Source organism: Chryseobacterium sp. R2ACT005 (assembly GCF_049949215.1).
Classification (GTDB): domain Bacteria; phylum Bacteroidota; class Bacteroidia; order Flavobacteriales; family Weeksellaceae; genus Chryseobacterium.
On sequence record NZ_CP188192.1, the window covers coordinates 1,209,469 to 1,267,139 of the forward strand.

Genomic DNA, 57,671 nt, shown 5'->3' on the forward strand with positions numbered 1-57,671 from the left:
GGGGCGACTGGATTCTTTAGGGAGGAAAAATGCTTTGTGGCTTTATTTCAATGAAAAAGGGAAGGTCATTAACCAGCGTTTGTATAAAAATGGAGAGCTTTTAAAAGACAATTATAAGTCTGATATTATTGTAAAATAGATAGATAAATATTTGACGCAACGATCCTTACTTTTTTTGAGGAAGCAAAGGTGGAATCAACTACATTGATTCTGTTTAAGCGGACGTACTGTCATAAAGCTTCATGCGGCTTTGTCGCTTGCTTTAATGATAATTTAAATAATAAAAACTTTGCGTTTGAAAAACATACAACTGAGTCATTATTAATAAAAAAGGCACCATTTACTTGTAAATGGCGCCTCGTCACTGAATATATTTGAATGTAAAATTGTTTTAGTTTATCTATTCATTCTGTTTGATTTGTGGGTTATTATTAATCTCTTTATTAGGAATCTGGAATCTGAATTTATCAGGAGTAAGGTTGAACCTTCCAAAAGTATGATTTGTCCCTGTGTATACTCTTTCTAAAGGGGTGTTTAATCGTTTCATATCAAACCACGCGTAGCCTTCACCCCAAAGTTCTATCCTTTTTTGAAGGACAATCTCATTGATCAGGGCATTGCCAGATTTTGTAGAGAGTGTATACGCCTTATTTCTTTTCGAGGTAATCTCGAATAATACTTGTCTTGCTTCCGTTTCTCTTCCCTGTCTGGCAAGGGCCTCAGCTTGTACATAATATAATGAGGAAGCCCGGATGTAAATATAATCTCCTTCAAAAAGAGTAGGATCTTTAAATTTCCAGCTTACATAAGGTGGGTAGTTTTTTGTTTTTCCGTTAAAGGTATAAGCCGCAGCCTGACTGCCATTGAACACTTTTTTACGGTAATCCGTTTCCGGAATTGCTTCATAAAGTCTTTTGTCTATCAGTTTACGGATCTGAGCAGCACCCGCATATCCTTCGTTGGTATTATCAAACATTGAGAAGAATGAGGCATAATAATTTCCGATGCTCATAGTAGAAATCGTATTATGAAAACCCCATATTACCTCAGGATTATTGATATTGGAAAATCCGGTGGTGGTATAATCATCTTCTGTCATAAGGCCAACGCCCTGTTTGCTTTCCTCAGCATATTGAGCCGCTTTGATGTAATCTCCCGTTTCCAGAAATACTTCAGCTGCAATGGCCTTGGCGGTTCTTCTATCGATCTGGGCTCTGGACGGACGGGCATAAGTATCTAAGAGTGTAATAGATTCCTCAATATCATTTTTGATTTGTCCATACACCTCAGCAACAGTTGATCTGGGAAGTCCCTGGCTGGGATTGCTTGCGGTAAGCACCAATGGAAGTCCCGGTTCAGACTGATGACCATTATAATCGTTGGCATAAAAACGGACTAAATAAAAATAAGAGTAGGCTCTTAAAGCTAATAACTGTCCTGCAATGGCTCTGTTCTTTGCACTCGCATTTTTATCTAAACCATCAAGAAGCTTATTGATCACAAATATTCTTGCATAAAAAGTAGTCCATACAATCTCAGAAACAATGTTGCTGGCATTGGTAGCTTCGTAATTATAAAACATTCCCAAATGCTGGTTCGTAGACTGGATGACATCATTGGACATCAGGTCGGCACCTGCTTTAATTCCCATGATTCCAAAATCTGAGTGAACGGTAGTACCGCCGGCACCATTACTGCGAAGATCAAGATAGATTCCACCCAGAATTTTTTCCGGACTGGAAGTGTCGTTATTCAGCTGTTCACCTGAAATATCACCTTCCGGTAAAGTGTTGAGATCATTGGCACAGCTGGTGATCATAAAACCTATGGTTACCGCTGCTAAAAAGTATTTTATTTTTTTCATTCCTGTTCTTTTAAAAATTAAGTTTAAAACCTAAAGAGACACTTGATAAAAGAGAATATCGGTAGGCGTCAGAAACTCCTGTTAATGAAGCTCTTGGGTCATATCCTTTTCTCTTAGACCACAAATACAGGTTGTTACCTGTCACATAGACTTTCAGACCTGATAAGCCTGCCTGTTGTGCGAAACCATCAGGAAGCTGATAGGAGAGCGTTACATCCTGAAGACTGATATAATCCGATTTAATCAGATAAAGCGTTGAATTTCCGTTCTGGTTCGTTGCAGTGAGATCAACTCTCGGTAGCGCTGCGGTCGTATTTTCAGGAGTCCATGTTTTATCCAGATCCGTTGAATAGTTAGATCCGTAGCTGTCCGAATGGAATAAGCTTCTGTAAATATCATCATATCCATATCCTCCGAACTGATAGGCAAAATTCACTGCCAGATTGAATCTTTTATAGCTGAAATCTGTTCCGAATCCACCATATACCTTAGGAATCGCTGATTTACCAGTGTTATAATCTGTAGCTTCCTTATAATTGTTGGTGACAGTTCTCTCTTCTTTCTGAGTGGCAGGATTGATGGATGTACGGTACCATAAAGCATCTCCGTTTTCAGGATTCACTCCGGCAAATTCTTTAAGGAAATACGTATAGCGGTCTCCACCTTCTGTCAGAATAAATAATCCGGAAACCAGACCTGTATTTCTCTGCTCAGCCGGTAATCTTGTAATCTTATTTTTATAATGAGTGGCATTGGCATAAGCGCTCCATTGGAACTCATCACCACGGAGAATATCCACACTTATATTAGCCTGAACACCTCTGTTGGTCATATCTCCTATATTTCCGTATTTCACATAAGAACCTGCATTGGATGGAGGAAGAGGAAGCGTGTAGATCATATCCGATACTTTTCTTTCAAAATAATCTGCATTCAGGGTGATTCTGTTTTTTAACAGTGACAGCTCAAAACCGGCATTCAGATTTTTGGAAGTTTCCCATTTTAAATCCTTATTTCCTTGTTTTTTAAGCGAAATAACGGGTTTGTCATCACCGAAATTATTAATTCCGTAGATATCCTGGTAAGCATAATAATCTCTGTTGGAACCTCCTAAAAGAATGTTGTCATTTCCCTGCTGCCCATAAGAAGCTTTCAATTTTAAAGAATTAATTACACTGTTGTCCTTAAGGAAATCTTCTTTTGCAATATTCCAGGCCAGTCCCAATCCATAGAAGTTTCCCCATCTGCTTTCCGGAGAAAAGACAGAAGAACCATCTCTACGGATATTGGCATTAAAGAAATATTTTCCATCATAATTATACAATAACCTTGTGAAATACCCTTCTACAGCATATTCATAGCCATTTCCTGATAACCCGGTAATTTTTACGGCATTATCGAAGGCTTGAGAATCAGGTAATAAAAGCTGTTGTTTTGAACCTGAAAAACCATCATCCTTTATTTTGTTTAATTCATGACCTACCAAAAGATTGAAACTGTGATTTCCCAGTTTTTTCTGATAAGTAAGCAATTGCTGATGGTTCAGAGTATATTTAAAATTTGAACTTTGCGAAATAGTACCTCCTACAGAAGATGAAGTTCCGCCTTCCGTATTTCCGAACTGAAGATTTCTTGTATTTTCAAGATAGGCACCAAAGTTATAGGTGAAATCCAGTCCTTTGATGATTTCATAATTTAAACCAAGGTTAAGATTGGTGATATTACTTATGATCTGAGATTTATCTTTCTGGAGGTTGCCTACAGGGTTTTCAAAAACGGCGTAAGACCTTGTTGCCCCATTGGGTCCCTGTCCATCTCCATAGTCATACAGAGCATTTCCGTTGCTGTCATACAATTGCTGATAATTGTTATCCCTGAGGAAAACAGGATAAAATGGTGCAATATTTCTGGCAAACTGGAAAGGGTTGGAAAAGCCTCCTGTTTCCCCAAAATCCTGCTTACTGTAGGTATAAGACAAAGCACTGGTCAACTTCAGTTTTGATGTGATGGAGTAGTCTACATTCGATCTGATCCCGAATCTTTCAAAACCGGAAGATATTAAATACCCTTTGTCATCCAGATAATTAAGGGAAGTATAGGACTTTACCTGATCTCCATTGGCATTGATTCCTACCGTGGCTTCTCTTCTCAAAGCAGGTCTGAAAAGCAGTTTTTTCCAGTTGTCCTGATACAATAGCTTCGCATCAGGATTGAAAGATCCATCCTTTGAAATCAATTGATTAAAAGGAACGCTATAAGCATTATACCCCAGTTTGGTAAGCGCTGCAAGTCCCACGTCATGCGGGCTTGGTCCGGAAGGAACTGCACCGGGCTGCTTCAGTCTTGCAATTTCACCAATTCTGGCTCTGTTATAATAAGCAGTATAATAATCCTGTGGAGAAGTATAAACGGAGTAATCCTCAATAGATCTGAAATTGACACCAGTTCTTACATCGGCTTCAATACTTACTCCTTTACTCTTCCCCCTTTTCGTATTCACAATAATCACTCCATTGGCCCCTCGGGATCCGTATAGAGCATTAGAAGAAGCATCTTCAAGAAAAGAAATACTTTCAATATCCGATGCGGCAATACTGTTCAGGTTTCCGCTGTAAGGGATACCATCCAGTACAATCAGTGGGTCGCTTGAAGCATTGATAGAACCTATTCCTCTCATTCTGATGGTTGGCTGAGAACCAGGCTGACCGGAAGAGATCACCTGTACACCTGCTACTTTTCCTCCAATTCCCTGAAGAATATTTCCATTCTGAAGATTAGACAGGTCTTTTGCCTTCAATGACTGTACAGATCCTGTGATCTCCTCTTTTTTCTGCTTCCCGAAGGCTACCACAACCACTTCCTTTATTGAAGTTTCTTTGGAAAGGCTGTCTTTAGTTTGGGCATAGCCATATTCCGCGAATAGGAGCAAAGCTAATACACCAAGCTTACATTGTTTCTTTTTCATTATATTAATCTAGGTTTAAATTGAACTGTGTATTACTGCTGATCTGTCTGTACTCAATAATAACTTTCCTCCTCCTTTTCCAGGGAGATATAAGAAATAGAATAATAAAATGTACAGGAGATGTACCCGGATTAAAGAAGCCTTGAACTTATGGCTTTCATTCCTACAGTAATGAATGTATCTCTTAAAAAGTTATGACATCATCATGTTGCACATCATATCAAAGCACATATCTTGAGAAATACAGGTGTGCTGTGAAAAAGCAGACCTTCTACAACACTTTTGCTGTGCCGGAGCTGCCACCATAATTGTGCATAGGTAAGAATCAAAGTAGTTCTTATTCATGAGAATAGAGTTTATTTTTTTTTTAACTGTGTCAAAATTATTTAATAATTGATGAACCCCAGTAAAAGGAACGTATGAGATAAATCATATTAACCTACTAAATTAGTAGACTAATTGAAAATTATAGATTTTTTTATTGTATGTGTCTGATATCCATTAATTTAATTAATCATATAAAATGTTAAAAAAATTATAAAAAATAAGATTTGATGCTGTGAATTAAGGTTAATACAATAAGTCTATTGTTTTTGTAGACTTTTTATTTATTTTATAACATACTCATCATAAAATGGGTGTCAGGAGCTTAATCCTGCTATCCGCTCATACTCCTCGCACCTGGCTGAATCCATTGCTTGCTGTGGGGTAACCGCTGCTATCAGGGCTAGGAAGGTTTGAATTATAAATTATGAAAGGGAAAATATGCTCAAACATCTGTGTACATCCGTGAAATCTGCGGTTAAATAACTTCCAGATTGTAACATTCAATAGAAATGGGCTTAGTCCGTTAAATCAAAGAGGATTTAATTTTCATGTGGCTTAGCTAAAATCTATAAAAAAGAAGCCTACCTTTTGATAGACTTCTTATGAAAACAAGATTGAAATATGGATTTATTCTTTCTTAATATCTGGAACCGCTAAAGGAGCCTGATCCCAGCCGCCGCCTAAAGCCCTGTATACCGCTACACTTGCTTTAAGCTGATTCACTTTCTTTTCCACCAGTTCAAATTTTGATTCCAGTGCATCCCTCTGAGTAAGCAAAACTTCCATATAATCGGCACGGGCATATTTGAACAGATCGTTGGAAATATCAATAGACTTGGTTAAAGCATCTACTTCCTTCGATTTGATGTTCACACTGCTTTCCAGATTATGAATTTTGGACAGCTGGTTCGCAACTTCAATATAAGCCCCTAAAACAGTCTGCTCATAATGATACACCGCCTGAATCTGTTTCGCATTGGCATTGTAATAAGCCACTTTAATCGCTCTTCTGTTAATCAATGGGGCCGTAAGTTCTCCCGCAAGAGAAAATAAAAACGACTGAGGCTTGATAATATACACAGGATTGAAAGCCTGTAACCCGATCCCCGCAGAAAGATCAAGAGAAGGATAAAACCTTGCTTTGGCTGCTTTAATGTCAAGTTTAGCTGCCGCAAGTTCATATTCAGCCTGTTTGATGTCGGGCCTGTTTTCCAGAAGTTCAGAAGGAATTCCTCCATAAACAGCCTGAGGAACAACAGAATCAAACGAATTCTGACTTCTTTCCACATGTTGGGGAAATCTCCCTACAAGGAAATTGATTCTGTTCTCCGTTTCAACAATTTTTTGCTGAATATCATATTGCATGCCCTGGGTTTTCAGAACCTGAGCTTCAAATCTCTGTACAGCCAGTTCATTGGATCGGGCATTCTTTTTTAGATCCCGGATAATTTCCAATGCATCATTCTGGATTTTGATATTTTGATTCAAAATCACCAGCTCATTGTCCATGGCCAGTAACTCATAATAAGAATCGGCAATTTCTGAAATCAGATGAGTGGTCATGAAGTTTTTTCCTTCAATGCTGGCAAGATATCGCTGAACCTGAGCTCTGGTTGCATTGTGAAGTTTCCCCCAGATATCCGTTTCCCATTTCGCCTGCGCACCTACACCAAAGTCAAACAAAGGCTCAGGCATTTCCCTGCCTGGTTCTATTTCCGTATTGGCTTCCATAGCACCAATATTGGTATAACGGCTTACCTTATCTACTCCGGCGCCGGCTTTTAAACCAACAGACGGAAGATATTCACCTTTTCTGGCTTTGATTTCATTTTTAGACATTTCAATTTCCTGAAGAACAATATTCAGCTCCTGGTTGTTCTGAAGGGCCTGGCTGATCAATTCCTGAAGCTGGGGATCGCTGAAATATTCATTCCATTTCAGTTTTCCGGTATTGATGGTATCATTTTCTGTTGAACCGTATTTTTCAGGAACCGTTTTGTTCTCGGTTCGTTGTGCTATTTCTATAGGTTTACAGGCAGTAAGGCTTAATAAGAAGACTGCCAGACCTGCATATTGATATATTTTTCTTTTATTCATAATGGATCATGTCTTCGCTTAATGGAGATTCATCTTCGTCTTTGATCATTTTTTTACCGTCAGACCACTTGGCAAATATGTAGTAAAGCCCAGGGATTACAATTACTCCGAACAGGGTTCCTATCAACATTCCGCCCAATGAGGATGCCCCGATAGTATGATTTCCGATAGCTCCGGCACCTCTTGCAAAAACAAGCGGAACCAAACCTGCAATAAAGGCAAATGAAGTCATCAGGATCGGTCTGAAACGGGCTTTGGATCCTTCCACTGCTGCTTCCAGGATGGAATCACCCGCCTGACGTCTTTTCACTGCAAATTCTACAATAAGAACCGCATTTTTCCCTAATAATCCGATGATCATAATTAATCCTACCTGCGCATAAATATCATTTTCAAGTCCCATTGCTTTTAACAATAAGAATGATCCGAAAACTCCCACCGGAAGCGAACAAAGTACAGCAAACGGAATAAGGAAACTCTCATACTGGGCCGCCAGCACCAGATACACAAATACAAGAACAACAAGGAACACGTAAATAGCTTCATTACCACGCTGAGCTTCATCATAAGACAATCCTTCCCACGCTACTTTATATCCGTGAGGAAGTGTTTTTGCCGCCGTTTCATTGATAGCCTGAATCGCATCTGCTGTAGTATATCCGGCCGCCGGAAGACCACGGATAGCAGCAGAGTTGTACATGTTATAACGGGTAATTTCGTTAGGTCCCTGAGTCTTTTTCATTGTCATAAACGCAGAATAAGGAACCATTTCATCACGATCATTTTTCACATACAGATTCATAATATCTGTTGGAAGCCTTCTGAATTCAGGAGATGACTGTACATATACTTTAAAGAACTGCCCGAAACGGATAAAGCCCTGCTCATACGTACTCCCTATCAGTATGTTGAGGTTGTCCATTGCTTTTCCGATGGAAACCCCTTTCTGCATGGCTGCATTATTATCAAACACAAGCTCATACTGAGGATAATTGGCCGCAAAGAAGGTAAATACTCCTGAGAGTTCCTTGCGCTTTTTAAGCTGTGTGATGAAATCTTTATTCGCCTTGTCAAATTCCTGATAATCGGTCGTTCTGTTCAGATCGAGCAGTCTCATGGAGAAACCTCCCGAAGATCCGAATCCCGGTACAGCCGGCGGTTCAAAGAATTCAATGGTTGCACCCAGATCTTTTGATTTTTCTTCAAGCTCCTCCATGATTTCTTTTACGGAATGTTCGCGGTCGTCCCAGCTTTTAAGATTGATCAGACAGGTTCCGGCATTGGAACCACGTCCTTCTGTCATGATTTCATATCCGGCAAGCGATGATACTGATTCTACACCGTCAACACCCATACAGATTTTCTGTAAGGTTCTCGAAACTTTATTGGTCTGTTCCAGAGTAGAGCCGGGAGGGGTTTGTATAATTGCATAGATAGTTCCCTGGTCTTCATTAGGAATAAAACCGCCGGGAAGTACTTTGTTGATCATAAAAATTCCGGCACAAAAGGCAATCAGAATTCCCCATGTCACCATTTTCCTGTTGACAATTTTTCTCAGAAACGAAGCATATCTGCCTGTCACATTATCAAAACCGCGGTTAAAAGCAGCTAAAGATTTTGTGAAGATATTAGACTTTTTAGGCTTCCCATGGTTGTTCTTTAATAACATTGCCGCCAATACCGGCGTTAAGGTAAGAGCTACCACTGCTGAAATGACAATAGAACTGGCCATGGTAATAGAAAACTGACGATAAAAAGTACCTACAGGACCTGTCATAAAAGAAATCGGAATGAATACCGCAACCATTACAGCCGTAATCGCAATAATAGCGCCCGCAATTTCACCCATTACTTCTTTTACCGCTTTATAAGGCGAGATATCGCTTTCTTCCATCTTGGCGTGAACGGCTTCAATAACAACAATCGCATTGTCAACAACGATTCCGATCGCCAGTACCAATGCAAAAAGGGTAACAAGATTAATTGTTAACCCGAAAAACTGGATTACAAAGAAAGTCCCGATCAATGAAACCGGTACAGCAATAATGGGGATCAGAGTAGAACGCCAATCACCAAGGAAAATGAAAACTACAATGGCAACCAGGATAAAGGCATCTCTCAAAGTATGCATTACCTGCTCAATAGAAGCATCCAGGAATTGGGAAACGTCATAACTGATCTTGTAATCAACACCAGGAGGGAAATTTCCTTTCATTTCTGCCAGTTTTGCTTTCACATCTCTGATCACATCATTCGCGTTACTTCCATAGTTTTGTTTTAACACAATAGAAGCGGAGGGATGCCCGTCAAGATTGGAGTAAATATCAAAGAATTCACTTCCTAGTTCTACTTTGGCGATATCCTTAAGCTTTACATTTTCTCCTTCAGCATTGGAACGCACAATAATGTTTTCATATTCTTCAGGTTTGTTGTACTGCCCTTTATAGGTCAATACATATTCCAGCGACTGTGCTGCAATACCGGAACTCTGCCCGATTCTTCCCGGACGTCCGATAATACTTTGTTCGCCGATGGCCTTCATCACCTCATCTACAGAAATAGAATAAGCACGCATACGGTCAGGGTTCAGCCAGATACGCATTGCATATCTGCGGCTTCCCAAAATCTGGGATTTCGCAATACCATGAATACGGTTGATTTCCGGGATGATATTCACCATAGAGTAGTTGTACAGGAATTTTTCATCCATACTTTTATTGGTACTGTAAAGGTTCACGTACATCAGCATACTCGGTTGAATTGGATTTACTACAACTCCTTCTTTCTGTACAAGTTCCGGTAATAAAGGCATTACCTGATCCACTCTGGTTTTTACCAGAACTACCGCTTCATTGGGATCCGTTCCAGGGTCAAAGACAACATTTACGGTGGCTTCACCTGCACTGGTAGCATCGGTGGTAATGTAACGCATTCCCTGAACACCATTGATGGCATTCTCAATTGTAATCAAAGACGATTTTACCAGTACGTCTGCACTCGCACCCGGATAGGCGATAGACACAGCTACTGTGGTAGGAGCAATTTTAGGAAACTGCTCAGTAGGAAGCTGTTTCATAGCGATACCTCCCATAAACAGAATAACAACCGATATTACAATAGCGAAAACCGGTCGGTGTATTACTTTTTTAAACATAATGCTGTTGTTGGGGTTACTCGGCGTACAGATCCAGATTCGACATTACTTTCTCAGGCTTTTGGTATTTTGAACCGATCTTTTGGTTTTCCTGAACCATTCTAAGACCTTCCAGAAGGATTTTGTCATCCTTAGCAAGTCCGGAAGCAACTACATATAGGTGCGGTAATTCAGCAGCTACTTTTATTTCTCGTGCATGTACCTTGCTGTCTCTGCCGATCACATAGACATATTTTTTTTCCAGCTCTTCAAAAGTAGCCTTTTGAGGAATCATCATTGCATTGGCATAGGGCGAGGTAATGATGATGTTTCCGGTTTCTCCATATCTCAACAGTCCTTTGGGATTGGGAAATGTTGCTCTATAAGCAATATTTCCTGTTTCATTGTTGAAATCAGACTCTATGGTTTCTACGATACCGTCCTGAGTGAATTCTTTGCCGTTGGCCATTCTCAGGCGTACATGCATTGGATTGTTGTCCTTTTTTGCATCCATCTGATTAAGATATTCGGCTTCCGGTACATTAAAGTATACCCACATTTTACTGTTGTCAGAAAGTTCCGTTACCAGTTCTCCTTCATCTACAAGGCTTCCCTTTCTGACATGTAGTTTTCCTACTATTCCGGCAAAGGGAGCTCGGATTTCAGTGAATTTTAAATGCGTATTCATAGATGAAAGTTCTGCCTGGGCTTTTTCATACTTCGCCTTCGCCATAGCCATTTCCTGCGGAGCAACAATGTTTTTGTCGGAGAGGTTTTTGGTATTCTGATATTCAATTTGTGCATATTTAGACTCTGCTTTTGCCCGGTTTACATCAGATTCATAAAGGTTAGGCATGATTTTGAATAGCAGCTGTCCTTTCTGAACGAATTGTCCTTCATCCACATAAATAGACTGAATGTATCCTCTTTCCTGAGCACGAAGCTCGATATGATTGATAGAACGGATTTGCGCGACATAATCTTTGTTGACTAAAGTATCTTTCACAAGCGGACTTGTAACGTTGAATGATGCTGTTTCTGTTTTTTCCTTTTTTTCAGATTGACAGCCCGCAAACAAGAAGATAAGGCACAGGTTGATATACATGAGACTTTTCTTGACCATGATAATATTTTTTATAATAATTTATAATTGAAAAAATAGAGTTATCAGCTCTCAATAGGAATGAAAGCATATAAGAATTTTCGAAAAAAATATTATAAAATCACAGTCTGATGACCCTGTACTGAATGTACAGATCATCATATAAAGGCTTTAAATGCGCTGATTGAGCGAGTGAAACAGCAATTTGTCTGTTGTGAAAGGTAGCGACAAAACCTGAGATCAGATGCCAGAAACCATCTTTGAAAAGTGGAAGAAGCTCAGTAGAACCGGAAGATTCTACATTGTCGTCATTTTCATTTTCGTTTTCAGAAAGATCAGCTCTGATTTTGTTGTAGCGGGGACGGCTGACACCGTAAGCGTCATGGACTTTCTGATTGGTAAGAAAGGCAAAAGATTCTTTACTGCTTTTTTTCTGATGAACCAGAAGGTCATAGGTGAAATGGAGGCCGGAAGAAGTATTGGTAGAGATATACTGCTGAATTTGCCCATAATACCAACCTAAAATGGTAAGCAATGCAAATAACAAGCTGTACAAATATTGATGAAATCTTTTCCGCATCCCAGAGGCAAAGGTAAGTAAACTTCAAAATAAGTGCAACCGCTATGGATTAAAAAAAGTGTTAAAAAGTGTCTGTTAATAAAAAACTCAGTTTATCAGATTTGCTTTTTGGCTAAGAAGAGGATAGATCCGGTGAAATATTCTTCAGATGCATTTCGGAATTTTACACCAACAAAAAATTAAAGAAATGAATATTGTTTTAACAGGTTCCATTGGGAACATCGGAAAACCACTTACAAAAGAACTTGTACAAAAAGGACACTCAGTTACAGTAATCAGCAGTAAGGAAGAAAGAATAGCTGCTATAGAAGCTTTGGGAGCAAAAGCCACGATAGGCAGTATGTTTGACGTCAACTTTCTTACAGAAACTTTTACAGGAGCAGACATTGTTTATTTAATGGAAACAATGGAAGCCGCAGGAGATATGTTTGATAAAAACATTGATTTTATCGGAAAGATCGGTGAAATCGGTCGTCATTACAAAACTGCTGTAGAACGTTCAGGAGTGAAGAAGATTATCCATCTCAGCAGCATTGGTGCCCATACAGATAAGGGGACAGGCATTATTGTCTTTCATTATCATGTAGAGCAGATCCTGAAGCAGCTGCCGGATGATATTGCAATTAAATTCATTCGTCCTGTTGGTATTTATTTCAATATGTTTTCATTCATCAGTACGATAAAAAACAAAGGAGCCATTGTTTCCAATTGGGGAGGTGATCAGAAAGAACCGTGGGTTTCTCCGTTAGATATTGCAGATGTTGTAGCTGAGGAAATTGAAAAACCATTTGATGGGAAGACAGTACGTTATGTAGCCAGTGATGAAGTTTCTCCCAATGAAATTGCAAAAGCTTTGGGAGAATCAATCGGGAAGGCAGAGCTGTCATGGAAAGTGATTTCAGATCAGGAATTACTGAAAAGCTGGCTTGACATCGGTTTCAATGAACAGGTAGCTAAAGGTTTTGTAGAAACTCAGGCAAGTCAGGCAAGTGGAATTCTGTACGAAGATTATTATCAGCATCCACCTGTCCTGGGGAAGGTGAAACTGGCAGATTTTGCAAAAGAATTTGCCGCTGCTTACCAAAATGAGGAAGTGTAAAATATTGAACCACAAAAGTCACAAAAGCTCTAAACACTTAAGTATACTTTAGAGGATATTATTACGCAGAAGAAGAAGAAGAAGAAGAAGAAGAAGAAGAAGAAGAAGAAGAAGAAGAAGAAGAAGAAGAAGAACACATTAGCTTTTAAAGATCTTTGATTTTTTTCTTAAGTGTACAACATTAAACGCAAACATCTGTGAATATCTGTGAAATTTGCGGTAAAATAAACCACAAAAGTCACAAAAGCTTTAAACACTTAAGTAAGTTTTAGAGGATGTCATTACACAAAATAAGTACACATAAGTTTAAAAAAACAAAGATTTTTAAAAGTGTACAACATTAAACGCAAACATCTGTGAACATCTGTGAAATCTGCGGTAAAATAAACCACAAAAGTCACAAAAGCTTTAAACACTTAAGTAAGTTTTAGAGGATGTCATTACGCAAAATAAGTACACATAAGTTTAAAAAAACAAAGATTTTTAAAAGTGTACAATAATAACCACAACATCTGTGAAAATCGATGTTCTCTGTGGTAAAACAATTTGTAATTTTATAGATATGGAAAGACGGGTTACAAAAAGAATAAAAACCATTACAGAATTTCACCGCTCAAGAGGATTACCGCCTCCTGAGCATCCGCTGATCAGTGTGATTGATTACAAAAATGTTAAGCGGCCTGCTGATATCGGAGAAGTTAACTGGATGCTGGATTTTTACCAGATTTCTTTGAAAACAGGAATGAATGGAAAGCTGAAGTATGGCCAGCAGGAATATGATTTTGATGAAGGAACTCTGTTTTTTATTTCCCCGAATCAGGTTTTCAGAATTGAAGCAGATTCCGGTATGAAGGATAAACAATCTGGTTGGATGCTGTTGATTCACCCTGATTTTCTGTGGAACACCTCAATGGCAAAGACCATAAAACAATATGATTTTTTTGACTATTCAGTGAATGAAGCTTTGTTTCTTTCCAAAAAAGAAGAGCTTACCATCAATGGAATTATAGAACATATTGAACAGGAATATCATGGGGTAATTGATAAATTCAGCCAGAATATTATCATCTCCCATATGGAAACACTGCTCAATTATTCCGAAAGGTTTTATGAAAGGCAGTTTATTACCAGAAAAATAACCAATCATAACATTCTTACCCGTTTAGAAACTTTATTGGTTGATTATTTCAATGATAATGATCTGGTGTCAAAAGGGTTGCCTACGGTACAGTTTACAGCAAAAGAACTTGGAATTTCACCCAATTATCTTAGCCGGCTATTAACAACCCTTACCGGGCAAAGTACCCAGCAGTTTATCCATGATAAGTTGATTGAAAAAGCGAAAGAAAAACTCTCTACGACAGATCTCTCAGTAAGTGAAATTGCTTATGAACTGGGCTTTGAGCATCCACAGTCCTTTACAAAACTATTTAAAAATAAAACCCGGCTTTCTCCGCTGGAGTTCAGAACCTCTTTTCAGTAGAAGATAAAGATAAGATACAAACAGCATTATTATGAATGGTGCTGTTTGGATTTAATCCCTGTTTTATTGTATTTATTCCGGTATTCGATAGGAGATAAGCCCGTAATTCTGCGGAATATTTCCCGAAAGGCTTTCACATCAGAATAGCCTGCTTCATACATCACTTCATTGATGGTTTTTCGGGAGATTTCCAGTTCTTTTTTGGCAGATTCCACCTTTACTCTTTGTTGGTATTCAAGAGGAGTATTGCCGGTTGCTTTTATAAACCTGCGGTCAAAACTTCGTCTTCCAACTGTGAATTTCTGGGAAAGTGCTTCCATGGATATTTTCTCAGAAAAATTCTTTTCAATGTATTCCTGGGCCTGAATAATCATGTCATCACCATGCGATTTTTGCCCGTTAAAGATGATGAAATCCGATTGTGTTTCCCTGTCGATGTCAATTTGAAATATTTTGGAACAATAAATAGCCGTTTGTCTGTCGTAATATTTTTCAACCAGATAAAGAAGAAGGTTTAAGAAAGAATACCCTCCGCCATTTGTATAAATACCGTGTTCATCCGTAATGATTTTTTCTGCCCTTACATTCACTTTGGGAAACAGTTTTTTAAAATTGGCAACCGTATTCCAGTGGATAGAACAGCTTTTTGAATCCAGGAGTCCTGTAGAAGCCAATATATAAGCTCCAGTGCACATGCTGGCTACATCCGCTCCCTTTTTATACTGTTCCGATATCCAATGGACAAGTGCCGTATTTTGGTCATCTATTTTTGTGAAATTCGAGGCAATGGCAGGAATGACAATCAGATCGGTTTTCTGGACGGCTGCAATATTTTTCTGTGGGATCACGGTAAGCAAACCATTTACAAAATCAGAATGCTCAGAAACTCCGGCCAGCTCGATGGTGAATACCGTATCTTTATTGTTGTGGCTGTAATACCTGTTTGCTTCCGTAAAAATATGATAGGTCCCTATAATACAGGATAATGTATTGGGTGCTGTCTGTGCATCGGGAACTAACATGGTTAAATGTTTCATATCGCAGAATGTAAAGGTGAATAAATTGTGCCGATTGTAACCTCATCTGTATCATACAAATATAAAAAAATAAGATGTCCGGATCAACCTCTTATAATGTCTATTTTACACCCCTTACAGGTCTTTCTATGTTCTTACCTTTGAATAAGTAAATAAGAGAATACAGTCCGAAAGGATGGCAGAAAAGAAAAAACTAACACTAATAACAAATAAAATTATGAAATCACAGGATTTTACAACAAGTATTACCGTTGATGCTGCGCCACAGCAGGTATTTGATGCCGTTAATAATGTCCGGGGCTGGTGGTCTGAAAACATTGAAGGATCTACATCTGTACTGAACAGCGAATTTGCCTATCATTATCGTGATGTCCACCGGTGCAGGATAAAAATTACAGAAATGCAGCCCAATACCAGAGTGATGTGGCATGTTCTGGATAATGCTTTTAATTTCATTGAAGATAAAACAGAATGGGTAGAGACTCATATCGTATTTGATATCCATGAAAAAGAGGGAAAAACAGAACTTACATTTACCCATCAGGGGCTGGTTCCTGAAGGTGAGTGCTACGAGGTCTGCCATGACGCCTGGACTCATTATATTCAGGATAGCCTGAAATCCCTTATTATGACAGGTCAGGGGAAAGCAACTCCAAAAGAAGATTTTACGGTCTCTGATCATCCGGAGGAAAATACAGATACGAAAAGCATTTATCATAGATTGCTCATTACTGTACCTGTTGAAAAAGTATATGAAGCCATCACTACCCAGGAAGGATTAGCCGGATGGTGGACTCCGGATACGGAAGCAAAAGCTGAGATAGGCAGTATGCTGAGATTTGGTTTTGGACCTGATTATTTTAAAAAGATGGAAGTGATGGATCTGAAACCTTATAGTCTGGTGAAGTGGCGTTGTATCAAGGGATTTGAGGACTGGGTTGGTACTACACTCACTTTTGAGCTGGAACCTCATAAAAAAGGATGTGTTTTGTTATTCCATCATGATGGCTGGAAATCATACAATTCAGAATTTGCATCCTGCAGTTTTGACTGGGCCTTATTTTTCAGAAGTTTGAAATCTCTTTGTGAAGCAGGAAAAGGCTTTCCATATCCGGAATTTGATAAAATAAATTAATGCTGTACTCCATAATCCGATCCTGATTGTCAGAATATCCAAAAATAGAGTTTTGATAAAAAAATAAAAAAATAAGGTTGTTTCACAGAGGAGACAGCCTTTTTCTTAAGATTGTTTTGTAATTCAGTGAATTGTACCTGCTGCCATCCTTGAAAAACTGTTTCTGAAATTTAAAAAATTGATATCTCTCATCATTCTTAATGGAATTGGTGTTCTTTTAAAGAAAAATTAATTATATTTTTGATAATTATTTTATCTGCACAATTCTTTATCAGGAGCGATAAAGCATAACAATTGTAGAAAACCACGCCAATATTATGATGAAAAAATACCTTACTTATATAGCACTTTTGGGAGCACCTTTCTTTTGGGGACAAAATAAAGGGACTGAAACATCTGCTTACCAGCAAAACTGGAAATCGTTAGAGAAGGAAAATGAGGATATAGCATTTGACGCTGATATAAAACTGTCTGATGCTGAAACAGCTTTGGATAAAAAGATATTCCAAATACGTAAGCAATTTCTGAGCGATACAGAATCCAAAAAAATATCTTTATACAACAGCTCTTTTTATGAACTAAGACCATTAATAGAAAGCAGTAAGCTGTATGAACTCCTACAGACCATGCCGAAAGGAGGTTTACTGCACACCCACAGCGGAGGAATAACGGAGGTGCAATGGATTATTTCGGCTGCCAGAAAATATCAGGAATGCTATGTTTACGATCAGAAAGATAATGATCAGTTCATTTTTGGACAGCTGGCTTTTTTTGAAAAAGGAAAAGTTCCGAATGGATTTGTCAGCCTTGATAAAAAATTGAACTCAACCCCGGATTTTGAAAAACAATTACAGGAACTTCTCACTCTGAAACGTGATAGCTTATGCTCTTACACAGATTATTGGATTGAATTTGAAAAACGTTTTAAGCGTATCAATCTGCTGCTTCCTTATCGTCCTTTCTTTAAAGAATATTATTTGAAAGGATTTCAGGATTTGATCAAAGATAAAGTACAGCACGTAGAAATCAGATATATTTTTGATGAGCTTTACGATTTTCAGCATGGGAAATATCCTCTAAAAACTTCCATCACAGATCTGCAGGACATTCTTAAAGAAGTACACAAGTCTGATCCGCAATTCACCCTGAAACTGATCTATTCAAGCTTTAAATTCCTGGATAATGAAAGTATCGGAAAACAGCTTGAAACAGCGTTTGAGATGAAGAAAGAATTTCCGGATATGATCTCAGGTTTTGATCTTGTAGCAGATGAAGCTGCGGGACATAACATCAGTTTTTTTGAGAAAAACTGGGCAAAACTGAATGAACTTAACAAGAAGTATGGTGTAGAAATGCCTCTTTTCCTTCACGCCGGAGAAAGTAACTCCGCCTTGAATAAAAATGTTCTGGATGTAGCTTTATTAAACAACAAAAGAATTGGACACGGACTGAATCTTATCTACTTCCCCAAAACCATGGAGCAGATCAAAAAACAGAATAAACTGGTTGAAGTAAGCCCCATCAGTAACCAGGTTCTGGGATATGTGAGTGATATGAGAAATCATCCTGCCAGAGTATTGTTAAGCAATGGAATACAGTGTTCCATCAGCAGTGATGATCCTTCAGTTTATGGATACGCAGGGCTTAGTTATGATTTCTGGGTAGCGCTGGTGTATTGGGAACTGGATGTAAAAGCATTGAAAAAACTGGTTTTCAATTCCATTAATTATTCTTCTTTGAATGAAAATGACAAAAAGAAATCATTAACCTATCTGAACCAGCAATGGAATGATTTTGTCCAGAAAACAAATCAGAAATTAAACTAATCAGAGGTTTCCCGGAAAAAATAAAGAGCCTGTCTCAAACGTCGAACAATTTGACTTTTGTCATTCTGACGAAGGAAGAATCTCATTAACGATCAAACATATGAGATTCTTCATTACATTGCATTTCATTCAGAATGACACTTTTGAGATGGTCTTTTGCCTTTTATAGATTGATGAAGATTATTTTGTAAGCCTTGATCTGGATAACTCCTTTTTTACAGCAGTATCTAATTTTGATGGACTTACCTTTGTCAATACTAACGATTCACAACCGTTGAAGACTGCAAAACGTTTTACGGTTTCTACAAAAGGGGTAAGCCATACTTCAGGAGCTATTGTATTGTTTTCAATATGTAAATGAATAAGCTCAAATTTTTTTTCTTTTCTGTGGGCTTTACAATCAACTCTTCCTATAAACTGATTTCCAAACAGTATCGGCAGACAGAAATAACCATATTGTCTTTTTTCCTTTGGAGTATAACATTCCAGCCTGAAATCAAAATCAAAAATCTGTTTGATCCGGTCACGGTGAATAATAGAATTATCAAACGGTGACAGCAGCCGTACACTGGATTCTGTCAGAGCAAATGTTTTTTCCAGCAGATCATTTTGAACAAAAACGGAGTTTCCTCCATCAACCCTGACTTTCGATATTCTGTTTTCTTCCAGCATAGTTTGTAACACTATATTGACATTCTTCTTCAGGTCATTTCCACTCCTAAGATGGGTAATCTGCTTTACCGTAGTAAATCCATAAGCACGGAGATTGGTTGTTACCAGATATTCCGCCAGCTCAAGTGGAGTAGGTTCTGTGGTATTCATGGAAGTGGGTAGAACTCTTTCGGCCAGGTCATATGTTTTCTGCATACCGGAACGTCCGCTGATCATCAGGTCTCCCTGCATAAAAAGTCTTTCAAGAGCCAGTTTGGCAGGTTTCCAGTTCCACCAGGTTCCTGTTTTATGACTTTCGTTTTCGAAATCTCTTGCCCGTTTAGGGCCTTCGTTGCGGATGGTATCTGTAACGTACTGCATTACTTTTGGGTCTGCATTGTAGTAACGGGATTCCCCTCGTTTGATGGTCAGCATTTGAGGTAAAACATACCGGAAATCCTGCATTGGAAGATAAGAAGCGGCATGAAACCAATATTCGAATACTTTACGTTCTCCTACCAGTTCCTCCAGATCATCTGCTTTAAAGTCCGGGATTCTGGTCCAGAGCGTATGATGATGGGCGCGTTCCACCATAGACAAAGTATCAATCTGTATATATCCGAGATGCTCCAATGCATGAAGAACTGCATCTTTTCCGGTTCCGAATGGTGTATTTTGGGTTAATCCCTGACTATTTAATGTTGCAAGCTTTAAATGCTCCAAAGTCAACTTCTTTTCCATATCCGAAGAAAACAGATTTGTTTATGATATTTTTTCAAATATAATGATTCCACCGAAAGCTTTGAGTAAGATGTCATTTAAATACTCGCATGGGATGGCTGGTGACAGAATATACAGGTGAAGCATCAGTTGTTATGGTCGTTATCCCTTTTTAATTCTCTTTCAATCTCATTTACATAGGGCAACGGGAGATGAAAACTTTCTTCAATGTATTTTCTTATATATTCATCAGTTTTGCCATTTATTTTTCTGATAAAAAGCTGATTTCCGGATTGTAAGGATTCAATATAAGTGGATGTGTCCTGTGTGTTTTGAAAAATTGATTTCTCAACTACCGCTCTTTTATCATCATTGATGATGATATCACTAAATGAAGTATTCATAAGAACGGTCTGAAAAAATGATTCTGCCGGCAGAAAAGTATGAAGATAATAATCTTCAAAGTCCATTACTATTTTGTTACTGGTTAAAAATGCACAGGTTTCTCTGGTGAAAATAAACCATTTTCCGCCAATATAGGGGACCACTCCCTTCATAAATGTTCTTTTATAGATGAAGGATGAGATCATATAGGCTAATTCCGTAAAATGATTCTGTATTCTCTGCAGAGTATCCGGTCTGTAAAATTTCTGGTCATAATAAAAAAGATAATTCCGGTCTTTATTGGTGGAAAGAAACTGGCGGATGATATTTTGTGATTTCAGAGGATGATCTTCCCCGCTTAGGTTGATAAAATAATCCCATTCTTTACTTACATTTAATAGAAATTCCATAGCATTCAGCTCTGCCTGAACCATATTGAAGCCTCCTGATACAATATTCAGGCTGTCCAGAATATAGACATTCGGAAATTGAACGATGTACAGCTGTATTTCTTCAATGAATTCGGGCTTAGCTTTCCTGTCGATATGGATAAGATAAAACTGATCCCTTGTATAAATCTTCTGAAACATCTCTTTAAATACCTCAGGTTTATGATGTACCATAATAAAATAGGCAATCCTTACATGCGGGCCTGTAGGTGATTCCAGAGTTTTGGGATGAGGTTTGGCTATGGGATCGGAAATTTGCATGATTCGGAGTTTAAAATCATCCGCGATAGCAAACAATTTGATTGATTGGTAGAAGATAAGAATAATTTTTTGATAATCAATCATTTAAATAAAATTGTATTTGCCTTTTTTTATTGTAGGTTTGCAAAACATTTATAAAACAGGTCACTGCCTTTGCTATTCTGTCATAGTTTAAAATCACATTTTTTTCTTTCAGTTTTGCTTTTTCAGCTACCAATTTATAGTCTTCATTTCTTGGGCAGAAATCAAAGAGTATAAAGTTCTATTGTAGAGAAGCGATGCGTCATAGCTGGATAATCCATACTGTAGTAAGGATAATATTGTAGCTAAAACAAGAAAAATGATGAGCAGAAAAGAGTTTTCTTTATTTGTTTATCCTTAATGATATACCAACTCAATTCTGATAAACAGACTTGCTTACGAAATACCGGGAAGCCGGAATTTATAATGAATTTTAAAAATTTAAACCTAATCAATCCCATTATCCGTGCCATGACAGAAGCAGGATATTCCAGACCTACTGAAATACAGTGTAACGCAATTCCACTTATTTTAACGGGCAGGGATGTTGTAGGATGTTCCCAGTCAGGTACAGGAAAAACAGCAGCATTTATTATGCCTATTCTGCAACTGTTGAAAAGGCATACTACGGAACATAAAGAAATACGGATTTTAATACTTACGCCCACACCGGAATTAGCCAGACAGCTGGAAGAAAATCTTGGAATTTACAGTAAATATTTGCCATTGTCTCAGCTTTCTGTGTACGAAGGTATTCCTGTCGGAAGCCAGCTTGCAGCACTGAGAAAAAGAGTGGACATTCTTGTGGCAACACCGGGAAGGCTGCTCGATTTGGAAAATCAAAGACATATTGATCTTTCGAAAATTGAGGTATTTGTTTTGGATAAAGCAGATAAAATGCTTGAGATGGGTCTCATTAATGATATAAAAAAAGTAGTAAAACTGCTTCCCCAGAAAAGACAAAATCTGTTTTTTTCTACAACAATCCCGGGAAGTGTAAGGCATTTTGCCGGAACAATTCTGAACAATCCTGTGGAGGTTATTGTCAGTCCGGTTTCTTCTGCAGCGCAGACCGCTAAGCAGGCGGATGGTTTTGCAGAAAAAGAAAAGAAAAATGATGTGCAGACTGATACTCTGCAGAAAAAAAACATAAGAACAATGCTTCTTACACGTACCAAACATGTAACCAGCAAATTGGTCCAGCAGCCGTAGAATTGCAGTATACACCACTGAAGTCTATGTCTACAGGATCAGAACAAGAACCGGAATAGCATGAACAGCTATTTCATTTTTACCAATAGAATCTGTAACGTTTACAGACTATAATATATAATTTTTAATAATAATTACAATGCAAGAAGGCACCGTAAAATTTTTCAATGAAGCAAAAGGCTTCGGTTTTATTACTCCAGCAGATGGAAGTAAAGATATATTTGTACATTCTTCAGGATTAAACACAAGATCGATCCAGGAAAATGATAAAGTCGTTTTTGATGTACAAAAAAGTGATAAAGGTTTAAATGCTGTTAATGTTAAGTTAGCATAATTGAAATCTTAATTGCATAGATGTTAAACTAACATCTTTTGACATGTCAAGTCTCATATTTTTATATTTTTTACAATTCAACATCCATACACTTTAGTATACGGATATATTGTTTGAAAAGACATTGATGTAAGTAGATTTTTTTTATTTTCATTATGTTCATTAGCCTCTTACTTTATGTGAGAGGTTTTTCGGGGATTCAAGAAGATTGATATCTGAAAAATAAAATATGAGACTTGATATGCAATTGTTACCGCATTCATTTATAAATGCTGTACATATTTTAATCCCTTAAAAGGTCCAGGAAATAATATGATTGTTATCAATAATTTTGATGAGTACAAGGCTTGTGAAGGACAGATGATTGGAGATTCTGCCTGGCATATGATAGATCAGGATCAGATCAACAGATTTGCAGATGCTACTTTAGACGATCAGTGGATCCATACAGATAAAGAAAGGGCAGAAAAAGAAGGCCCTTTTAAATCAACCATTGCTCATGGTTATCTGACCTTATCATTGATTCCTTATCTCTGGAAACAGATTGCCGATGTCCGCAATGTAAAAATGGAGATCAATTACGGGATCGAGAATCTTAAATTCGGAGACGCTGTGTCGGTAAACAGTGAGGTAAAGCTACAGGCAACGGTAAAATCAGTAATCAACCTCAAGGGAACAGTAAAAGCAGTTGTTGAAGCCAAACTGCTCATTAAAGATCATATAAAACCTGCTTATACAGGAGATGTGGTTTTTCTTTATCATTTTTCCTGATACAAAATTTACTCTGCTAATTTTTTGACTGATAATGCTCCATGCAATAAAAAAGCATCATTGAATTCAATGATACTTTTAAGTTTTTGCCACCTGTTCTATGGGTTGTTAAAAACGGCTGCCCCTGTGTTTTACAATGAAAGCACTATTTTACCCAATAAAGGTTTGTTGCGTTTTGAATCCTCCATCCTCTGATGGGCTTTTTGAACCTCTTCAATAGGGTAGATACTGTCTATAACGGGTTTTACCTGTCCGGTTTCTATCAATTGGGTAATATGATGAAGCTCGTCTCTGCTTTGTCTGGTAAAAACAAAATGATACGTTGCATTTTTTTCCCAGGCATGGATAAGGTTTTGTGGCTGTACAATATCAACCAGCGTTACTACAGTACCATAATCAGCTAAAGCCAGAGGGCTGTCTGAGAGCGTAGTTCCTCCAACCGTATCGATAATGACATCAACACCTTTTCCCTGGGTGTAAGACTGTATTTCTTCAACCCAATTTTCTTTATGATGATCAATGACTACATCCGCTCCGAGATGCTGAAGCTTTTCGTGTAAAATGCTCTGCCCTGTTGTGTACACATAAGCACCTAACGATTTAGCCACCTGTATAGCGAGTGAGCCAACACCACCTGCACCTCCGAGAATGAGAATGTGGTCACCTTTTTTTATCTGAGCCCTTACCACGAGCATTTCCCATACCGTTCCTCCAATAAGCGGAATCGCAGCGGCTTCCTCGTAGCTGATGTTATCTGGCATTCCGGATAATGAGGATTCGTCGGTAATGTGATATTCTGCATAACTGCCCGGTCCGCCAAAACGTGGCGAATAATAGACCTTATCACCAGGTTGCCATTTTGTTACAGCTTCACCCACGGCAACAACATCACCCGCAATATCGTGGCCGGTTGTGATAGGTAATTCAAATTGAGATGCGTAGTCTCCACGTCTTACCTGATGATCCAGAGGATTTACCGAAGTTGCCCTTACTTTTACTAATACCTGAGAAGAATTTGTTATAAAAGGAGCGGGACTTTCCGTTACCTCCAGAACTTCCGGTCCTCCGTAGTTTTTTATGACAATTGTTTTCATAATTAAATATTTCGCTTACTTTTTATTAGTTTAAGACCTGCATTTACTATTGAGGCAGTGTTCCCATAAATTCAAATATTTCGACACCTATTTCTTCAGCGTTGGTTTCCAGCGCAAAGTGCCCGGTATCATAAAATTTTAATTTTGCATTGGGAAGATCTTTTTTATAAGCTTCAGCTCCTGCAGGCAAAAAGTATGGATCTTTGTTTCCCCATACCAATAACATCTTTGGCTGGTGTTTTCTGAAATATTCATGGAATTTGGGATATAAAGCTACATTGGTTCTGTAATCTTTCATTAAGTCCAGCTGGATCTCTATATTACCCGGTCTGTCAAGGAATTTCTGATCTAGGGTATACGATTCCGGTGCAATGAGAGAAGGATCAGAAACACCATGATAATATTGAAATTGGATCGCTTCTTTAGAAACAAAGTCTTTCAATGCAAGGCGGTTTTCCTGTGAGGGATCTTTCCAGTATTTCTGTATAGGATTCCATTCCTTGCTTAATCCTTCTTCATAGGCGTTTCCGTTTTGGGAGACGATGCCGGTGATCTTTGCAGGATTGTTCATGGCCAGGCGTAAGCCTACCGGAGCTCCATAATCAAAGATATAAACCGCTAAACGTTTCATTCCCAGTTTATCAATAAATGCCTGTACCGTTTCTGCAAGATGGTCAAAGGTGTATGAGAACTGCTGGTGATCCGGAGCATCAGAATAACCAAAACCAGGCAGATCTGGAGCGATGACATGGTATTTTTTACTCAAAATCGGGATCAGGTTTCTGAACATGTGGGATGAAGTAGGGTATCCGTGCAGTAAAAGTATTGCAGGAGCATCAGTTGGGCCTGCTTCTCTGTAAAATAGGTTTAGATCATTTACTTTGATGTTTCTGTAGTGGATAGGATGGTTTTCCATAATGTGATTGTTTAAAGTTAATTTTTGTTTGGATTGAGCCATGGTCATATTGCTCATCACTAAGCCAAACGACAGGGCTGCAATTAATTGTCTTGAAATTGTTTTCATTGATTTTTTTGACAGTTCAAAATTAATACGGATATTTGATTACTGAAAACGATTAATTATAATCACTATAATCACTTTTAATGATTAGTTGAAATGAATATAAACGATTTGAAAATATTTGAAGCCGTTGCAGAAAGTGGAAGTTTTACCAAAGCCGCTTCCACGATGTTTACGGTTCAGTCGAATGTTACGGCAAGAATAAAAAGTCTTGAAGATGAGTTTGATACTAAGCTTTTTTCACGTACATCCAGGAAAGTAGAGCTTACTTCTGAAGGGATGATCCTGATGCAGTATTCTAAACAGATTCAGCATTTGGTGGAAGAAGCAAAGAACAATATTCTGAGCGGTGAAAATATAAGAGGATGTCTGAAAATAGGCTGTATAGAAACAACAATGGCTTTGAAAGTACCCGAGATCCTCAATACTTTTGACGAAAAATATCCCGGTATCGAGCTAGAGTTTAAATCTGATACAAGAGATGCCGTACTTTCCGGAGTTCTGGATTACAGGCTTGATGCTGCTTTCGTTTCCGCTCCCGTAAATGCCAAAGGACTGGAAAAGATCTGTATTAAAGAAGAGCAGCTTGTCATTCTTACCTCATCAAAAGGTCCGAATCTGCAAACCCTGATTGCGAACGAACCCTTGAAGATCATCGTATTTGATGAGGGCTGTATTTTCAGGGAAAGATTAGAATCGTGGCTTAGCCATAAAGGAATTCTGAATTATAAAAGTACCACCCTGAATTCTATTGAGGGTGTGATTAATTTCGTAGAAGCTGGTTTGGGAATCAGCATACTGCCGGAAGAAATTGTCTCCAAATATTACGCAGGAAGAAACATTAAGACCTATGGCCTCAATAAGCAGCTGGGAACCATGAATACCATTCTTGTTTTCAGAAAAGACGGACCGCAGTCCAAAGCTTTGCAGTGCTTTATTGATATGCATGCGCAATTATTATGATCTATTACAATTTGTTTTTGATTTCAGGAAGCGTAATTTCTTTGTTATAGAGCAGATTAACTACATTTTTTATGAAATCCTCCTTTTTAATCCGTTCTCCATTGGTATTATAAGCGATGGAGAGATCTGCCTCTTTATTATAGATGAGAATAGCGTGTGATCCTAGGGTATCGCCGCCATGGCCGTAAAATGTAATGCCATTAAAGTCCCAGATTGCCATTCCTCTTCCCCAATTTTCCTTTCCCAATACAGGTTCCATCAGTTTCAGTGTTTCTTTTTTCAGAATGACATTATGGAATAAACTGTTGATGAAAATATTCAGATCATAAGGTGTTGAAGAGATATCACCCACGCCGGTTACATTTAGAAAGTCTATTTCCTCTTTCAACATACTCCAGGAATTGTTTTCATAACGAAAAGGTGGGAATATGTTTTTTTGATTGGCTTTGAAAGGTATTAAATTTTTTAATTGGAGAGGTTTTATAATTTCTGATTGAACGATCTTGTAAAACGATTTCTCATATTTTCTTTCGAGAATTTTCGTTAAAAGATAATAAGCAGAGTTAGAGTAGGCCACTTTTTCACCGGGCTCAAAACTCTTTCCCTGTTTGATGATCAAATCCATTATCTCTTTGTCCTTTACTTTTCCGGTAACCCATACTTCTCCATCTTTCACCACATAGCTTCCCAGCCCGCTGGTATGTTCCAATAAATTTTTAATGGTCATTTTATCAGAATTGGGAATCTCCGGATAAAACTCTGAAAGTTGAGTATTGAGATTCAGTTTGTTTTTTTCAATTAACCTGAAAATTAAAACGGCTGTAATCATTTTCGTAACAGAGCCTACCTGATATTTAGTATTCTTATTATAAGTTAAGTCCGGGATATTTTTTTGTCCGAAATTTTTAGAATAAACCTCTTTACCATTTTTAAAAATAGATAAACTGCCCACTCCCACATTATTCTTTTCAATATAACTGAAATAATGATCTAATTTTTCCGGGTTGATGGTTTGTGAAAAAAAATAATTGGAAATAAGAAGAAGCAGTAATGTAATTTTAATATTCATGATGAGTCTTTGTGGGTTAGTCATTCATAAAACAACCTTATGGGTAAGAATATTACATAGTATGATGTTTCTGTCCTCCAAAACTTACTTAAGTATTTAAAGCTCTTATGTTTTGGTTTAAAAATTAAAGATCCTCAATTCGCCTACAAAGCTCTGCGATTAGACTACAATTTCAGGAAACAGGCTTTATAATTTTGCTTTGTCAATAAAACATTTAAAATTATGATACAGCAAAATAGAATCTGGTTTATTACCGGAGCATCAAGAGGGTTCGGACGCATCTGGACTGAAGCAGCGTTGGAACGTGGTGACAAAGTGGTAGCTACTGCAAGGAAAGTGGAAAGCATCGCCGATTTTAAGGAGAAATACGGTGATAATGTACTTACTTTAACACTGGATGTTACCCATCCTGAACAGGTAAAAGAAGCTGTACATAAAGCCCATCAGCATTTCGGAAAACTGGATATTGTACTGAATAATGCCGGATATTCGCTGGTAGGAACCATAGAAGAGGCGGGTGCAGATGAAATCCGTGCTTTATATGAAACCAATATTTTAGGTCCTGTAAGTGTCATTCAGGCAGCGTTGCCTATCATGAGAGAACAGGGATACGGGCATATTCTGGGGACATCAAGCAATCTCGGACACGTTACATTGCCTGTCATTGGGTATTACAGTTCTTCCAAATGGGCTTTTGAAGCCATCCATGAGAGTCTTGCGGAAGAGATCAAACAATTCGGGATCAAAGTGACTATTATAGAACCTGGGGCCTATGCTACAGAATTCGGAAGTCAGGATTCCTTGAAATTTTCCCAGAATATGGAGGTGTACAATGACTTTAAGACAGAATTTATAAAGACCATTCAGTCTTATGAGAAAGGAGATCCTACAGCGACACCAGAAGCGCTCTTCAAAATGGTAGATGCTGAAAATCCGCCGTTGCGTTTTCATCTGGGAAGCCATAACCTTCCTTTGGTGAAGTCTGTATATGCAGAAAGAATCAATCTTTGGGAAGCCTGGGATGAAGTTTCCAGTGCCGCGCAGGGATCATAATAAACTGTAACAACCGGTTATAAAATTATAGCCGGTTTTTCGTACCTTTAAAATACCATTTATGAAAAAGACAGATCAAACTCCATTCAAATTTGAATCGTTATCAGATGCCAGCCAGTTTTTCGGACTGCCAAAACCGAAGCATCCTCTCATTAGCTTAATGAATGGGGCACATAATCTGGTCGCTACTGATAAATTGTCTCAAAAACATGTTCTGAGTTTCTATAAGATCTCCTATAAACCCAAACTGGAAGGCAGAATAGAATACGGACAGGGCTACTACGATTTTAATGAGGGCGGACTGCTCTTTGCAGCACCCGGCCAGGTGATAGGAGGGAACGGGAACAGTGATACGGTGTGCTCACAATATTCTCTGCTTATTCATCCTGATTTCTTTTTAGGATATCCCATCGCCAGGAAGATCAGGCAATATGGTTTTTTCTCCTATTCCACAAAAGAAACCCTGCATCTTTCTGAAGAAGAAAAAAATACGGTACTTTCTATTTTCAATTTTATTGAATCTGAACTCAACAGCCGTATTGACGACTTCAGCCATGATGTAATGATCTCTCAGATAGAACTGCTTCTGAACTATGCCAACCGTTTTTATAAGCGCCAGTTTATCACCCGTAAAGCAACCAGCAGCACTCTTCTGCAAAAATTTGAAGATTTGCTGGATGGATATTTTAAAGATGAAATGTCTCTTAATAAAGGAATACCTACGGTAAGTTATTTTGCAGAAAACCTCCATCTTTCACCCAGCTATTTAAGTGATATGCTGCGTTCCTTAACGGGGCAGAGTACCCAGCAGCATATTCATGACAAACTGATCAGCCAGGCCAAAGAAATGCTTTCCACCACCAATCTGTCTGTAAGTGAAGTGGCGTATGCACTGGGGTTTGAGCATTCCCAGTCATTCAGTAGTTTATTTAAAACCAAAACCAAACTTTCTCCATTAGAATTCAGGAAGTCTTTCAATTAACCTTTGCGGTACATAGGCTGCATTAACGGTCAAGTCTGTAAATAAACTCCTCAATCTCGGTTTGTCTCTCATTGGCAAAGCCTTTATCTGTACCGGTTTTTACAAAACCACAGTTTTCCAGTACTTTCTGTGAACCCAGATTGTCAAAAGCAACACGTCCGAAAATAGGTCTGGTGGTTTCAAGGGTAAGAAAATCTTTCAGTGCTGTGGTGGCAACCCCTTTTCCCCAGAAAGGCTTATCAATCCAATAGGTGATTTCTGCATCACCTTCCATGATGAACCTGGCAATGCTTCCGGCGATCTCATTACCGGCGATAATCGTCTGGTTGTTAATGGTAGGATCAGCCAGCAATCTGGTATATTTGGCCAGATAAGCTTCTTTATCGGTGGAATCTTTTGAAGTAAAGGCTGCGAGATGTCTAGCTTCATGATCAAGCTGAAATTCAAAAAGAACATCCAGATCAGCCACTACGGTCGGCCTGAGTTGTATTTCATTGGCATTGTTTTTCATTTGGAATGGTGTGTTGGTTGATTTTCAAATATAGAACTTATTTAGGCTTTCTATATAGTCGTCTAATCTTTAAATCTGATAAAAAATCTAAGATTTTAAAAAACTTATGTGTACTATTCTGCGCAACAATATTCTCTAAAGATCACTTAAGTGTTTAAAGCTTTTGTGACTTTTGTGGTTTTATTTTACCGCAGATCTCACAGATTTTCACAGATGTTTTCGGTTTTATCTCAAAAAGCAGGAAATCAGGTTGTAACAAGTAAGCTTTATCCTTTTACCCCCTTCAGAAGTCCCTCGAGGCAGTATGATAAGGGTCTCGAGCCCCTTATGTAACACCCTTTACCCCCTTGTACAACCCCCTATACCCCCTTACTTAACAGGGTAGAGCCACTTACTCAAGGGGATAGAGGCAGTTCGGAAGTCTCTGGAGAGGGTATGATAAGTGGGTAGAGCCCCTTAGATAACAGTTTGGAGGTAGTTTGTAGGTTTCAGGACATACTTATATCATTGTCAATATACACTTATCTAAGTGTCAGTAGACAGTTCTTTAAGTGGTCAGAACGACTAAGGAAGAAGCTGAAGCTATTTCTGTAAGTGGTTCCAGACACTTGAGTAAGTGTTGCCGATTAATTTTTAAGGGGGGTAAGAGGTTTATGAAAGCGGTGAACCAATCTGGTTAATAATATTCAAATACTCTTTCTATTTTTTGTTGTATTGCTCCCTGATCATCTACTAATTCTTCATAAATGGAATTGGCTTGCGGATCAAGTTTTACATTCTTATAAATGAGCTTAGATTTTTTTTGCTTAGTGGCATCTTCAAGAAGGGTTTCACTTCTCATTTCATTGATGTAGGTGTAGAAAATAGTGCTGTTAACTGGGGTTTCAAAGAAATTTCCGATTTCTTCTGTTTTTATAAGACGATTATTTTTGTCGAAATAAAACAACTTGCTCAGCGATATATTGTGAACAGAATCATTTGAAACTCTTTTGTATAGAGAATCCGAAACTTTTTCAAAATAGCCTGTAGTTTCTATCTTCTTATTTCCAGGATTAAAGGCTTCAAAATAGCGTTTGGCTTTATCCTTTGAATTGTAGGTAATGATTTTATTGATAGACCTTTCATGAGAAGATCCGCTTCCGATAGCATTGTAATATTCTACTTTTGTCAGAAACCCCTCTTTGTCATAATAGGAAATGTTTTTATAGATGTTCTCCGGTGAATAAGTGATGATCTCTGTGATGGTTTTGGGATGCCCGAAATAGTTAGAAAACTTCAGGTCATTAATGATAGATTTTTCCTGACCACTTACAAGAGCATATAACAGAATAAACAGATAGCTAAGTTTTGTTTTCATATGGTAAGTGTTGGGGTGTTCTACGATTTCCGTTAAGTTTCAAATATAGGTAACTCTCTTCAATGTTGATATATAAAGTTTTTGTTTAAAATAGAATCTCCAAAGTCGGGAGACTTTGGAGAATATAGTAAATTTATCTGATCAATAAGTAAGTTAAAATTAAGGTATAAATCCAAATCTGCCTTTCCCTTTTAATCCAGAGAATTTTATATGATTTATGATTTCCTTTATATCAGATGGAGGTTCTTCATTTTCAATTATTATAAATTGTTCAATATTACTTTTAGCAATATACCTGTAGAAATTCATTGCTAAATCTTCATCAATTCCTTCTCCTTCACTATCTGGTTTTCTATAAGTAACTAAAGGGGAATCCAAAACAGGAACTCCAATAGCATAATCTTTATTTAATAATAACTCTTGTAATGCTGTAATAAAAACGGCATAATATATCGCTCTGTAACCTTTTCCAAACACATTTCTTAATTCACCTTCAATCTCAAATTCGAGAGCCTTGATATTAAATGAAACATTCTTTTTAATATTAATTCCCTTTAATATTTCAGTCATTTTTTTACATAAGGGGGTAATATTACTTTCTGTTATTGTGTCTATATCATCTTTTGTAATATCATTCGGTAAAGATTCTTCTAAAGATGAAATTGTATTTTCGTAACTAACAGATTTTTCTAAATTATCCTTAATACCTAATAATTGACTTTTTTTATTACTCAGTCTTGATATAATTTCAATAATTTCATTTAATTCTACACCTATTCCTACACTTAACTCTTGTTTTAACGAATTAGTTTCTTCACCCAATAAATTCGTTGAACTTTGAAGGCTTTCCTTTTCATTTATAATTATAGCTCTTGAAGAACTTAGCTCGTTTAATAAAGAATGAATTTTGTTAATTTCATTTTCACAAGCGATTTCAATTGCATTTAATGATATCTCGTCAATTTTTTCATCAATCTCATTATGACATACAGGACAAGAATGAGTAGTTGAATTAGATAAAAACGAACTGGCTTCTATCGTAGATTTCAATCTATCAATGTCACTAAAATATTGTTTTTCCAAAACACTAGACCTTTTAAATAATTCAGTAATTTCTTGTAGGGCTCCCTGTCTTTCTATTAGTTCAATGCTTTTAGTTTTGTATTTGTCTTCTATATCTAGATATGCTATTCTGATATTATCAAACTTTTGCTGATGTTCTTTTAAGGATTTTTCAATTTTTGATAACTGCTCATTAATTTCTTCAAGCTTGTATCCTTCTAAATTTAAATAGTCTGCTTCAACGATTATATTTTTAAGAATTTCTATTTTTCCTTTTCTTCTCGCAATCTCATCAGAACTTAATTTTACAGAAACACTACTATCATCTTTTCCTGTTATTATATACTTAAATACATTTGATTCTTCAGTCATATGCATATAATGTGTATAAATTGGAGAATTTTTGGTCATTATTCTTGCCTCATCAATTAGTGAAAACTTTATTAGATTCCGGTAAGATAAATTATTAGCATTTCCTTTTTTATTTTTTCTTATTCTTTTATCTGAAATATTATTCAACTTTAGTAAGAATTGCGAAATATTATCAGATGATTTTGAGTTATGTTTCTTTTTTAAAACTTCAGGATATGGAAATTTGTGTATTTCGTTTATTTTACACTTATAAAGATTGAAAGAAGTCGATGTAAAGCCACTTTCAAGTGTATAATATTCTTCTTCTGATTTCAATTCTAAAAAAATTTTAGAATATTGCTTTACTTTTCCTGGACTTTTAGGTTTATCAGATGAGCCTAGCATGTAATCTATGCATTCAAATATTAGAGTCTTACCTGTGTTAGAGGGACCCGAAATTACATTTAGCCCTTTTGTAAATCTTATTATGGCATCCTGAACATTGTCACCACATAAACGAAGTTCTGTAAAAATAAACCCTTTTTTCATTTTAAAATACCTAAATTAAATTCTGAATGTATGAAATCTACTTTATCTTCAAAGAGTTTTTTTAGTTCATTCTCCTTAAAACAATTATACTTTTCTATAAACCAATTTATCCTTAGCAACAAATCATTTGTGTAGTTCTCTGATAGATTTTCAATAAATGGTGATGACTTCTCAGATGCAATATATCTAATTCCATCAGTAGAATAGCTAACTTCAATTAATGACCTTTTTATAAAAAAATTTAAACTATCCTGTATTAGTTTTCTCCTAATATAAATTTCACTTTTTCTATAAGGTACTGGTACATGAAGACTTTTCATTGAACTATCAAAATCTCCAGAATGTATAATTATGTAATCTATATATATAAGACTTTGAACATTTAATTGAGTAGGATAAATCTCATTTAAAATACATAATGAACGTAATCCAATTTCAATTGGATTGTTAAAAGGTGTTGTATTATTCATCTATCCATTTAATTTTCTTGTTATTGACAAGTTGATGGCATATACCTTTTCTATCACTTATAACACTAACTGCTGTTATTGGATTTGAAGTAATTTGGAGATTCGATGCTTGTTTTTCAACTTCTTTTATTTTTTTTAAAGCATTATCATGAAAATCTTCAACAATATCTATAATACCATCATAAATTTCTTCCTGAAAATCTTCAAATGTATTTGTAGGTAAACTATCCCTATAAAAGTTTCTCAGTTGTTCTGCATAGTGAAAATTAATTCTGCTTCTGTTAAAATGATGTGAGTATTGTTCAATGCTATTAATATCGTCAGCTGTAATAAACTTTTTATTTGCCTCCGAACTATAAGATAAGAGAAGTTGTTTAGTGTAAACTATTTCATATTTTTCAACTTTCGTTGAAATACTTGCTTTATCTAATTTTGGACGTTCAGGTAAACCACCACCAAAACGAATAATGTGATTAGGATGTAATCTATGTTCCTCTATTACATTCTTAATATTTATTTTTTTAAATATAGAGAAGTCAAATGAATTCAAATATTTAAGGAAATTATCTTTCAATTCTATTGAAAGATTTTTTGAGACTTTATCTTTACAATGAGTATTCCAACTTGAAATCAAGCTCTTTTTAAATTCAGTCGGATTTTGTAATAATTTTGATAGACTAGTTCCACAGCCTTTTGGTGCAACAAAATAATAATTTTTTGGAATTGGGTATTCAAAAATTGAACTATAATATATTATTTTAGCAATTTCTACATAAACATCGGTTGGATAAAGAGGTTTGTCATAATGTTTACATTGATAACAATCCCAAGAATAGTTAGGGTTATGCTTATTAGTAATGTAAGCAACAACATCTCGTCCTTTATCATTTGCTCCTCCTAATCTTTCTATTTCACAATATGATTTCTTTTTAAGCCCTAACCACTCAGATGTGAATTCCTCCCATTCTTCAGGAGAGAAAATCTCTATCCTCTTAATAGGAACAATATTGGCTCCAAAATTAACGGCAAATTTAGAAGTGAATTTTTCAGTACTCATGTGATTATGTATAATAAAACTTATAATTCTATGAAATCAATTAAATTGCTATTTTGAATATTTTATGTTTACCTCTTTCAATAATAATTTAGTTTTTATTTAAAATTGAATTTCTCTTTTGCATAATATAAATATGAAAAAGGACTTTCTCTTACCTTAACACGCTTTTCATTTCTAAAATCAATATAATCAGTTGAAAGATTTATTATGCCAGAAATACCTAAGCCAGTAATTTTTAACTCTAATGGAATATTTAATTGACTTACTGTTTCAACAATCTCACCAGCAGCAGCACGACTGGTCCTGATTTAATACTTATTAATGATTTAAGAGATTTAAATGTATGCTTTATTCTTGAATCTGCTAAAACGCTTGTTAAATCTGAAACGCCAGTTTTAATTTCGTCTTGAAAAAGTATTGTTGCCTCTTTAATTTCTTGGTTAGTTTTAGCTTTGGATAGTTTACTTTCAAAGTTAGTTATCAACTTCCTGAAATGTTCTAAATTATCTTTTCTTTTTTTCTTAAACTTAATAATTTCTTTTATGGGAACAGACAAGTTTGGTGTAGGAAGTAAGTTATGAAAATTACAAGAGATTACGGGTAATTTATTTTCAAAAATTGATTGCTTAAAATTGAAATTTTCATAGATTTTTGTATCGGTGCTAATTGTGATATATTCACTATCAATCTCAGCTAAATATTTAGCTAATATTGACATATATAAATAGGCGGTATGCTTTTCAAAGAAAATCCATTCATAACTTTTATCTATATAAGCTAAGCCAAGTTCTTCGAGTTTATATTGTAAATTACCAGAAACTTTGTTATTGTGTATCTTTAAATATTGATATTCTGTTTTCTTATTGGTATATTTTAATAAATGGTTCTGAATATCAATAAAATTTTTAAAACTTTCCGAAGATGCAATTTCTAAAAATTCAGTTGCAAATTGTTCAGAAAGCATCCAATTATCAGTTTTTGTAATTAGATCTTCAGGTTTTATTGGTCTAAATTCTTTTTCATCTAAAAGGTATTTTATATCATCTGACAATTTTACTAATATTTTTTCATCCCAACTTTTGGGAACAATTGAACTTATTTCATCCCAATATAATAATGAATTTCTTAGCCAAGAATTATTTGGAATATTGATTGTAGGATAATATAAAATAGTTTTTTTCATTTAGTTTGGTTTTTAGTTTCAAATAAAGTTGAGCACCAAATATATAAATTGATTAATTCTTTTTCTTACGGCTTTCCGTAAACAACAAAAATAAAAATCACTTTAAAATTTTGATTCAGTATTTTCACGGAAATTTTAAAGAAAAATATCTTTAAATTTTCCGCATAAAAAAATCCCAACTCTCGTCAGGATCTACTCATTATATTGTTTTGCATCTATATTCCAACCATCTTAAAGAAGTTGGCAAGCGTTAAGTTCTTAGCATGGCAAATTCGCATGATTGTAAGAAGAGCAATTTGATAATTTTCATCATCTTTTATTCTTCGTACAGTCTTTTCATCAATATTATGATCTACTGCAAATTTGCTGTTATTGTTCAAAGGGATAACCCATTCATCCCTTATAAATTCAACAATCTTTCTATTTGCTTCTGTCATAGAAACAAATAAATTACTTATTCTTATAAAAATCTCGGACTCAAGTCCGAATGTTTACAATTTTTTATTACATTTATAAAAAAATACAAACATGAAAAAGACAAGTACACATTTTGAACCTCAGCTTTGGAAAGGTGGTAAGAAGCGCTCCGGGTTACAGCTGATGGAGAACTTTTTCCGGTTCAATGAACTGGCAGTCTCCAAAGAGAAGTTAAACAGCATTATGAATTACGCCGTAAAGCGCAATAGCTGGATCAACGAAGATCCGTCGGTAGTTTTTCAGTTTCATCAGGCGGTGCGGTCGTTTGTGCGTGCGTGTTACCTCATCCATTTGGAAGGAAAGAAGTGGGTTGCAGATCTTCCGTTGGAAAATCCTTCTTCATTATTTCTCGTCCTGCTTTCGGAGAAAGAATACCATAATCCTCTGCTGGTCTTTAAAAAAGCTTTCAAAGAATACAGCGTCAAAGAGTTTGATTATTTTATGTCCGGGATTGTTTATTTCTCAATGGGAGCCTACGATAAGCTTCCGGAAACAAATCTCGTTAACCCATATATCCACCTGCTGAAAATGCTGGATGCTGCACATCTTATTCTTCAAAGCAGAGGGAGGTAGGAGTGGGGAGCGCGAGCTGAAAGAGGGAAGCTACTATGTTTGCAGGTATTGGTCACCAGCATACTATGATGTTTTTTAACTGAAAAACAGAAAACTTCTGAAGCAGAGCATAATACTGATGATATTCTTTGTATTTTTAGTACCGCAACAAAGGTGAAGGAAGCATCAAAACTGGCTTTGTAAAAATCATATGCTATTATTCCTGAAGTTGTCAATATTGTAAAAAAAACAAGAAAATGAACAGCAAAATAATACAATACATCAGTGTTTTTTCTTTTACCTTACTTCTGATTTCCTGTTCGGGAACTAAGCACGCTGTTGGAGTTGAAAAGATGAAAAAAGATTCACTCTATACAGAAATTCAGAAGATAGGTTTGGAAGCAGCCAGAAATAACAATGTTCCCGGGTTAGCCATAGCTGTGATTCAGAATGGAAAAATAGTGTGGACACAATGTATAGGATTTGCTGATAAAGAAAACCAGAAGCCGGTAACCACAGAAACTATTTTTAATGTGGGTTCTGTTTCCAAAATGGTATCTGCATGGGGATTCATGCAGCTCACAGAAAAAGGGCTTGTAAACCTGAATGATCCTGTAAATGACTATCTGACCCGCTGGAAACTGCCTGCTTCCCAATATGATATATCAAAAGTGACCTTAAGGCGTATTCTTAGCCATACGGCAGGCCTTTCGGTACATGGGTATGGAGGTTCTGAACAAGGAACAAAATTGTTGAGTCTGGAAGAATCCCTTTCCGGAAAGACCAAAAGAAATGGGGAAAGCGTGCGTTTGATCAGTGAGCCGGGAACAAAATGGGAGTACTCGGGTGGCGGCTATACACTGGCACAGCTTATGCTCGAAGAAAGAACGAAGGAGAAATTTGCAGATTATATGAAAAAGAATGTTTTCAACCCTTTAGGATTGAATCACACTACCTATGAATGGACGGAAGAAATGATGAAAAATTCTGCAACAGCTTATGATGCTTCGGGTAAGCCTATAAAGAACAGAATATTTACAGAACAGGCTGCCGCAGGACTGCAGACAACAGTGTTGGACCTGGCACATTTTGCAGAATTGTCATTAAACTATGAGCCCAACCAACTGCACAAAGTGTTGAAACCATCAACCGTACAATTGATGGAAAAATCTGTTTTGCCATTTTCCGATAAAGGAAAGAGTGGCCTTGGATATCGTTTTATGTATTATGAGGAGCTTGAAACAGTAGGACATACCGGAGAGAATGAAGGCTGGAGTGCTGGCTTGTTTATGCATTTGCCCACAAAGAGCAGTATTGTGATTCTCTGTAATGGGTCCAACGGAGATCGGGTTTGGTATCCTGTCTATCAGAGCTGGGCAAAAAGAATAAAAGCAAACTGAAGCAGAATAGTACAATGAAAAAATCCAGAAAAGTGTTTTCTGGATTTTTGTATGATGGCTTAGGAGGTTTATTTCAGGACTTTCTCGTAGATCTCATTCAGCAGGTTTTGTCTCATTTTAGAATTTCTTTGATTTAAAAGGATAATTATACCCCATTTTTTTGCTCTGTTGTAGCAGATGATGGAAGATTGGCCCATAGAATCACCGGACTTCAGGTAAATAGTATTCTGATCATCAGTACTAATGGTAAGGCCGAGTCCCATTTCTCTTTTTTCATCCTTATAGTAGAGCTTTTCAGTGAGCATTGCGGCTTCAGATACTGGATTTCCGTTGGTGAGAACTGCTTTCAGATACGTGAGCATATCCGAAGCATTTGATTTTACCAATCCTGCCGATGCGGTAATGTTCCACTTGAAAAATTCCTGAACACCGCCATTGGGATTATAACCTGCTGTGATATTCCTTACATTGAAATCCTTTGTCAAGGTGTTGGTCATCTGCAGAGGAGTGATTATTTTTTCACGAATTACTTCATCATAGCTTTTACCGTACGCCTTTTCCAGTATCTGTCCCAGCAGCGTATAACCAATCGTAGAATAGCGGTATTTGTTCACTGCAGTTGTTGACAATGGAAGTCAGGGTTTTTTCTGTAACATTGCTTACAGGCTGCTGCGGATTTAATTCTATTAATTTGGCAAAATCTATGTCTGGCAGGCCGGATTGATGAGAAGCCAGATCTGAAATTTTGATTTTGTTTTTGAGGTTTTTCTGTAGAATATAACCTTTAGGCAGATAATTGTCAATATAATCCTCTGGTTTTAGCTTGTTCTCAATAACGGCCTGGGCAATTAAATTGGACGTCAGAATTTTAGTAATAGAAGCAATTTCAAATATGGAATTCTTATTAATATCAACAGGACTTTCTTTGCTCAGTTTTCCATAAGCCGTATAATATTCTTCATCATTGCTGATAAACCCCACACTGATTGCTACGTCCGGATTTTTCTGATAATTGTCTTTGATAATTGATTCTATTTTTTGGGAAATGTTCTGTCCAAAAGTAAAAGTACTCATCAGTAATAGTACTGCTAAAAAGGTAAATGAGGTTTTCATTGTATCATTATTTTAATGATTAAAAATGATTTCGATACAAAGATGTGGAAGTGCTTACCTCTACGCGACCGAATAAAAGTATTCGGCCTCATTGGCCTGGAAAAATGCGTTCGGATAATGTAAGATGCAAGTATGAGTAATTACAAGGTGTTGTTTTGTAGTAGGTTACGATATTGTATAAGTGTGTTTCCTGTATGCTTTTTAAAAGCAGTATTGAATGAAGATTTTGAATTGAAAACTACTTTATATAGGATTTCCAGAATAGTTACTTTATTTTTTGTGGTGTCTTTTAAAATATTCATCGCATACTCGATACGATAGGTATTCACGAAATCGTAGAAATGCTGTCCTAACTGATGGTTGATAAGAACAGACAACTCACGAACGGGAATTTCAAGCGGATGCATATCCATAGAGCTTCATCAGTGACTTTGTAGCTCCCTTATAAATAATTTGTTTGGATTTTACCTTTGCGTTTTAGAAAGGTAGGGCTGGGAGCGGGAGGCAGGAAGATAGAAGTTATTTTAAGGTGTAGCAGTAGATAGTTGGTGTGAAACTTCTGATTTCAATGCTGTCATTCTGAATGAAACGAAGTGCAATGAAAAATCTCATAGAGTTTAAAGAGATTCTTCCTTCGTCAGAAATCGAAGATTCGGCGTAGCCAATGACAATTGCTCGTCAGAAATAGAAGATTCTGTAGTCAGTGACAAAGACTAGAGTTATTATTCTTTAAAAAAGGCAAACAGTTATTTTTATAACCATCATAACCTCCTTCTTCCAGCCTCTTGCTTCAAAACTAAAAAGAGGCTGAAAAAGCCTCTTTTTATCATTTCAAAATTTGTTGATCATAAAGAAGATGGTCATCTTCATCAAAACTTATGATCAGTACTTTATATTGTTTTGCACTATCATTATTAAAGAATTTAATTCTTGGTGGAACATAATCGCTGTCAAATAAATTCGGATTCCAGTAAAGAGTTTCTCTGGTGTCATTTTCAATTTTTTCCGGAGCGTCATCATCTATCATTTCAATAGGAAACTCTGAAGGCTTATCATATCCTTTGATGATGGCTGAGTTGTTCTTTGGTGCTTCCTTTTCATTACTTTTGGACTTCATATTTCCTTTCATGGTGTAGATGGCTACGGCATCACCTATTAATCCTGAGCCTTTAATAATTTTTACCATCGCAATATTATTAACAGGCATGTTTGAAATCATGGTAGGATCAGTAAGTACCTCATCTAAATACAGCTTAGCCTGCTGGCCCCGGATATAGGGTACATTTACACCTGAATTATTTCTTTGAAACGTTAATCCGGCAGCTTTTCCCTGCAGCCAGTCTAATATGTTGGTATATCCTGAAGCATGCTGGTCTTCATTCACGAAGTCGAAGACCGTAGAATTTACAGAACTGAACATTCCGGTGGAGAGCTGCTTATCTAATTCTTCTTTTGGGTCTTTCTTTTTTCCTACCAATGCTACTTCCTGAATCTGGATATCGTTACCCTCTGTTTTTTTATAATTTTTTTGAGTATTAATGGCTCTGGAAATTGCCGGAGGAAGGGTTTTGTTTTTAGCCGCTTTTACCAGTGTATATTTTGTGCCCGGGAAATTACCTTTAAATTCTGAAGGATTCACCAGTGGTTCTACGGTGACGAATAAGTTATCAGTACCTGATTCTTTATTTTCAGAATTGACGAATAATGAAACATTTACAGGTTCATCATTGTTGAGGTTATTTAAATAAACATATCCGTTTTGATCTGTTTTAAATTGATTAAAGGCCGGTTGATTTTTCCCTAATTGCAATACTAAATTTACATCAGAGTTGATGAGCAGAGCATTGTTTTTAATAGGTTTTACTCTGTAAGAAAGATATTGCTGAGATTGGGTTTTAATGACAGGGGCAGTTCCGCTGAGTACGGAATTCCAGTCGAATCTCTTCCAGTTTTCGGAAATAAGCAGTGCGTCCAAAGCTTCACTATTGGCATTTTTGGAAAAATATTGTGCCGGGCTGTCTATTTTTGAAGTAAAATCTCCCGTTAGCCAAAGTCCGCTAAGGATATTTTCTTCTTCCGGAGTGGAGGTGCCGTCATCTTCACTCACTACAACCGTATAATTTTTAAAATAAGACTCCGGAGAAAGATCAATGCTGTTGAAAGATCTTGGGGTTTGTTTTAAGCTCTGAGCTATGATTTCTGCTTTTTCAATCTTTAAATCACCAGGTTTTATAAAGCAAAGTCTTTGGGCCACAAGATTGTCCTGCTCATCAAAAATTGCCAATTGCAAAACACCGTTGGCTCCGTTGCTGATTTTTGTGGGAATAAGACTTGATGCCTCATTGGTTAAATGGTTGATATTTGCTCTGTAAGCAAGGTGGTTATTGATAAGTCCTACAATTTTATAACCCTGCAGCTGTTGTTTCAGATTAACGCCTTTTAAAGTATATTTAATCCCTTCCTTAGAACTGTGAACTTCTACATTCAGACCGCTGTCTGCAGCTTGTGGCAGATCTATTGTCTGGCTTTTCCCTGCATTATCCTGGATAACAGCCTGGTATTTTTTTCCGGATGCCGGAGTTATTGTAAAGGAAGCAACATTTTTATCAAAAGATTTAAATGTAGTGACGGGAGTTTTTGGATTTTGTACATCAATTATTTTTCCGGTCCAGTTTTCCGGTAAAGAACTGGCAGATAATCTTACTGCAAATTTGGTAGGCATCCCGTTAATGAAAGTTCCTCCTTCCGGAAACACTTTTGCAGACCAATCAGAACTTTTAGCAATCACTAATGATTCTGTGGAATTTGGGTTGTAAACCGGAAGTGTTTTAACAATCTGAAAATCTTCGTTAAAATTAGTCATGTAAGGCGTATAAGCTCTTACAAAATAAACCTGTTCAGGAAGGTCTTCTTTCAGCTGAAAATCTCCGCTGCCTTCCCCATTGGTAAGAAGTACCGTTTTCCAGTCTATTAATTTTTTATCAGAATTGTACAATTCTACAAACAGGGTAGTAGATAATGCAGAACGGTTATAGCCATCAAATACGAAACTTTTGAACCAGATTTTGTCACCAGCGGCATATTGGGATTTGTCGGTAAGTAAGTATACTTTCTCCTGCTCGTAATTATTCTCAAGATTGGTAATTGCTTTTTCTAATTTGGTTTGTGCCAGTACAGGCGTTACCATTGAGATAAGCAATACACAGAATATATTTTTCATAAAAATCTCAGCGCATTTTAATTCTATGCTAAAGTAATCATTTAAAGGATTCGGAAATTGATATTGACCCAATTTCAGGCGTATTTCTTTCAGATTTTGATGGATAGGTTTTTAACAGTAAAATCTGTAGAAGGATTTTTTCGGAAAAACGGTACTGATAAAGCGGTTTGATGATAACAACCCTTTTACAACTGTTCAGTATTTTATCAATAACATAAGATGTGGTAGGATAAAAACCGCAAATAAAACCTATCTTTAATTACATGAATTGGAGAAGCTTATAGAGGACGGGAAGTAATTCCGGTGTCGGCAAGATAGTTGTATTCAATGAAGAACCAAACCAAAATATAAACTATGAATATGCAGGTAAAACAGAATTATCGTCTTAAGAATGATTATTCCGATAACTTCGGCGCGGATGTCTTAAAAGGTCTGTCTGCTCATCCGAAAAAATTATCTTCAAAATATTTTTATGACAAAACAGGAGACCACCTCTTCCAGCAGATTATGGCCATGCCTGAATATTATCTTACCAATTGTGAGCTGGACATATTTCAAAATAAAACAGAAGAACTAGCAAAAGCGATTTCCAATATCAATGAATCTTTTGATCTGATAGAATTGGGAGCAGGCGATGCGATGAAATCATCTTACCTTCTCAAAAATTTAGTAGAAAAAGGAACAGATTTCACCTATATGCCTATTGATATTTCGGGAAATATTCTTTCTGTTTTGCAGGAAAACCTGAAGAAAAAACTTCCTGAACTGGAAATCTTACCCCTGGAAGGAGAGTATTTCGATATGCTTGATAAAGCCACCGGTATTTCGAAAAGGAAAAAAGTGGTCCTTTTCTTAGGCGGGAATATCGGAAACATGGAAAGTGAGGAAGCCAGACATTTCTGCAATGAAGTGAAAAGAAAACTGAATGCCGGAGATTTGTTTCTCGTAGGTTTTGACCTCAAGAAAAATCCAAACACCATTCTTGCCGCTTATAACGATTCTGCGGGAATTACCGCTTCGTTCAATCTTAATCTTCTTACCAGAATCAACCGGGAACTGAAAGCTGATTTCAAGGTGGAAAATTTTCAACACTATCAAAACTATGACCCCATTTCAGGAGCCTGCAGAAGTTTTTTGGTGAGCCTTTATGATCAGGAAGTACATGTGGGAAATCATTTGTTTCATTTTAAAAAAGATGAGCTGATTGATATGGAGGTTTCTCAGAAATTTTCGGAACAGGATATCAAAAAACTGGCTGGAGACTCAGGGTTTCATATTCTTGTTGAAATTAGAGATACTAAAAACTGGTTTGTAGATTCTATCTGGATGGTATAATTTAAAATGATTTTTTATGAAAAAAGATGCATTACTTGTACAGGCAAATCCTCATAAAAACTGGATAAAAAAATATTCCGAAATCCGGAATCATTCCGTTGAGATCTGCAGTCCTTTGGAAATTGAAGATTACGTAGTTCAGCCTATCGTAGATGTGAGTCCTCCGAAATGGCATTTAGGCCACACAACCTGGTTTTTTGAAACCTTTATTTTACAGCCCAATTTTCCGGGATATGAGGTTTTTGATCCTCAGTATAATTTTGTGTTCAACAGTTATTACGAAACCATCGGTGCCCGTGTGATCCGTACCGACAGGGGAAATCTGAGCCGTCCTTCTGTTTCAGATGTTTTTAAATACCGTGAATATGTAGATCAGAAGATGGATGAATTTCTTCAGAACGGATATCTTACAGAATCGCTGGAATCTTTACTGGAATTGGGCTTAAACCACGAACAGCAGCACCAGGAACTGTTACTGACAGACATCAAATATATTTTAGGTCACAATCCTTTATTTCCTGCTTACAAAAAGGAAAATACTTCAAAAAAAGAAACTGCTGGAAATTTTGAAATGATAAGTTTTCCAGAAGGAATTTATGAAATTGGGTTTAAGGGTGAAGGTTTTTGTTTTGATAATGAGCTCGGAAGACACAAAGTATATCTGAATGATTTTAAGATTTGCAGCCAATTAGTGACTAATAAAGAATATTTAGAATTTATTGAAGCTGGCGGTTACGAAGATTTCAGACACTGGCATGCCGAAGGCTGGGATTGGGTAAAACAGAATAATGCAAAATCTCCTTTATACTGGCATTATATTGATGGAAAATGGATGAATTATACGTTAAACGGCCTACAGGAAATTGACTTAGAGGAAGCTGTCTGCCATATCAGTTTTTTCGAAGCTTCTGCTTTCGCTTCATGGAAAGGAAAACGCTTGCCAACTGAAGCTGAATGGGAAGTGGCATCAGCGCATTTGGAATGGGGAAAACGGTGGGAGTGGACCAATTCTGCTTATCTTCCGTATCCGGGATATAAAAAAGAAGCAGGAGCTGTAGGAGAATATAACGGGAAATTTATGGTGAATCAAATGGTGCTTCGTGGTGCTTCAGCAGCAACTCCGCACGGGCACAGCAGAAATACCTATCGGAACTTTTTCCAGACTCATTTACAGTGGCAGTTTACCGGAATCAGACTTACACAATAATTTTACCTATGATTACAGTTGAATCGGTTTCAAAAAGTTTTAACGGAAAAAAAGCAGTGGATGCTATTTCTTTTCAGGCCAATGACAAGGAAATTTTGGTGCTTTTAGGAACAAGCGGCTGCGGAAAAACAACCATGCTGAAAATGATAAACCGCCTCATTGAAGTAGATTCCGGGACTATTCTGATTGACGGTAAAAATATTCAGTCCCAAAAAGTGGAAGAGGTACGGATGGGAATTGGCTTTGTCATGCAGCATTCCGGGTTATTTCCCCATTATACTATACAACAGAATATAGCAGTCATTCCCGATTTACTGAAATGGGACAAAAAAAAGACGGATGGTAAAATCCGTGAATTATTGCATAAGCTTCATCTTTCAGAAGAGATCCTTACACGTTTTCCTAACGAATTAAGCGGCGGCCAGCAACAAAGAGTGGGAATTGCCCGTGCTTTGATTGCGGATTCACCTGTTTTGTTGATGGATGAACCGTTTGGAGCATTGGATAATATTACCAAAAGCGATATTCATACAGAATTCAAATCACTGGAAGAGCTTAAAAATAAAACAATTATTCTGGTTACTCACGATGTTCAGGAGGCATTCGATTTAGGTCATAAAATTTGTCTGATGGATAAAGGAAAAATTATTCAGACTGGAACTCCAAAAGAAATGCTGTACCAGCCCCAAAATGATTTTGTTAAAAACTTCTTTGCCAAAAACCGGCTTTTACTGGAATACAAAGTGGCTACATTGAAGGATATGACTTCTTTGATTGATGGTCATCGTTTCTATGAAGAGCTTCAGTTTTCAGACAATATAGGTTTATGGGATGCATTACAGCAGTTGAGTGCAGATACTTCGCTTTCCGGAGATTATGAAAATCTGATTAAAGCTTTTAATGAATACCGAAAATTCCAGACTGTATGAGTGAACAAAGTTTTTGGCAGTTTGTCACAGAGCAGCATGAAAAACTGCTTACTCAGATTGTACAGCACCTGGGACTCACTTTTTTGTCTCTGTTTCTGGCCATTATTATTGGTGTGCCTTTAGGAATCTTAATTGCTAGAAAAAGAAAATTATCAGGTTCTGTTTTGGGAATTGCAGGAATTTTACAGACTATTCCGAGCATTGCTTTGCTGGGATTTATGATCCCTGCTTTCGGGATCGGAGCAACTCCGGCTATTGTTGCTCTGCTGATCTACGCACTTTTACCCATTATCAGAAATACGTATACCGGAATCATGGAAGTAGATCCGGCGGTCACTGAAGCCGCAAAAGCAATGGGGATGAATAGAAAACAATTGCTTTTCAAAGTTCAGCTTCCTTTGGCAATGCCTGTCATTATTGCGGGCATCAGAACTGCGGCAGTCATCAATGTTGGGGTGGCAACTTTAGCTTCATTTGTGGCGGCGGGAGGTTTGGGTGAATTTATTTTTGGCGGAATTTCCCTCAATAATACCAATATGATTCTGGCCGGAGCAATTCCTGCAGCGTTACTGGCTGTTCTTTTAGATCAGACCATTGCGGTTTTGCAGAAATTAAGCTATCAGTCCGTAAAGAAATTAAAATATATTGTTCCTGTAGTATTGGTGATTATCGGTATCATTTATCTTTTGACTTCAGTGTCGGATCATAAGCTTAAAGCAGGCTTTACGCCTGAGTTTATGGGACGGCAGGATGGGGATCTGGGACTTCGTTCGGTGTATGGGTTTGATGCACATCCGCTGGTTGTAAGTGATGCCATTATGTACAAAGCAGCCTACGAAAAAGAACTGGACCTCATCAGCGGATATTCCACAGATGGCAGAATCAAAGCTTTTGATTTGTATGTTCTGGAGGATGACAAGAAGATTTTCCCGCCTTATTTTGCTGCTCCGGTAATCAAAACAAAAACTCTGAAAAAGTTTCCTGAACTGGAAAAAACATTGAATCTTTTAGCTGGGAAATTCAATGATTCAATCATGACAGATCTGAATTATAAAGCGGATTATCTCAAACAGACTCCTGAGAAAATCGCCAAAGATTTTTTATTAAAAACACATTTGTATAAAAATCCACGCAAAGGAAATTCCCAAACCATAAAAATCGGTTCAAAAATTTTTGGTGAGCAATATATTCTTACCGAAATTTACAAAATGCTCATTGAAGGCTACACAGATTATAAAGTGGAAACGAAAACAGGGCTTGGCGGAACGAAAATCTGTTTTGATGCTCTGGTGAATGATGCCATTGATTTTTATCCCGAATATACAGGAACCGGACTTTTGGTTTTGCTGAAACCTTCGGCAAAAACGATAGAAGAAGTTTCTAAAAGCCCGGAAAAAACGTTCGGCTATGTCAATCTGGAATTCCAGAAACAGTACGGGATTGAATGGCTGCAACCACTGGGTTTTAATAATGCTTATGCTTTGATGATGCGGAAAAAACAGGCTGATGAACTTAAAATTAAAAATATTTCAGACCTGAAAAATTATCTGGATTCAAAATAATGACCCTAAACATGAAATACAATTTCGACGAAATTATAGAAAGAAGAGGAACCGATTCTGTAAAATGGGATTGGGCAAGAGAAGATATTTTACCGATGTGGGTTGCTGATATGGACTTTAAAACCGCTCCGGAAGTGATTGAGGCTATCGCTGAGAAGGTTTCTCATGGTATTTTCGGATATGGTACAATTCCTAAAGACTTTCATCAGTCGGTGATTGATTGGTGGGAAACAAATCATCATTTTACCATAGAAAAAGACTGGCTTTTACCTGCAACGGGGATCCTTCCATCGCTTTCGGCCATCGTTCGTACGTTTGTGAAGCCTGATGAAAATATTATTTTGCAGACTCCTGTTTACAATCACTTTTTCACCATTTTAGAAAATTATGGATGTCATATAGTCTGCAATGATTTGAAATATGAAGGAGGAGATTACACCATTGATTTTGATGATCTGGAAAAAAAAGCTTCTGATCCGAAAACTAAACTTTTGTTGTTCTGCAATCCACATAATCCGGTGGGAAAAGTCTGGACAAGAGAAGATTTGGAAAAAATAGCGGAGATTTGTTCACGGAATAATGTGATGGTGGTTTCTGATGAAATTCATTCTGATTTGATTTTTAATAATCTGCGGCATATTCCGTTTGTTTCGGTAGCTCAGAATGATGAGCTGCAATCGGTGACTTGCGGTTCACCATGTAAGACTTTTAATTTTTCAGGTTTACCAATATCGTACCTGATTTCCCGGGACAAAAATATATTGGAACAGACCCGTAAGACTTTAGAGCTTCAGGAAAACAGCTATCCAAACCCAATTGCAATAGAAGCCTTGATTTCAGCCTATACAAAAGGAAATGAATGGATGGGTGAGCTTAAAGACTATCTATATCAGAATTTTATATTTCTTAGAGATTTTTGCGGTGAACATCTGCCTGCCATCAAAGTAATTCCTTTGGAAGCAACCTATCTGGTTTGGCTGGATTGCCGCTCATTTGGTAAAACTTCTGATGAATTGTCAAAAATTCTTCTGATGGAGGGTAAAGTCTGGCTTAATTCCGGAACAATGTACGGGAAAAATGGAGAAGGTTTCCTGAGAATCAATATCGGTTGTCCAAGGCAGCTCCTGACGGAAGGTCTGGAACGGTTAAAAAAAGCTTTGATGGTATAAAGCGGTAAACCAGGAAAAATGGTAACCGGAATTAATGAGATAAAAAGTAAGCGCCAATTTTCACAAATTGGCGCTTACTTTATTTAGACAACCTGACTATTGGTTTAATTGTGTTTACAAGTTGTTAGAACATGATGGTTTTGAGTGGCAGTGCATTATGAAGTGTTGAAAAATATCTACAGTAAGTGTGAATTAAATGAGAATGTACTGTAAATTAAAAATTTAGACAGAAAAAAATATTCAATATTGAGTGAAAAAAGTGTGTTGAAAGAATATTTTTGTTATTTTTATAAAATAAACTAATACATGTAAATAAATGAAAATTATTCATACATAAATATTTATTTAAGTATAATATCTTAAAAAAAATCCTTTTTTATTTTGATGATACAATAAATCTTGTCCGATACAAGGTTGTCTTTCTGTGTGCTAAAGACACTGCTTTATTGAAAATAGATACGGAGAAAATAAACTTTAACCATACACTTAAAACCAAATCATTCTTATGGAAAAACAACACAATCACACGTATGGCTGCACCCATTGCTCTTGCCACAATCCTGTTTTAGATGTTCTTAAAGAAGAACTTTTCAGTGCAGAAAATCTGACGAAAATTAATCCCGGTTCCGGAAAAGCGACCCACGAAAAGCCTCAAACACTGATGGTAAGTGGAGGTACTATTCTGCCTATGATCGGTGGATCAACGGATACCATTGAAGCCATTGGATTTGCTGATGGAAAAGTTGTTGTCACCGGTACAGCAGATCAGGTAGAAACCTATATGAATGACAAACATTCAGGATTTCAAAGAAAAGAATTGACAGGCACTCAAACTTTACTTCCCGGACTGATAGAACCCCATGTTCATATGATTCCCACGGCAATGATGACCGGCTGGCTGGATCTGAGTCCTTTTGACGGACAGAATTTAAAAGCAATATACGATTTGACTTCTGTTGGGGCCATTATCAACGGGCACATTCCAAAAATTCCCGGAGCGGTTATTTTAGGAAGAGGATTGGATCCATCATTAATGCCATTTAAGGAAAAAAATGGTAAAAAAGAATTAATAACGATTGATAATGTCATCCTTGATACGATTAATCATGATACTCCTATGATGCTGTTAAGCGCCTCAATGCATACCCTTTATCTGAATACGAAGGCATTAGAGTATGTATTTGATCACAATCCGGATATAAAAAGTGAGTATAAAACTGTTGACAAATATATTAGTGAAACGAAAGGCCAGCTGCAGGAAGGGTTGCAGATGACTCCGGCATTGAAGACCATAAAACTTCAGATCATTGCGATGAGCATAGAGATCAACCGTTATCTTACCGAGCTTTTTCACACGGCCAATTCAAGAGGAGTTACTTTTATGTATGATGCCGGGCTTAATAAGGGCTCGGTAACACTTTTAACCAAATATTTTGAGACGCATCCTGAGGTGGTAAGAACGGGTGGGGCACATCTTTGTTCCAATCAGGAGGATGTAGATAAACTGGAACCTTATAAAGAGCCGGAACACTATAAACCTGTGTATTACGGACATATTAAAGTGGTTTCAGATGGCTCAAACCAGGGATTAACCGGATATCAGAGTGCTCCATACCTGTGTGATCCTGCCAATAATACAGGGGTATTTAATTTCCCGCAGACTGGTATTCCTGCCCATGCAATTCCGCCAAGCTATAATACATTGATCAATTCTGTGGTAGCGGTAAAAGGCTGGCCATTAATGGTTCATGCCAATGGTGATCAGGCAGTAACATTTGCCATTAATGCATATCAGCGTACTCTGGCTCAATATAAAGGGCCTGAACTTCGTAACCGTATAGAACATTGTTCACTTCTTACTGCAGATCAGATTACCAATATGCTCCAAATGGGAGTTTCACCAAGTTTCCTAATCGGACACGTAGGGTACTGGGGATATGCTTTTAAGGAAGTAATATTCGGTGCAAAGGCGCAAATGCTCGATCTTTGCGGTTCAACGCTTGCTGCCGGAATGAGAATTACCCTTCACAGTGATAATGAGGTGAGTCCGTTAGGTCCTTTGAGAATGATGGAACAATCAATTACCAGAATCATGGAAAAGAATCCAAAGGATATTGAAGTTTTAAATGGTGCGGAACGTCTTACTCCTGAACAGGCTTTGATTGCGGTTACTTATGATGCTGCATGGCAATGTTATGCAGACAAATGGGTGGGATCGTTAGATAATGGGTATTTTGCTGATTTTGTTATATTGGAACAGAACCCGCTTTCACTAAATACCCCTTCATTACAATATATGAAAATGCGGGATATTCCGGTATTGGAAACCTGGGTAGGCGGTATATGTGTATATACCTATGATCAGAACAGAAAGACAGAGACCGAAAAAGACATGATTTTTTCAGGCAAATAATAATAAGTTCTGAAGAAATTAAATAGTTGCTAATTAAATATCAATCAGAGCAGAAATCATCTGCTCTGATTTTATTTTGGTTAATGATAAATGCCTTCTAAAAATAGCATATACCTTCCGGGTTGAAATTCTCCATATGAAAACAGATAGATCATCTCATTCTTTTTCAGATAATGAATTTCTAATCCCTCTTCGGATACGTATTTTTCAATGAAACTGTTTCTTATATTAAATCCATTTTCTCTGACGATGGTATCGAAACTTTCACCATCTATTTCTTTTTTTAAATCTCTTAACGGACTGTTGTAAAAATCAATCCATTTGATTTTCTGATTTTCAATTTCAAAAATTTCTTTTAGACATTCTTGTTCATCGCCATCAAATAATTTTTGTCTGGTTATTTTGTTTTTTCTGATCATGCTGAATTACTTTATCAGTGTAGAATCATCTTTGTTTAATAACTCTTCAAAATTGATTGTCTTTTAATCAATTTTGAAAGATGCCATATCTGATTTTGCCCCAAGATATTCTATTTGAAAATAATAGGTTTCATCTTGTTTGACATTAAAATTGGCTCCTTTGAAATCGAGAAACAGGTCATTCTCTATTTCTTCAAGTTTCGCTTTTAAAATAAGCTGAGCTGATTCTCCTGTTTCAATTGAAGTTAGATGGGTGGCATCATCTATAGGGATCATATAGCTTACTCCTTTATGTAATCGATCCTTGTTTTTATCATATAAATGAACTGTTTCTCTTACAAGCCCGCCGGTGTTATTAGAAAGGTTTAACTTTAATGTCTCTTCAGATATATTGGAAATATTTACATAGAACAAGAAAGATTCTCCATCTTTTTCTATCTCCGCATGTATTGTAATTTTAGTCATATTAATTTTTAATCTAAGTTACTTAAAGATACTTTTATATCTAACCTAAGAAAAGCAATTAAAGATAAAAACCACAACTTCTTGTGTTGTGGTTTTATATTATATGTGAGATAATGTTTTATTTAAGTTGATGTGATATTATTATCTCCATGAATTCATTTTATAATTTGAAAAGTTAATTTTCATATCTTCTATTCTATCTTCAAGGGCTTTGATGCCTGTATGTAAATACATTTCTTTTTCAGATTCATTCAAGACATAAATGATATCAAATCCAGGGCTGGGATTGGGAACAGGAACAGATAATTCAATATTGTTGTCTTCTTCAAAAATATAATATTCCCAATCTTTCTTTTCTAATAGTTTTTTTTTATTCATAGTTTTAATCAATTTTTGGTAGAGATTTAGGTGATATTGCTTCGACCGGAACACTTATTTTTTCCCAGGTGCCAGAATCCATATTATCAATAATTAGTGTCTGTTTTTTACCTCCTGTAGTTTTATAAAAATCGCCAGGATTTAGTTTGGCTGATTGTTTAGTCTGCGCAATTATTGATTCAAATCCTGAAATATTGTCTTTTTTTGCTACAAGTTTAAAAACATCATATTCACTTGTTGTACTGGATAGAGGAAGTCCCAAAACCTGCTCAAGTCTTTCTGGATGTAGTTTAACGAAATCCAATTCTGACTTTGTTAAATAATATGGTGAAGGCCCGTCTATATTTCCTCCTTTTGGAACAATTTTAAATAACTCATCTCCTTTATTAAAAGTGACTTTGAAAGGGATAGAACTTCCTGATTCTATCAATCCAGGTAAAAATCTATTGGCAGCATCCATTGAATCATATTTAGAAGCCATTTCATCAAATAAATTAGGGTGATCTGATTTAAATTTGTTAAAATCTACTCCTTCAGTAACAAAGTCAGTTTTACTCCAATCATTTTCAGGGAAATACTTTTCTTTAAGTTCTTTCCAAAACGCATCTCTTTCTGCTAAGATATTTTTTACTGAGCTTTTAGATTTTGCTTTAAAAATAGTGAATTTTGGTGATTTTCCACCTGTTAAATTTTCAGGTGTATCAATAAATTCACTATGCTGCTCCGGGTTGTAAGTTTTTTTTGATGTTTGTCTTTTTACCTTTGGCAGTTTCTCTAATTCTCCTCCTTTTAAATTTTTACTGCTTAACACTAGCAATCCTGCAGTTAATGTCAACTGTCCTAAAATTTTAACGATAGCATCTATTTTTTCTGCTGTAGTCAGATTTTTATTATCATGAATATCTTGTATGCTCTCTAAACCTTCAGAGGTAATCATTACTGCCGCAGTACCATTAAGGGCAAAGTCAGTTAGAATGATATAACGTATCCCTGTTGATGATATTTTTATAACAGAAGATACCTTAGCGATACTTGATAATGAGCCTGCCATTCCTAAAAAGCTGGAGGCTATCATAATAACATCCAAAGCCAGCGTTTCGCTGGTAAGTGTTCCTTTTTCTACTTTATCAATAATGCTGGCCGTTCCGGAAGTGGCACCTGCGGCACCTGCCGCTATAAATAAGTAAGGAGCAATAGGCGCTGCTGGTGTAAATGAAGCTACCAATCCTGCTACTGCCAATCCTAAAGAAGCCCAGCCCGCTCCGGTAGAAAGTGATTCCATGAACGATGCTCCGTTAGTAGTAAAATTCCCTTTTAGAGTAGGATAGCCTAATGTATTGGATGGAATTTCATACGCCAGTATACCATCCGGATACGTGTTTTTACTGTCAAATTCTTCAAATAAATCTTTTAAATTATTTCCTGCATAAGTACGTTGATGTTGTACACCTGGGGTAAGGTCTGTTAGTACATAATTGGTCGGATTTTTTTTGCTTTTTCCTATAAATAAATTGAGCGACAGTGTTTCTGTAGTTTTTTCATTAATCGCTACGGCATTAATCGCCAATGCTGTTTTGGGAGAAATAGTATTAAAGCTTTTATCAATCTCTTTCTTATATTCTCTTATATTTTTTAGCGCCTGATAGTCATCACTTGGTAAGACAACTTGTCGGTAAGAAGCTTCCTGCCCTGTTGGATTGTTGTTTTTGTCTAATACCAGACAATGAATGGTATAAACACCTGCAAGTGAACCTAAAAAAGCAGCTTTTGCCTGCGAAGAATTCATATTCCATCCGTCTTTGCCAAAATATTCTCCTCTTTTATAACCATGTACAGTGGCATTTTTAGCATATTCTACTCCAAGTAATGCGCTGGCCCCATCAAACATTTCTTTTGGGGTATTGATTTCTGCAAACCAAAAATAATGATGATCTTTAGAGATAGGCTTTCCTTTAATTGAATAGTAAGACTGCGGAATATGGTTAATATCTGCAGTACCCACTCTTGCTGGATTTTCACTAAATGATGCAGATTCAATATAGAAATCCGGATTGCTTTTCTGCTCTTTGGATGCTCCTTTTGAAAGGTTGAATTCAATAAAGGCTACCTGTTGTCTGAAATCTGAATAATTTTGAATTTTATTCTGTTTTAAGTCACTAGCCGCCGCCTCTTCAAGGGTCTTAACTTGATATTCTTTGGTTAAAGCCCTAAATTCCTTTGTTATGGAATTTTCTATGATGAATACAAATGTATAATTCCCTGATTTATGGGTGTTAATAGAAAATTGGCTGATTGCAGTTCCTTCCTGTCCGAATGTTTTAGTATCCTTTCTAAAAGGGTATTCAAACAAGTTGTATACTCTGCCATCATTCTGGATCAATACTTTTCGGACAACTTCCGGCATTTTAGGGTTGCTTCCTTTGGCACTAATAACAGGTGTTTCATATTGATAGATACAATCAAACTCTATAGGTTGTCCTTCTATGGCATACTTTGTCTTAGGCTTGATCCATGATCCTTTACCTGTGACAACAACTTCCTGTAACAGCTCACCTTCGGGGTGTGCCGGCTCTGGCTCCAGTGCTGGTTGTGGCTCTTCATAGTTTGCATATAATAACCGTATAGCTTTAAATAAATCTTTGTTGTCTAATTCTTCATATAAATCCTGTACTAATCCTACTTTTCTTTTAAGTTTGTATGTTGCATCATAGTATTGAATAAGCTCGTATCGGTCTTCATAGGACAGCTTTTCCAAAGCTTTAAAAACTTTATCTTCATCAGTTCCTCCAAAGATCCCTAATGTTCTGTGTTCAAAGGCTTCGTATAGCATTCTCGCACGTTCAGAAACAGAAAGTCCAACTTCTTTCTTACTGTTTAAGAATTGCAATGCTTCATTCATTTTCAGCAAGGTTTCTTTATTAAAAGTACCGGAAGTATTAATATTGTTTTTACGTTGAAAATTGATGATTCCAGTCTTCGTTTCATTCCAGAAAAGATTCTTATTTTCAGATGTTTTATGTCCTAATTTATTAAGTGCGTTATTAAGTGTTGAAATATGCTGCCCTTTATCAAACAATTGGATGACCGATCCCTTTTTTTCTACTTTACTGAATGCTCTGTTTTTAAAAGGATCGTATGTTATTTGGGTAACTTCTGTTTTTGCGAGAGATATTTTGCTGTCCTGATCGGTGATCTGCTCAGACTTTTCTTTATCCTCTTTATTATTGGTTTTTTGCTTATCGGACCTGCCGGCCCTGGGCGCAAATGTTTTTTTGTGTCTGCTCATGGTATTGGTTATTAGATGAGTGTTTATTATGCTGTGCTAAGGGTTTTGTACAAATGGGCTGAGACGGGATTGATTTTTTCCGAAAGCTTTTTCGTTTTCTATCATTAAATAAGTACTGATTAGAGAATAAGTAATAATGGTTTCATTACGGTCATGTAATGCCATAGCAACATTTTTCATAATGTTTCGGATATTAGCACCTGTATAAGTATACTCTTTGGTTAAATGTTTTAAAAGGTCTTCACTTTCAAAAGTTATATTTTTAGGCAAATAATGCTCCCAAAGGGCTTTTCTGGTAATTTCTGTCGGTCGTATTACATTGATAGAAACATCGATACGGCGTTTGAAAGCATCATCCATATTGTTTTCAAAATTGGAAGCCAGAATTGTTAATCCGTCAAATTTTTCTATTCGCTGCAATAAATACGAAACTTCCTGGTTGGCGTAACGGTCATGAGCATCTTTTACATCAGAACGTTTCCCAAACAAAGCGTCGGCTTCATCAAAAAACAGCATACAGTTTTTACCCTGCAGCCTGTTGAAATAATACTTCAAGATTTTTCTCAGTTTCACCAATGTATTTGCTCACTACCTGTGAGAGATCTACATGATACATATCAATACCAAATGTAGTAGCAAGAATACCGGCCAGCATCGTTTTTCCCGTTCCCGGTGCACCGTAGAATAAAGTAATAAAGCCTGGTTTAAAGCTATGCTCATTGGTTTTGAAAAAGCCGTTTTCCAATGCTTTTATATAGTGGCCGATGGGTTTTATCTGATCTCTCACATTATCTTCCAGAATAATATCTTCCATGGTGAGATCAGATTTGTAAAGCCTGCCGGGAAAGTAAGAACCATGGTCCAGCTGTGGTTTCTGACCTGATAAAAAATAATTGAGATAAGCGGTATCCAGTTCAATCTTTCCATGAATAAATTCTGCTGAAGAACGATTGTAAATAATATCATTTTTCAACAACACACTGCCATTGATGAGTTGTGCACCATACTGCGACCACAGTGATAAATCCTTACCTGCCAGCAAAAAAAGTGCGGTTTGAAAAGTGGGCTTAAAGCTGCGGCTGATTTTATCATACTCACCACCTGCTTCAATAGCAAATGCATTACTGCTTTCTTCTATCTGCACAAATGTTTTCAGAACGGACGGATAATGAGCTGAAGCAATGCCCAGCGCTAAGATTATTCTGTCCACAACGGTAAGCTGATGGGTGTTTACCGTAACCGAATAAGGAGATTTATCGTCTGATTTTGGAGGTTCAGGTATTTCATAACCAACATTCAATTCTGTCTCATCTTCCAGAAACAACTCTTTGCATCGCTTTTCAATAAGGAATTGCAGCCATTTCATTTCTTCATTTAAAGAGTTATGATTTACAGTATTGGCTTGGAATAGGGGATTGATTGTTTCCGTTTTTTCATTAATTTTTGTTTTTATTAATGACGGGTCTTCATGGTTAATAGGAGATTTCATAATCTTATTTTGAATTAATAGTGTTGCAGTGAGGTATTGCTGATGTAAAATCAGCAACTTTAGAGCATTTGGAAAGTTTCAGAG

The 57,671-nt window shown here is 36.7% G+C and carries 48 protein-coding genes (1 of these 48 running past the window's edge); 19 read left to right on the top strand and 29 right to left on the bottom strand.

Annotated features, from left to right (window positions below; all coding sequences use genetic code 11):
• Positions 1-139 carry the end of a hypothetical protein gene (locus tag ACPF63_RS05540; protein ID WP_426482304.1) on the top strand. 374 nt of this gene lie to the left of the window's left edge, so only the last 139 of its 513 coding nucleotides appear in the window; its start codon lies beyond the left edge, outside the window; it ends in the stop codon at positions 137-139.
• A gap of 261 nt (positions 140-400) precedes the next feature.
• Here ACPF63_RS05540 and ACPF63_RS05545 read toward each other — a convergent pair whose 3' ends face one another.
• The 6 genes from ACPF63_RS05545 to ACPF63_RS05570 form a co-directional block, all read right to left on the bottom strand.
• Positions 401-1,864, bottom strand: coding sequence for a RagB/SusD family nutrient uptake outer membrane protein (locus tag ACPF63_RS05545; RefSeq protein ID WP_426482305.1), 1,464 nt, complete (start codon positions 1,862-1,864; stop codon positions 401-403).
• A gap of 10 nt (positions 1,865-1,874) precedes the next feature.
• Entirely contained in the window at positions 1,875-4,829 is a 2,955-nt protein-coding gene (locus ACPF63_RS05550) for a SusC/RagA family TonB-linked outer membrane protein (RefSeq protein WP_426482306.1), read from the bottom strand.
• A gap of 954 nt (positions 4,830-5,783) precedes the next feature.
• Positions 5,784-7,253 (bottom strand): TolC family protein, encoded by a 1,470-nt coding sequence (locus ACPF63_RS05555; protein ID WP_426482307.1) that lies wholly within the window; start codon positions 7,251-7,253, stop codon positions 5,784-5,786.
• Positions 7,246-10,407: an efflux RND transporter permease subunit gene (locus ACPF63_RS05560; RefSeq protein ID WP_426482308.1), complete on the bottom strand. Its 3,162-nt coding sequence runs from the start codon at positions 10,405-10,407 to the stop codon at positions 7,246-7,248. Before ACPF63_RS05560 ends, ACPF63_RS05555 begins: the two co-directional genes overlap by 8 nt.
• Before the next feature lie 16 nt (positions 10,408-10,423).
• Complete coding sequence (locus ACPF63_RS05565) at positions 10,424-11,509, bottom strand: efflux RND transporter periplasmic adaptor subunit (RefSeq protein ID WP_426482309.1); 1,086 nt, start codon at positions 11,507-11,509, stop codon at positions 10,424-10,426.
• A 100-nt stretch (positions 11,510-11,609) separates the two neighbouring features.
• The gene (locus tag ACPF63_RS05570; protein ID WP_426482310.1) at positions 11,610-12,044 is read right to left on the bottom strand and encodes a hypothetical protein; all 435 of its coding nucleotides are present in this window, start codon (positions 12,042-12,044) and stop codon (positions 11,610-11,612) included.
• Positions 12,045-12,255: 211 nt separating this feature from the next.
• Between ACPF63_RS05570 and ACPF63_RS05575 the strand changes: the two genes are divergently transcribed.
• Both ACPF63_RS05575 and ACPF63_RS05580 read left to right on the top strand, forming a co-directional pair.
• A complete protein-coding gene (locus tag ACPF63_RS05575; protein WP_426482311.1) occupies positions 12,256-13,167 on the top strand; it encodes an SDR family oxidoreductase in 912 nt (303 codons plus the stop codon).
• A 562-nt stretch (positions 13,168-13,729) separates the two neighbouring features.
• Positions 13,730-14,650 carry an AraC family transcriptional regulator gene (locus ACPF63_RS05580; RefSeq protein WP_219072965.1) on the top strand — a complete coding sequence of 307 codons (921 nt, stop codon included), beginning with the start codon at positions 13,730-13,732 and terminating at the stop codon, positions 14,648-14,650.
• A gap of 29 nt (positions 14,651-14,679) precedes the next feature.
• On the opposite strand, the gene ACPF63_RS05585 is transcribed toward ACPF63_RS05580, so the two are convergent.
• Entirely contained in the window at positions 14,680-15,687 is a 1,008-nt protein-coding gene (locus ACPF63_RS05585; RefSeq protein WP_426482312.1) for a GlxA family transcriptional regulator, read from the bottom strand.
• A 217-nt stretch (positions 15,688-15,904) separates the two neighbouring features.
• Here ACPF63_RS05585 and ACPF63_RS05590 point away from each other — a divergent pair, with 217 nt between their 5' ends.
• Together ACPF63_RS05590 and ACPF63_RS05595 are read left to right on the top strand one after the other, a co-directional pair.
• Positions 15,905-16,822: an SRPBCC family protein gene (locus ACPF63_RS05590; RefSeq protein WP_426482313.1), complete on the top strand. Its 918-nt coding sequence runs from the start codon at positions 15,905-15,907 to the stop codon at positions 16,820-16,822.
• 317 nt (positions 16,823-17,139) lie between these two features.
• Positions 17,140-18,648 (top strand): adenosine kinase, encoded by a 1,509-nt coding sequence (locus tag ACPF63_RS05595; protein WP_426482314.1) that lies wholly within the window; start codon positions 17,140-17,142, stop codon positions 18,646-18,648.
• 180 nt (positions 18,649-18,828) lie between these two features.
• Here the strand turns inward: ACPF63_RS05595 and ACPF63_RS05600 are convergent, their stop codons facing one another.
• Together ACPF63_RS05600 and ACPF63_RS05605 are read right to left on the bottom strand one after the other, a co-directional pair.
• The gene (locus ACPF63_RS05600) at positions 18,829-20,040 is read right to left on the bottom strand and encodes a winged helix-turn-helix domain-containing protein (RefSeq protein ID WP_426482315.1); all 1,212 of its coding nucleotides are present in this window, start codon (positions 20,038-20,040) and stop codon (positions 18,829-18,831) included.
• Between the two features lie 125 nt (positions 20,041-20,165).
• A complete protein-coding gene (locus ACPF63_RS05605; protein WP_426482316.1) occupies positions 20,166-21,113 on the bottom strand; it encodes a beta-1,6-N-acetylglucosaminyltransferase in 948 nt (315 codons plus the stop codon).
• A 447-nt stretch (positions 21,114-21,560) separates the two neighbouring features.
• On the opposite strand from ACPF63_RS05605, the gene ACPF63_RS05610 reads away from it, so the two are divergent.
• The 3 genes from ACPF63_RS05610 to ACPF63_RS05620 all read left to right on the top strand — a co-directional run bounded on the left by ACPF63_RS05610 (position 21,561) and on the right by ACPF63_RS05620 (position 23,451).
• Positions 21,561-22,346, top strand: coding sequence for a DEAD/DEAH box helicase (locus ACPF63_RS05610; protein ID WP_426482317.1), 786 nt, complete (start codon positions 21,561-21,563; stop codon positions 22,344-22,346).
• Positions 22,347-22,485: 139 nt separating this feature from the next.
• A complete protein-coding gene (locus ACPF63_RS05615; RefSeq protein ID WP_077418640.1) occupies positions 22,486-22,680 on the top strand; it encodes a cold-shock protein in 195 nt (64 codons plus the stop codon).
• Positions 22,681-22,992: 312 nt separating this feature from the next.
• Positions 22,993-23,451, top strand: a complete 459-nt coding sequence (locus tag ACPF63_RS05620) for a MaoC family dehydratase (RefSeq protein WP_426482318.1) — start codon at positions 22,993-22,995, stop codon at positions 23,449-23,451.
• 131 nt (positions 23,452-23,582) lie between these two features.
• Here ACPF63_RS05620 and ACPF63_RS05625 read toward each other — a convergent pair whose 3' ends face one another.
• Positions 23,583-24,545 (bottom strand): zinc-binding dehydrogenase, encoded by a 963-nt coding sequence (locus tag ACPF63_RS05625; protein WP_426482319.1) that lies wholly within the window; start codon positions 24,543-24,545, stop codon positions 23,583-23,585.
• A 46-nt stretch (positions 24,546-24,591) separates the two neighbouring features.
• Positions 24,592-25,569, bottom strand: coding sequence for an alpha/beta fold hydrolase (locus ACPF63_RS05630; protein ID WP_426482320.1), 978 nt, complete (start codon positions 25,567-25,569; stop codon positions 24,592-24,594).
• Positions 25,570-25,662: 93 nt separating this feature from the next.
• On the opposite strand from ACPF63_RS05630, the gene ACPF63_RS05635 reads away from it, so the two are divergent.
• Positions 25,663-26,529, top strand: coding sequence for a LysR family transcriptional regulator (locus ACPF63_RS05635; protein ID WP_426482321.1), 867 nt, complete (start codon positions 25,663-25,665; stop codon positions 26,527-26,529).
• 4 nt (positions 26,530-26,533) lie between these two features.
• Here the strand turns inward: ACPF63_RS05635 and ACPF63_RS05640 are convergent, their stop codons facing one another.
• A complete protein-coding gene (locus tag ACPF63_RS05640) occupies positions 26,534-27,598 on the bottom strand; it encodes a serine hydrolase domain-containing protein (RefSeq protein ID WP_426482322.1) in 1,065 nt (354 codons plus the stop codon).
• A 222-nt stretch (positions 27,599-27,820) separates the two neighbouring features.
• Here ACPF63_RS05640 and ACPF63_RS05645 point away from each other — a divergent pair, with 222 nt between their 5' ends.
• A complete protein-coding gene (locus ACPF63_RS05645; RefSeq protein WP_426482323.1) occupies positions 27,821-28,651 on the top strand; it encodes an SDR family NAD(P)-dependent oxidoreductase in 831 nt (276 codons plus the stop codon).
• Between the two features lie 61 nt (positions 28,652-28,712).
• Positions 28,713-29,633, top strand: coding sequence for a helix-turn-helix domain-containing protein (locus ACPF63_RS05650; protein ID WP_047388223.1), 921 nt, complete (start codon positions 28,713-28,715; stop codon positions 29,631-29,633).
• Between the two features lie 22 nt (positions 29,634-29,655).
• Here ACPF63_RS05650 and ACPF63_RS05655 read toward each other — a convergent pair whose 3' ends face one another.
• From ACPF63_RS05655 to ACPF63_RS05685, 7 genes are all read right to left on the bottom strand, one after another.
• Complete coding sequence (locus tag ACPF63_RS05655) at positions 29,656-30,144, bottom strand: GNAT family N-acetyltransferase (protein ID WP_426482324.1); 489 nt, start codon at positions 30,142-30,144, stop codon at positions 29,656-29,658.
• 676 nt (positions 30,145-30,820) lie between these two features.
• On the bottom strand, positions 30,821-31,501 hold the full coding sequence (locus ACPF63_RS05660) for a hypothetical protein (protein ID WP_426482325.1): 681 nt from the start codon (positions 31,499-31,501) through the stop codon (positions 30,821-30,823).
• A 159-nt stretch (positions 31,502-31,660) separates the two neighbouring features.
• A complete protein-coding gene (locus ACPF63_RS05665) occupies positions 31,661-33,463 on the bottom strand; it encodes an AAA family ATPase (RefSeq protein ID WP_426482326.1) in 1,803 nt (600 codons plus the stop codon).
• The gene (locus ACPF63_RS05670) at positions 33,460-33,933 is read right to left on the bottom strand and encodes an ABC-three component system middle component 2 (protein WP_426482327.1); all 474 of its coding nucleotides are present in this window, start codon (positions 33,931-33,933) and stop codon (positions 33,460-33,462) included. The genes ACPF63_RS05665 and ACPF63_RS05670 overlap by 4 nt, the downstream gene beginning before the upstream one ends.
• Entirely contained in the window at positions 33,926-34,990 is a 1,065-nt protein-coding gene (locus tag ACPF63_RS05675) for an ABC-three component system protein (protein ID WP_426482328.1), read from the bottom strand. The genes ACPF63_RS05670 and ACPF63_RS05675 overlap by 8 nt, the downstream gene beginning before the upstream one ends.
• Positions 34,991-35,252: 262 nt before the next feature.
• Positions 35,253-36,173, bottom strand: a complete 921-nt coding sequence (locus ACPF63_RS05680; RefSeq protein ID WP_426482329.1) for a DUF6236 family protein — start codon at positions 36,171-36,173, stop codon at positions 35,253-35,255.
• A gap of 215 nt (positions 36,174-36,388) precedes the next feature.
• Positions 36,389-36,610, bottom strand: a complete 222-nt coding sequence (locus ACPF63_RS05685; protein WP_426482330.1) for a hypothetical protein — start codon at positions 36,608-36,610, stop codon at positions 36,389-36,391.
• A gap of 91 nt (positions 36,611-36,701) precedes the next feature.
• On the opposite strand from ACPF63_RS05685, the gene ACPF63_RS05690 reads away from it, so the two are divergent.
• Entirely contained in the window at positions 36,702-37,223 is a 522-nt protein-coding gene (locus ACPF63_RS05690; protein WP_426482331.1) for a hypothetical protein, read from the top strand.
• A gap of 236 nt (positions 37,224-37,459) precedes the next feature.
• Positions 37,460-38,602, top strand: a complete 1,143-nt coding sequence (locus ACPF63_RS05695) for a serine hydrolase domain-containing protein (protein WP_426482332.1) — start codon at positions 37,460-37,462, stop codon at positions 38,600-38,602.
• Between the two features lie 68 nt (positions 38,603-38,670).
• On the opposite strand, the gene ACPF63_RS05700 is transcribed toward ACPF63_RS05695, so the two are convergent.
• The 4 genes from ACPF63_RS05700 to ACPF63_RS05715 all read right to left on the bottom strand — a co-directional run bounded on the left by ACPF63_RS05700 (position 38,671) and on the right by ACPF63_RS05715 (position 42,935).
• Complete coding sequence (locus ACPF63_RS05700) at positions 38,671-39,231, bottom strand: serine hydrolase domain-containing protein (RefSeq protein ID WP_426482333.1); 561 nt, start codon at positions 39,229-39,231, stop codon at positions 38,671-38,673.
• Positions 39,146-39,676: a serine hydrolase domain-containing protein gene (locus tag ACPF63_RS05705; protein WP_426482334.1), complete on the bottom strand. Its 531-nt coding sequence runs from the start codon at positions 39,674-39,676 to the stop codon at positions 39,146-39,148. Before ACPF63_RS05705 ends, ACPF63_RS05700 begins: the two co-directional genes overlap by 86 nt.
• Before the next feature lie 179 nt (positions 39,677-39,855).
• Positions 39,856-40,128 (bottom strand): helix-turn-helix domain-containing protein, encoded by a 273-nt coding sequence (locus ACPF63_RS05710; RefSeq protein ID WP_426482335.1) that lies wholly within the window; start codon positions 40,126-40,128, stop codon positions 39,856-39,858.
• Between the two features lie 413 nt (positions 40,129-40,541).
• Positions 40,542-42,935 carry a hypothetical protein gene (locus ACPF63_RS05715; RefSeq protein WP_426482336.1) on the bottom strand — a complete coding sequence of 798 codons (2,394 nt, stop codon included), beginning with the start codon at positions 42,933-42,935 and terminating at the stop codon, positions 40,542-40,544.
• Positions 42,936-43,289: 354 nt separating this feature from the next.
• Between ACPF63_RS05715 and egtD the strand changes: the two genes are divergently transcribed.
• From egtD to ACPF63_RS05745, 6 genes are all read left to right on the top strand, one after another.
• Positions 43,290-44,270, top strand: coding sequence for an L-histidine N(alpha)-methyltransferase (gene egtD / locus ACPF63_RS05720; protein WP_426482337.1), 981 nt, complete (start codon positions 43,290-43,292; stop codon positions 44,268-44,270).
• 16 nt (positions 44,271-44,286) lie between these two features.
• Positions 44,287-45,477: an ergothioneine biosynthesis protein EgtB gene (egtB, locus tag ACPF63_RS05725; protein WP_426482338.1), complete on the top strand. Its 1,191-nt coding sequence runs from the start codon at positions 44,287-44,289 to the stop codon at positions 45,475-45,477.
• Positions 45,478-45,485: 8 nt separating this feature from the next.
• Positions 45,486-46,406 (top strand): ABC transporter ATP-binding protein, encoded by a 921-nt coding sequence (locus ACPF63_RS05730; RefSeq protein WP_426482339.1) that lies wholly within the window; start codon positions 45,486-45,488, stop codon positions 46,404-46,406.
• A complete protein-coding gene (locus tag ACPF63_RS05735; protein WP_426482340.1) occupies positions 46,403-47,968 on the top strand; it encodes an ABC transporter permease/substrate-binding protein in 1,566 nt (521 codons plus the stop codon). The genes ACPF63_RS05730 and ACPF63_RS05735 overlap by 4 nt, the downstream gene beginning before the upstream one ends.
• 11 nt (positions 47,969-47,979) lie before the next feature.
• Positions 47,980-49,137, top strand: coding sequence for a MalY/PatB family protein (locus tag ACPF63_RS05740; RefSeq protein WP_426482341.1), 1,158 nt, complete (start codon positions 47,980-47,982; stop codon positions 49,135-49,137).
• A gap of 505 nt (positions 49,138-49,642) precedes the next feature.
• Complete coding sequence (locus ACPF63_RS05745; protein ID WP_426482342.1) at positions 49,643-51,550, top strand: amidohydrolase; 1,908 nt, start codon at positions 49,643-49,645, stop codon at positions 51,548-51,550.
• A gap of 80 nt (positions 51,551-51,630) precedes the next feature.
• Here the strand turns inward: ACPF63_RS05745 and ACPF63_RS05750 are convergent, their stop codons facing one another.
• From ACPF63_RS05750 to ACPF63_RS05775, 6 genes are all read right to left on the bottom strand, one after another.
• Complete coding sequence (locus ACPF63_RS05750; RefSeq protein ID WP_426482343.1) at positions 51,631-51,969, bottom strand: hypothetical protein; 339 nt, start codon at positions 51,967-51,969, stop codon at positions 51,631-51,633.
• Between the two features lie 63 nt (positions 51,970-52,032).
• The gene (locus ACPF63_RS05755) at positions 52,033-52,434 is read right to left on the bottom strand and encodes a hypothetical protein (protein WP_426482344.1); all 402 of its coding nucleotides are present in this window, start codon (positions 52,432-52,434) and stop codon (positions 52,033-52,035) included.
• A gap of 141 nt (positions 52,435-52,575) precedes the next feature.
• Positions 52,576-52,812: a hypothetical protein gene (locus ACPF63_RS05760; protein ID WP_426482345.1), complete on the bottom strand. Its 237-nt coding sequence runs from the start codon at positions 52,810-52,812 to the stop codon at positions 52,576-52,578.
• A gap of 4 nt (positions 52,813-52,816) precedes the next feature.
• Entirely contained in the window at positions 52,817-56,098 is a 3,282-nt protein-coding gene (locus tag ACPF63_RS05765) for a peptidoglycan-binding protein (protein ID WP_426482346.1), read from the bottom strand.
• A 36-nt stretch (positions 56,099-56,134) separates the two neighbouring features.
• Complete coding sequence (locus ACPF63_RS05770) at positions 56,135-56,653, bottom strand: ATP-binding protein (RefSeq protein ID WP_426482347.1); 519 nt, start codon at positions 56,651-56,653, stop codon at positions 56,135-56,137.
• Positions 56,622-57,587, bottom strand: coding sequence for an AAA family ATPase (locus ACPF63_RS05775; protein ID WP_426482348.1), 966 nt, complete (start codon positions 57,585-57,587; stop codon positions 56,622-56,624). The genes ACPF63_RS05770 and ACPF63_RS05775 overlap by 32 nt, the downstream gene beginning before the upstream one ends.
• Positions 57,588-57,671: the final 84 nt, after the last annotated feature.

Coding starts and splice junctions, on each gene's coding strand:
- ACPF63_RS05545 (WP_426482305.1), bottom strand. CDS start 1,864: ATGAAAAAAATAAAATACTTTTTAGCAGCGGTAACCATAGGTTTTATG.
- ACPF63_RS05550 (WP_426482306.1), bottom strand. CDS start 4,829: ATGAAAAAGAAACAATGTAAGCTTGGTGTATTAGCTTTGCTCCTATTC.
- ACPF63_RS05555 (WP_426482307.1), bottom strand. CDS start 7,253: ATGAATAAAAGAAAAATATATCAATATGCAGGTCTGGCAGTCTTCTTA.
- ACPF63_RS05560 (WP_426482308.1), bottom strand. CDS start 10,407: ATGTTTAAAAAAGTAATACACCGACCGGTTTTCGCTATTGTAATATCG.
- ACPF63_RS05565 (WP_426482309.1), bottom strand. CDS start 11,509: ATGGTCAAGAAAAGTCTCATGTATATCAACCTGTGCCTTATCTTCTTG.
- ACPF63_RS05575 (WP_426482311.1), top strand. CDS start 12,256: ATGAATATTGTTTTAACAGGTTCCATTGGGAACATCGGAAAACCACTT.
- ACPF63_RS05580 (WP_219072965.1), top strand. CDS start 13,730: ATGGAAAGACGGGTTACAAAAAGAATAAAAACCATTACAGAATTTCAC.
- ACPF63_RS05585 (WP_426482312.1), bottom strand. CDS start 15,687: ATGAAACATTTAACCATGTTAGTTCCCGATGCACAGACAGCACCCAAT.
- ACPF63_RS05590 (WP_426482313.1), top strand. CDS start 15,905: ATGAAATCACAGGATTTTACAACAAGTATTACCGTTGATGCTGCGCCA.
- ACPF63_RS05595 (WP_426482314.1), top strand. CDS start 17,140: ATGATGAAAAAATACCTTACTTATATAGCACTTTTGGGAGCACCTTTC.
- ACPF63_RS05600 (WP_426482315.1), bottom strand. CDS start 20,040: ATGGAAAAGAAGTTGACTTTGGAGCATTTAAAGCTTGCAACATTAAAT.
- ACPF63_RS05605 (WP_426482316.1), bottom strand. CDS start 21,113: ATGCAAATTTCCGATCCCATAGCCAAACCTCATCCCAAAACTCTGGAA.
- ACPF63_RS05610 (WP_426482317.1), top strand. CDS start 21,561: ATGAATTTTAAAAATTTAAACCTAATCAATCCCATTATCCGTGCCATG.
- ACPF63_RS05615 (WP_077418640.1), top strand. CDS start 22,486: ATGCAAGAAGGCACCGTAAAATTTTTCAATGAAGCAAAAGGCTTCGGT.
- ACPF63_RS05620 (WP_426482318.1), top strand. CDS start 22,993: ATGATTGTTATCAATAATTTTGATGAGTACAAGGCTTGTGAAGGACAG.
- ACPF63_RS05625 (WP_426482319.1), bottom strand. CDS start 24,545: ATGAAAACAATTGTCATAAAAAACTACGGAGGACCGGAAGTTCTGGAG.
- ACPF63_RS05630 (WP_426482320.1), bottom strand. CDS start 25,569: ATGAAAACAATTTCAAGACAATTAATTGCAGCCCTGTCGTTTGGCTTA.
- ACPF63_RS05635 (WP_426482321.1), top strand. CDS start 25,663: ATGAATATAAACGATTTGAAAATATTTGAAGCCGTTGCAGAAAGTGGA.
- ACPF63_RS05640 (WP_426482322.1), bottom strand. CDS start 27,598: ATGAATATTAAAATTACATTACTGCTTCTTCTTATTTCCAATTATTTT.
- ACPF63_RS05645 (WP_426482323.1), top strand. CDS start 27,821: ATGATACAGCAAAATAGAATCTGGTTTATTACCGGAGCATCAAGAGGG.
- ACPF63_RS05650 (WP_047388223.1), top strand. CDS start 28,713: ATGAAAAAGACAGATCAAACTCCATTCAAATTTGAATCGTTATCAGAT.
- ACPF63_RS05655 (WP_426482324.1), bottom strand. CDS start 30,144: ATGAAAAACAATGCCAATGAAATACAACTCAGGCCGACCGTAGTGGCT.
- ACPF63_RS05660 (WP_426482325.1), bottom strand. CDS start 31,501: ATGAAAACAAAACTTAGCTATCTGTTTATTCTGTTATATGCTCTTGTA.
- ACPF63_RS05665 (WP_426482326.1), bottom strand. CDS start 33,463: ATGAAAAAAGGGTTTATTTTTACAGAACTTCGTTTATGTGGTGACAAT.
- ACPF63_RS05670 (WP_426482327.1), bottom strand. CDS start 33,933: ATGAATAATACAACACCTTTTAACAATCCAATTGAAATTGGATTACGT.
- ACPF63_RS05675 (WP_426482328.1), bottom strand. CDS start 34,990: ATGAGTACTGAAAAATTCACTTCTAAATTTGCCGTTAATTTTGGAGCC.
- ACPF63_RS05680 (WP_426482329.1), bottom strand. CDS start 36,173: ATGAAAAAAACTATTTTATATTATCCTACAATCAATATTCCAAATAAT.
- ACPF63_RS05685 (WP_426482330.1), bottom strand. CDS start 36,610: ATGACAGAAGCAAATAGAAAGATTGTTGAATTTATAAGGGATGAATGG.
- ACPF63_RS05690 (WP_426482331.1), top strand. CDS start 36,702: ATGAAAAAGACAAGTACACATTTTGAACCTCAGCTTTGGAAAGGTGGT.
- ACPF63_RS05695 (WP_426482332.1), top strand. CDS start 37,460: ATGAACAGCAAAATAATACAATACATCAGTGTTTTTTCTTTTACCTTA.
- ACPF63_RS05705 (WP_426482334.1), bottom strand. CDS start 39,676: ATGAGTACTTTTACTTTTGGACAGAACATTTCCCAAAAAATAGAATCA.
- ACPF63_RS05710 (WP_426482335.1), bottom strand. CDS start 40,128: ATGGATATGCATCCGCTTGAAATTCCCGTTCGTGAGTTGTCTGTTCTT.
- ACPF63_RS05715 (WP_426482336.1), bottom strand. CDS start 42,935: ATGAAAAATATATTCTGTGTATTGCTTATCTCAATGGTAACGCCTGTA.
- egtD (WP_426482337.1), top strand. CDS start 43,290: ATGAATATGCAGGTAAAACAGAATTATCGTCTTAAGAATGATTATTCC.
- egtB (WP_426482338.1), top strand. CDS start 44,287: ATGAAAAAAGATGCATTACTTGTACAGGCAAATCCTCATAAAAACTGG.
- ACPF63_RS05730 (WP_426482339.1), top strand. CDS start 45,486: ATGATTACAGTTGAATCGGTTTCAAAAAGTTTTAACGGAAAAAAAGCA.
- ACPF63_RS05735 (WP_426482340.1), top strand. CDS start 46,403: ATGAGTGAACAAAGTTTTTGGCAGTTTGTCACAGAGCAGCATGAAAAA.
- ACPF63_RS05740 (WP_426482341.1), top strand. CDS start 47,980: ATGAAATACAATTTCGACGAAATTATAGAAAGAAGAGGAACCGATTCT.
- ACPF63_RS05745 (WP_426482342.1), top strand. CDS start 49,643: ATGGAAAAACAACACAATCACACGTATGGCTGCACCCATTGCTCTTGC.
- ACPF63_RS05750 (WP_426482343.1), bottom strand. CDS start 51,969: ATGATCAGAAAAAACAAAATAACCAGACAAAAATTATTTGATGGCGAT.
- ACPF63_RS05755 (WP_426482344.1), bottom strand. CDS start 52,434: ATGACTAAAATTACAATACATGCGGAGATAGAAAAAGATGGAGAATCT.
- ACPF63_RS05760 (WP_426482345.1), bottom strand. CDS start 52,812: ATGAATAAAAAAAAACTATTAGAAAAGAAAGATTGGGAATATTATATT.
- ACPF63_RS05765 (WP_426482346.1), bottom strand. CDS start 56,098: ATGAGCAGACACAAAAAAACATTTGCGCCCAGGGCCGGCAGGTCCGAT.
- ACPF63_RS05775 (WP_426482348.1), bottom strand. CDS start 57,587: ATGAAATCTCCTATTAACCATGAAGACCCGTCATTAATAAAAACAAAA.